Source organism: Idiomarina sp. 28-8 (assembly GCF_000320945.2).
Lineage (GTDB): Bacteria > Pseudomonadota > Gammaproteobacteria > Enterobacterales > Alteromonadaceae > Idiomarina > Idiomarina loihiensis.
Window position 1 is genome coordinate 360,614 of the sequence record NZ_DF266789.1, and the last position, 56,568, is coordinate 417,181.

Genomic DNA, 56,568 nt, shown 5'->3' on the forward strand with positions numbered 1-56,568 from the left:
CCATCTTCGGCAGAAACAGAGTCACCTTTAGAGACCAGGATTTCGATGATTTCGACATCTTCTTCGTCACCAATATCCGGTACTTCTACGTCGATAACTTTACTGCCGCCACCGGAAGATTTTTTCTCAGGTTCAGAGTCTTCGTCTTTCTCTTCTTCCTGTTTATCTTCCGATTCCTCAGCTTTGTCTTTGGTTTCTTCCTCGTCCGCTTTGTCATCGGTTTTGTCTTCAGCTTCTTCTTCGCTGTCAGACTCATCCGATTCGTCGGCTCCTCCGAAAGCTTCGATCATAGCCAGCACATCGCCTTCACTAATGGTGTCACCAACTTTTACTTTCAGCTCGGTAATTTTACCGCCTGAAGACGCCGGAATATCCATGGAAGCTTTGTCACTTTCGACAGTGACGATACCGTCTTCCTGCTCAACGGTATCGCCTTCACTGACCAAAATTTCAATAACTTCTACTTCTTCGCCGCCCACGTCGGGGACTTTGAGTTCGATTTGATCGGCCATCTCAGTACCTCCTTATGCTAAACGTGGGTTCAGCTTGTCAGTGTCGATATCGTAGTCTTTGATAGCTTTAGCTACCACTTTCTTATCGATATCACCTTGGTCTGCCAGCTCTTTAAGTGCTGCAACCACAATGTACTGCGGATTAATCTCAAAATGCTTACGCAAGTTAGCGCGGCTGTCTGAGCGTCCAAAGCCGTCAGTACCTAATACCCGGTAAGAGGTTGGTACCCAGGCACGAACCTGATCAGCGTACAACTTAACGTAGTCAGTTGCTGCTACTGCCGGTCCTTTTGCCTTTTTCATGACTTGCGTAATGTAGGCTTCTTTTTCTTTCTTCTCAGGATTCAGCATGTTCCAGCGGTCAGTATCCAGACCGTCACGTGCCAGCTCATTGAATGAAGTTACGCTGTAAACCGTTGAGTTCACGTCATACTCTTCAGACAAGATTGTCGCGGCTTCACGTACTTGCTGCAAAATGGTGCCACTGCCTAACAACTGAACGTCGCCTTTGGCCTTATTCTTGGCCTTCACTTTATCCAGTTCGTAAATACCTTTGATGATGCCTTCTTCGACACCTTCCGGCATTTCAGGTTGATGGTAGTTTTCATTCATTACAGTGAGGTAATAGAAAACATTCTCCTGGTCGCCAAACATGCGTTTCAGGCCATCGTGCACGATAACTGCAATTTCATAACCGTATGTCGGATCATAGCTAATGCAGTTTGGCACCGTGCCAAAGTGAACCATGCTGTGTCCGTCCTGGTGCTGCAGACCTTCACCGTTAAGCGTTGTGCGACCGGCAGTACCTCCGACCAGGAAGCCGCGGGTCTGACTGTCACCTGCGGCCCAGACTAAGTCACCGACTCGCTGGAAACCGAACATTGAGTAGTAAATGTAGAACGGAATCATCGGCTCGTTATTTAACGAGTAACTGGTACCCGCTGCAATCCAGGACGCCATAGCACCGAGTTCGTTGATGCCTTCCTGAATCACCTGGCCTTTTTTATCTTCACGATAATAGGCAACCTGGTCTTTATCCTGCGGCGTGTATTTCTGGCCATGGTGCGAATAAATACCCACCTGACGGAACAAGCCTTCCATACCAAAGGTACGAGCTTCATCCGGAATAATTGGCACAATACGTTTACCAATTTTCTTGTCTTTCAGCAGCGCTGTCAGTACACGAACAAAGGCCATAGTTGAGGAAATTTCACGATCCCCTGAACCTTTCAGAACCGCATCAAAAGCTTTCAGTGCGGGCAGCTCAAGCTCAACATCGCTTTCCGGACGACGCACTGGCATATAACCACCGAGCTTCTCGCGACGCTCGTTCAAATACTTCATTTCATCGCTGTCGTCGTCAAACTTGTAGTACGGCAGGTCTTCCAGCTCTTTGTCTTCAAACGGGATATTGAAACGGTCACGCATGTGCTTAACCGCGTCTAAATCCATTTTCTTAACCTGGTGGGCAATGTTTTTACCTTCGCCCGCAGCACCCATGCCATAACCTTTTACGGTTTTCGCTAAAATAACCTGTGGCCGACCTTTGGTATTAGCGGCTTTATGGTACGCCGAGTAGACTTTTACCGGGTCATGCCCGCCACGGTTTAAGCGCCAGATGTCTTCGTCAGACAAGTTGGCGACCATTTCTTCGGTTTCAGGGTACTTACCAAAAAAGTTTTCACGGGTGAACTTGCCACCTTTGGCTTTAAAGTTCTGGTAATCACCGTCAACGGTTTCTTCCATTAACTGCTGCAATTTACCTTCGGTGTCGCGGTACAACAGCGGATCCCAGTAGCGCCCCCAGATAACTTTAATCACTTCCCAGCCGGCGCCATGGAAGTTACCCTCCAGTTCCTGAATGATTTTACCGTTACCACGTACCGGCCCGTCTAAGCGCTGCAGGTTACAGTTAATAACGAAAGTCAGATTGTCCAGCTCCTCGCGAGCAGCCAGACCAATAGCACCTAAGCTTTCTGGCTCATCGGTTTCACCGTCACCTAAGAAGCAGTAAACACGTTGTTTTGAACAGTCTTTAATGCCACGGTCAGTCAGGTACTTAAGGAAGCGGGCTAAATAGATAGCCTGAATTGGGCCTAAGCCCATAGAGACCGTCGGGAACTGCCAAAAGTCCGGCATTAAGTTCGGGTGCGGATAAGAAGGTAAGCCTTTACCGTCGACTTCCTGACGAAAGTTATTCAATTGCTCTTCGGTCAAACGTCCTTCAATGAAGGCCCGGCCGTAGATACCAGGTGACACATGCCCCTGGATAAACAGGAAGTCACCACCATCGTCTTCATTTGGCGCACGGAAGAAATGGTTAAAGCCAACATCGTATAACATCGCCGAAGAAGCAAAACTGGCAAGGTGGCCACCTAACTCTTCGCCTTTTTGCGATGCACGCAACACCATCATGGCGGCATTCCAGCGAATGGCTGAACGAATGCGCGATTCCAGCGTCTGGTTACCCGGCATAGTGGGTTCCTGACTGGCAGGAATGGTATTCAGATATGCCGTGGTTGGCTTATACGGTAAATAAGCGCCATTGCGACGAGCTTTGTCGACCAGTTGCTCTAACAGATAGTGCGCTCTTTCCGGGCCTTCAGCCTCAAGCACCCCCTCAAGAGCGTCTAACCACTCTTGAGTTTCCTGCTGGTCGACATCTTTGTTTAATTCTTCACTCATAGCTATTCCTTACCTTTTTATCAATTCAGGAACGTCGTAGCGAACGTTGAATGCGTGACTGTTCTTTGCCTAAGTTTAACAATGTCTGTTCAATATAGGCTAAATGTTGATGACACGCATCCCGCGCTTGCTCCGGTTTACCGGCAACAATGGCACTAACCAGCTGCTGACGGTGTTGATTCAGTTTTCCCAGCAAGTCGTCACGACCCGCCAGTATTTCCAGGTTCTGCCTAATATTTTCGGCCAGTAATTCCTGCATGCCGTGAATGACATGCAACAAAATAACGTTGTGCGAGGCCTCTGCAATACGGTGATAGAATTCCACTATTGCATTGACCTGATCATCGATGCTGTTAGCCCGGCTATTCTCTAAGTCTTTTATACTCTCAGAAATCCGATCCAGATCGGCCTCGGTGCCTCGTAATGCTGCATAAAAGGACGAGATGCCTTCCAGTGCATGACGGAACTCTAACAAATCAAATTGTGACTCTGGATGTTTGGCCAGTAATTCAAATAAAGGTTCGGTCAGTTGCTCATTCATGCTGTTAATAACATAAGTGCCACCGCCCTGCCGACGCTCTAAGACACCTTTTGCTTCCAGTTTTTGAATAGCCTCACGCAACGACGGGCGCGACACATTGAACTGCTGAGCCAACTGTCGTTCTGACGGAAGCTTTTGCCCGGCACCAAGCCGTCCGTCCACGATCATCTGCTCAAGATGAGCGACGATAGTGTCAGATAGCTTCGTTTGTTTTATGGGTAAATCCGGCATAACGGTAAATTGGTCAGACCAAATGATGCGGTTATTCTAAATCATTTACCCGCTGAACCCAAATTTTTCTCAGCTGGTACAACCTCTAACTAACCCAACCGGTCAGAGTCAAGGCGGCAATAACACAAACCCAGAAAATCTGCTGACGACGCATTAAGCGCAACTGACAAGCAATATGCTCGGTTCTGTCGTCGGGGTGCTGAGGGCTGTCTTCTGCTTTGCTGGCGACATTAAAAAACAGTTTATCCGGTTCGGCCTGCGGGTTCAGACTGTGCTTGACCCAAACGGGAAACGCCCGCGAAAAATGCCCCACAATTAATAAGCCAAACCCGGCTAAGCGAGCCGGAACCCAGTCTGCAAACCACATAAATTGCTGCCAGGGTTTAGTCGACGGCGGTTCGCTTAATTGTTTTTCCGCGTAACGCAGACTGGCGTATACCAGAGCGCCGAAACTGCCAAACAGCACAAAATAGAACATTACCGCGATATATTGCCGATAATTGATCCAGATTAACGAGTCACTGAACTGCTTTGGCTGATGATGTCCGGCAAATTCAGTTAATACTAATTGATGTTTATTAGCCTGTTGTTCGTCACCACGGTTTGCGGCTTTTAGATAAGCCTTATAACTTTTGCGGGCGGGCTCGCAATTGATCGCCAGCAGTAAAGACAAAATACTGACAATAAAGGTCACCATCAGGTTGTCCAACAACACCACTAGAAAACCGACAGCCAAAGCAGGAACCAGCAGCCGAACCAGTTGCAGTGGTTCACTTTCCCACTTTTCGTTTGTAACCCGTGCCGCACTCCAGTGTTGCCAGCGTTCCAGAAAAAACGACCAGTGCAAAAAGGCCGGGCTGTGATACAAACGCTCAACGCTTAATGCAATCAGCAACGCAATGAGGACCATTCATGACTCCTTATAAGGCATTTAAATAGGTTTGCCAGTCAAATTCACTGCCCGGGTCCGTTTTACGACCCGGGGCGATATCCTGATGGCCGACAATACGTCGACGGTTTAACTTGGGATATGTGCTGATTAACGCCTTAGTGACTGCAATTAATTGTTCGTATTGTTGTTGAGTATAGGCACTGTGGTCGGTTCCTTCGAGCTCAATGCCTATACTGAAATCGTTACATCGTCTGCGCCCGCAGTAACGGGACATACCCGCGTGCCAGGCTCGTTTATCAAAAGGCACGTATTGCTCCAGCGTACCGTCCCGGCGGATCACACAATGGGCCGACACCCTCAGCCCTTTCAGAATAGCAAAGTCCGGATGTGCACCGGGTTCCAGTTCGCCCAGAAACAACTGACGGATATAAGGTGTACCATATTGTCCCTCCGGCAGGCTAATACAATGAATGACCAGCAGACTGACTTCAGCGGTCTGTGGGCGCTCATCGTAATGCGGGGACGGATGCTGCACCGCAGTCGTTATTTTATGATTTTTTATCGGGTCGCTTTTCACAGGCTCAACAAAACGGTAAAGTTTGCCCCCTAGTATCCGTATTGTCTGTTAAAAGGTAAAGCCATCTATGAGCCAGCCCGAGCTGCAACTTGCTATTCAGGACGGCGTGCGCGCCGCATTGAAAGAAGATTTATTCGGTGAAGACGCCAGTTTAGATATTACTGCGCAACTGATTCCGGAACAAAGTCAGTCCCGCGCCAGCATTATTACCCGCGAGGATGCTGTGATCTGTGGTTGTGCCTGGGTTGATCAGGTGTTTCGCCAAATGGGCCAACAGGTGGAAATAGAATGGCTGGTAAAAGACGGCGATAACGTGAAAGCCAATACGGAGCTCTGCCGTTTAAAAGGCCCCAGCCGCATTTTGCTAACCGGTGAACGCACGGCGCTGAACTTTTTACAAACCTTATCGGCGACTGCGACCACCACTTATCACTACAGTAAATTGCTAGACGGTTATAAAACGCAACTGCTGGATACCCGGAAAACACTGCCTGGTATGCGTTTAGCGCAGAAATACGCGGTGCGCTGCGGTGGTGGTGTGAATCACCGCATTGGTTTATTTGATGCTTACCTGATTAAAGAGAATCACATTTTCGCCTGTGGGGGCATTACTCAGGCTGTCGCTACGGCCAAACGCCTGAACCCCGGTAAAACGGTGGAAGTTGAAGTCGAAAATTTGGATGAGTTTGGACAGGCTCTGAAGGCCGAAGCCGACGTGATTATGCTGGACAACTTCAGTATTGCAGACATTAAGCAGGCCGTACAGCAAAATCATGACAATGCCGGGCACAGCGCGCAACTAGAAGTTTCGGGGAATATTACCGATGAGCGTTTACCGGAACTGGCTGCCACCGGGGTTGATTTTATTTCCTCCGGCGCTTTGACAAAGAACGTCCAGGCAATTGATTTATCAATGAGAATTTCAGAAGATAGCTAGAAAATGGCGGTGGATAGCCAATAACTTACAGGAAAATAGAATTTACTAATTCGCCCGGGTGAACCACAGTTCTGCTGTTCTTAAACAGGGAGCTGAATTATGCAGGAAGCACATTTTCACCGTTTACCCGTTCTTCGTTTTCCCGATAACGGTTTCAGTCTTATCGAGATGATGGTCGTGGTGGCCATCATTGCCATCCTCTCGGCTATTGCCGTTCCGTCGTACACCTATTACACCCAGCAGGCCAAAGTTAGTAAAGCTTTAGCCCATGCCCAGCCGTTACAGTTGGGTATCGCTTTATGCTGGCAAATTGAAGGGCAGTTAAACCAGTGCAATCAGCCGGGAAATAAAGGCCTACCGGGTTTACCTTCTCCGTTGCCCGATGAACTTAGCGACCTCAGTCTGACCGAGTCCGCTGCCGTGCGCCTAACTCTAAACTCAGTCAATATTAACAATCAGCCACTGCAGATTGAACTGACACCCAACGCCGAGAATACGCATTTAGACTGGAACATTGCCTGTTCCGATTACAGCGAAATGCGCTCAGTCGTGCAAAACTGTGAACAGCAGGTAAGCTACTAATGACTGACTTCGCGCGTTGTTCACTCACTCATCTGGCCGGGCAGACGAGTTCTTCTGAGAATGAGCACGACCCTTTTCTACAACAACATGGTTTGCTGCTTTTTGCTCAGGGGAAAACATGGCTCATGTTAGTACAACAACCCGGGTTTGCCCCGGTCGACGAGGTATTACTGAGCTTTTACAGCGATAAAAAAGTATTGCTGATTCGTGGCAAAGGCAGGCTACCTGGTATTCAACTGCCAAAGGACTCGGCTATCGAATACGTTAACCAGCTACTGCTCTATTGCTCTGAGAAAGGATTATCTGACCTGCATCTGCAACCTCTGAACCAAGGTGTTGTTGTCAGAGGCCGTGAAGCCGGCCAGCTGCGCCGTTTAGATTTTATAGCGCGAGAATTTGCTCAACAGGTTTATTCGCGTATTAAAGTACAGGCCAACCTTGATTTAACTGAGCAACGCCAACCGCAGGACGGCCGCTTGTCCGTGCAATCTCGTGATAACACGCAACTGGAATTCAGATTAAACTGCTGTCCGGTTATCGGTGGAGAAAAGTTGGTGCTGCGATGTTTACAACCAACTCACAACATTACCCCCTTACAGCAAACCGGCCTGCTGGAACAACAGTACGCTTGGTTTGCCCGCTGTTTAAGTCAGACGCAGGGGTTAATTCTGGTGACCGGCCCTACCGGTAGCGGCAAAACTTCAACTTTGTACAGTGCAATGAACCAGTTGGATACTGAGCGCAGCAATGTCTGCAGTGTCGAAGACCCGGTTGAGGTTCCGCTGCCGGGTTGCAGTCAGGTGATGGTGAATACACGCCAGGGACTGACCTTCGCATCGATTCTACGCGCCCTCCTCCGACAAGACCCCGATGTTATCCTTATTGGCGAAATCCGCGATTCAGAGACAGCCAAAATTGCCGTGCAGGCAGCGCAAACGGGTCATTTAGTTTTGAGTTCACTGCATACCAACAACTGCCTGGATACGTTAAAGCGTTTGCATTCCTTGGGTGTTAACCCGCTGGATATTCGCAGCTCATTAAAGCTTATTGTCAGCCAACGTTTACTGCCAGTAGCCGAGCGCCACAACCAAACGGAGAAAAACCGCCAGGCGGTGTTTGAGGTTGTGCCCTGGTTGGATGACTCTGAAGAGCTAGTTCAGAAACTAATCAGCTCGCGAGCCTCCATTAAAGATTTGCGCCACTATCTGGGCCATTTGAAGCTTCCGGATTTTTCGCAGGCGCTACAGCATTATATCGATAGCGGTTTGATTAGCAGTGCAGAGAAGGAGCGTTTCAGTTATGCAGACTCTTAATCACTGCTGGCAGTGGCAGACAGGCAATTCATCCGGGCTGGTTCATGCAGACTCACTGTTGCAGGCGAAACAGCTGTTATCGCAACATCATATCCGTTGTACAAAAATGAAACGCTTATCGAAGCGTCAGAGAAAACTTATTAGGCCTAAATTATCGCTCTGGTACATTCTGTTGCAACAAACCGCCAGTTTACTGGAGAGTGGCCTGCCGCTTTCAGAAGCTCTGCGGCACAGTATTTGTGAAACTAAGTCCAGAAGCCTGCGCTGGTTAATTGAAGATTGTATTCGCAGCATTGAGCATGGCTTCTCTTTCAGTCGAGCACTGACTTATTATGAACACTGGTTACCCAAAGCTGACATAAATGCCATAGCCTGGGCGGAACAAAACGGACAGCTTGCGGATGCGTTACAGCAGTTACAAGAACTGGAAAAACGCCAGCATCAACTGAAAAAGCAATTAACCAAAGCGCTGCGTTACCCCGTCATTGTATTACTCGTGGCAGCTGGTGTTTGCTTCATGATGATGGGCTGGGTTTTGCCTGCCTTTGCTCAGCTTTTTGGCGAAGGCGAACTACCCTGGCTCACTGCCGTTTTACTGAATTCATCAGCTTTTTTGAAAGAGCAGGCATTTGTCATTTTCAGTGCGATATTAGCTGCGGCAGTTACTCTTTTGACCGTTAAAAACAAAGCTCCGCTGTTCTCCCAACGCACACTTGCTCAATTACCCGTTATTGGTCAATTGCTACAGGATATTAAGCTGCAGCAGCTGTTTCACCGGTTGGCAGTAGCTCTGCGTGCCGGTATTGAAACCCGGCAAGCTATTCTCAGCACCGAATCGTCCCTGAACTGGTTGCCCCATAAAGCAGCCTTGCGTCAAATTCATCAGCAACTAGAGTCCGGTAACGGTTGGGTAGACAGTTTCCGTTCCAGTGCGCTGAATGAGCCCCGCACTCTCAGTTTTCTTAAAGTTGGCGAGCAAAATGGTAAAATCGATAATGCCTTCGCCGCACTTGCCGATTTCAAGCAACAACGTTTTGAGGAAAATTGTGAGCGCCTGATTGCACTGGCAGAGCCCTTGCTGATGGTCGTTTTAGGCGGCATTATAGGCACTCTTTTGGTCGCTATGTATTTACCGCTGTTTTCTATGGGGCAGCAGTTTCAATAACTAAGGAATAGAAGTATGGAATACTTGCTTGCTGCCGGATCAATACCGACATTGATGGTCGCGCTGGTGCTGGGAGCTGTTATTGGGAGCTTCCTGAATGTAGTGATCACCCGGCTACCAATACAGCTGGAACGCCAATGGCAGCGCGAATGTGCCGAAATGAACGGAACGCCGGTAACCAAACAGGACCGCTTTTCCATCGCGTTTCCGGGTTCCCATTGCCCTGAATGCAAGGCCTCTATTGCCTGGTACGATAATATTCCGCTGTTGAGTTATCTGGTTTTGCGCGCACGCTGCCGCCATTGTCAAACTCGCATTCCGGTTACCTACTGGCTGGTTGAAATTATCAGTTGCCTGGCGTTTGGCATAATAGGCTGGTATTTCGGCTTCACTCTGCCAGCGCTGGTATATGCTACGGTCTTTTCGTTATTAATTTGCCTGTTCGTCATTGACTGGCGTCATCAGTTACTGCCCGATCAGCTCACTTACCCTTTACTCTGGGTGGCTTTGCTCTGGTCTATCTCTGACTTAAGTGACATGACTCCAACCTCCGCAATTATTGGTGCCGCAGCGGGTTATCTTAGCCTTTGGAGCGTGTTCTGGGCCTATAAGCTTATCACCGGCAAAGAAGGTATGGGCTATGGTGACTTTAAACTGCTGGCAGCTATCACCGCTTTTACCGGCGCGACTCTGTTGCCGGTCACAATTCTTGCCAGCTCGGTTTGCGGAGCCGTAATAGGCCTGATTATGTTACGCCGGCAAAGCCGCTCTCAACCCATACCTTTTGGGCCTTTTCTAATCGGCGGAGGCCTGCTGAGTTATTTCTATGGTATGGAGCTGTTGTTCAGCTACTGGCATTGGTTAGGGGGAACTTGAGTATGACCTATGTAGTTGGTGTAACCGGTGGTATCGGTAGCGGAAAGTCGGCAGCCACAGCTGAGTTTGAAAAATTGGGCATAACCGTGATCGATGCCGATATTGTGTCCCGTCAGGTGGTAATGCCGGGCACCCCCTGCCTGCGAGCAATTGCAGAACATTTCGGTCGAGATCTGCTAACCGACAAAGGCGAGCTTGATCGCAAAGCGCTACGCCAAAAAGTATTCTCTGACCCTGCAGAAAAAGACTGGTTGAACAGCTTGTTGCACCCAGCCATACGTGAGGAAATTCTGACTCAACTGGTACAGGCCAGCTCACCCTATGTAATTTTATCAGCGCCGCTGTTACTGGAAAATAATTTAGATAAGTACTGCCAGCGGGTATTAGTCGTGGATGTTCCGGAAGAATTGCAACTGCAAAGAACCATTCAGCGCGACGAGAGTCCAAAAGAAGAAGTTGAGGCAATAATGAAAGCTCAGCTGAGTCGTGAGACACGACTTCGCAAAGCGGATGATATTCTGAATAACGAGGGCAGTATCGACCAATTACGTCGGCAAGTTAACCAACTGCATCAGCGCTATCTTGCGGCAACCGTTGCACAGGAAGAGTAATCCGCTATCATAGCAACAGAGTTCAACAATCGGCAATCGCATGACATCTACTGATAACGACAACATTCTCTATGAATATCCGCTTCAGGAGCGTATGCGAACTTATTTGCGTTTAGAACATGGCTTCGAACAGTTAAAAGCCAGCCGAGTCTGTTTTGATGAACAGGCTGAACCCTTTTTTAACGCCCTGTTTGCTGTCACCGAACTACTTGAGCGCTGTGACATCCGTACCGAACTGACGAAAGACTTAGAGCTCGACAAACAGCGTTTACAAAAATGGGAAGAGCACCCCGATGTTGACCGCGATGCATTGCGAAGAACCATTAATGAAATTGAGCATTGCATCAACACGCTTCAGGATATTCCAAAGTACTTGCGCCAACTCAAAGACGATGCACTGCTAACGAGTATACGCCAGCGATTCAGCCAGCCGGGCATGAGCGGCTTATTTGAATTACCTCAGCTACATTTATGGTTAAGTCAGTCTGCTGAAGAAAAGCGGCAACAATGTGAAAGCTGGAGTCAGACACTGGCTTTTGTTGAACTGGCTATTACCTTAAAACTGACATTATTACGCGAGCAATCCGTTTTTGCGCCAATACAATTGCAAAATGGTTTCCTGCAGGAAAGTTCAGAGCAACTGCTTGCCATGCTGCGAATTAAGGTCCCCCGCTCTGCCAAGATTTATCCGGTCATCAGTGGGCATCGGCAGCGATTTACGGTACGATTCATGCCTTTACCCGGGGAGAGCAAAGAAACATCCCTGCACGATATTGAATTTGAACTAGCAAGGTGTAGTCCATGAGTATTAGTGTTAACTGCCCAACCTGCCAGACTAAGGTAGAGTGGTCAGAAAAATCCCCTGCCAGACCTTTTTGCAGTGAGCGATGCAAGCTGATTGATTTAGGTGAATGGGCAAACGAGGAAAAAAGCATCCCGGGCGAGCCAGTTGTCATAGCTAACGACGACTATAACAACGAAGAATCAGATTATTAGTTCAGGTAGTAGCCATTAGAGTACGAGTTGCTGTACTAATAAGCGTTCAATGACTGCATAATGCATTCGACAATGGGTTGATTAGCTTCCGGAAACTGGAATGCATCCAGCTGGTTTTTATCAACCCAACACCAGTCCTGACCTTCTAACTGACGCGCTTCACCGCTGTATGAAAGCACCCACCAGACATCGAGTAAAACTCGCTTATCTTTGTACTGATGCTCTATGACGGTTAATGGAGCCATGTCGGTCACATCAATACCGCACTCTTCTTTTAGTTCGCGCTGCAATGCTTGTTGAACATTCTCGCCAGCTTCGACTTTACCGCCGGGGAATTCCCACTTACCACCCTGATGTTGTTCAGGATGACGTTGAGCGATAAAAATTTCGCCCTGTTCATTTTCAATCACGCCTACTGCCACATGGACAGCAGGCGATTTTTGGGTCTCCATAAAAACCTATAGTTTACCGTGACAATGTTTATATTTTTTGCCTGACCCACAAGGGCATGGCTCGTTACGCCCCACTTTTGCGCCTTTACGAACCGGTTGTCCCTGAGCATTATCAGTGTTTTTCTGAGGCTCTTCAGCTGCCGGGCCACTTTGCTCATGGCGGAACTCACGTGGCGCGCTATCGGCTGCTTTACGTTGTTCATCTACTGCGTCCACATCTTCCTGAGCTCGTACTTTCACCTTGCTCAGAATAGTCACAACGTCGAGTTTCAGGGCTTCCAGCATCTCGGTAAAGAGTTCAAAAGCCTCTTTTTTGTATTCTTGTTTCGGGTTTTTCTGAGCATAACCACGTAGGTGAATACCCTGACGCAGATGATCCATTGCTGCTAAGTGTTCTTTCCAGTGCTGGTCAAGGCTTTGCAACATGATGGATTTTTCGAAGCGGCGCAGCACTTCAGGCCCCACCATCTCTTCTTTTTCCTGGTAAGCTTTAACCAGCTCTTCCAGTACCCGCTCCCGCAACACTTCCTCATGGAAATGCTCTTCTTCGTCCAGCCATTGCTGTAGTGGCAGCTCGATGTGGAAGTCACCACGCAGACGCTCTTCCAAACCTTTTAAGTCCCAGAGCTCAGCCAGAGACTGAGGCGGAACGTACTCGCTGATCACTGAATTGATCACGTCGTCACGTATCGCAACGATGGTTTCAGAGATATCACCTTCGTCCAGCAATTCATTACGCTGGTCATAGACAACACTACGCTGATCGTTGGCTACATCGTCATACTCAAGCAATTGTTTACGGACATCAAAGTTACGTCCTTCCACCTTACGTTGCGCATTTTCAATAGCTCGCGTTACCCAAGGGTGTTCAATGGCTTCGCCTTCTTTCATACCCAGACGTTTCATCATGGTTCCAATGCGATCCGAAGCGAAAATCCGCATAAGTGGATCTTCCAGCGACAAATAGAAACGCGATGAACCCGGGTCACCCTGACGACCAGCACGACCGCGTAACTGGTTATCGATACGACGCGACTCATGGCGCTCAGTACCAATAATGTGCAAACCGCCAGCTTCAATTACGGCATCATGCAGTTTCTGCCAGTCTTGCTTTATTTTCTCGATTTTATCGTTAGATGGTTCTTCCAGCTTTTCAACTTCAGCCATCCAGCTTCCGCCCAGAACGATATCGGTACCACGTCCGGCCATGTTGGTCGCAATGGTCACCGTTCCCGGACGGCCTGCCTGAGCAATAATGTCGGCTTCGTGTTCGTGGAATTTAGCGTTCAGTACCGCATGAGGAATTTTCTTTTTCTTCAGCAACTGTGACAAAAGCTCAGAGTTTTCAATAGAAACCGTACCCACCAGCACCGGGCGCTTCTGCTTACGACACTCTTCAATGTCTTCGGCTATAGCTTCGTATTTTTCCAGTGTGGTCAGATAAATAAGATCGGCTCTGTCATCACGAACCATTGGTTTGTTGGTTGGCAGTACAATGGTCTCCAGACCATAAATAGACTGGAACTCGAAGGCTTCAGTATCGGCTGTACCGGTCATACCGGCTAGCTTGTTGTATAGACGGAAATAATTCTGGAAGGTAATAGATGCCAATGTCTGGTTTTCGTTCTGAATTGGCACGCCTTCTTTGGCTTCTACTGCCTGATGCAGACCTTCAGACCAACGGCGACCTTCCATTGTACGTCCTGTATGTTCATCGACAATGACAACCTTGTCGTCTTTGATGATGTAATCCACATCTTTTTGAAATAGATGATGAGCGCGTAAAGCAGCATTGATATGGTGCAGTAAACTGATATTAGCGGCTGAGTATAGCGAATCATCAGCGTCCAGCATGCCTTTCTCTTTCAGCAGCTCTTCAATGTGTTCCTGACCGTGTTCGGTAAGATGCAGCTGCTTGGCTTTTTCATCAATGGTAAAGTCGCCGTCGCCTTGTTCTTCTTCAGTGTCTTCTTTTTCCTGACGAACCAAGTGTGGAACCAGCTCATTCATTTTGCGGTACATTTCTGAACTGTCTTCAGCCGGACCGGAAATAATCAGCGGCGTACGGGCTTCATCAATCAGAATTGAGTCGACTTCATCGACCAAAGCGTAGTTTAATTCGCGCTGAACCCTGTCCTGTGGCGCAAAGGCCATATTGTCGCGCAGGTAATCAAAACCAAACTCGTTATTGGTACCGTAAGTAATGTCGGCCTGATAAGCCGCTTTCTTGTCTTCAGGCGCCATGCCCGGAATGTTGAACGCTACGGTCAACCCAAGGAAGTCAAATAATGGTTGGTTGAATTCAGCATCACGCTTGGCCAGGTAATCGTTCACCGTAATAATGTGAACGCCTTTACCCGGTAACGCATTAAGGTAAGCCGGTAAGGTCGCTGTCAGCGTTTTACCTTCACCCGTTTTCATTTCTGCTATGCGGTTATCGTTCAGTACCATACCGCCAATAAGCTGTACATCGAAGTGACGCATCCCGAAAACACGTCTGCTGGCTTCACGAACGGTAGCAAAGGCTTCGGGTAAAATTTTCTCTATGCGCTCACCATCGTTCAGACGCTTGCGAAATTCAGCGGTTTTCTCTTTTAGCTCGGCATCACTTAACGCTTCAAACTCGGGTTCCAGCAAATTAATTCGCTCAACGTCTTTCTTCATAGTTTTGAGAATGCGATCGTTGCGACTACCAAATACTTTTCGAAACAGACTGCCTAGCATGAGATTGATTTATCCTGTGTTACTTTCCTGAACAACAAAAGCGGTACCTAAAGTACCGCCTACGTTCTAAATAATTTACCGAGTTATTTTGGGTCAGCTTTACGATACACAAACTGATTAGGGTCAATTTGACGGCCGTTACGCAACACTTCGTAATGAACGTGTGGGCCGGTCGAACGACCACTGCTACCCATTTCAGCGATTTGTTGACCACGGGTGACAACATCCCCTACAGACACCGATAGCTTATCATTGTGTCCGTAGCGTGTTTTTAAACCACCGCCATGGTCAATTTCGACCAATGCGCCATAACCGTATCTGTCGCCAGCCCAGGTAACGACACCTGCGCCGGTCGCAATAATTTTGACCTCTTCATTATAACTAGCAAAATCTAAGCCCTTATGCATAGCGGGTGTGCCATTAAAAGGGTCTTTACGGACACCGTATTGCGACGACAGCCAGCCATCTGAGATGGGACGACCCGCAATATAAGCGTCATTAGTAAGTTGGTGATTCATCATCACAGATTCAAGTAGCGATAGCTGTTTTTGTTTGTCAGAGATCTGCGACAGCATACCTTCAATTTCAGTAATGACGTCCGTGCCAGAGCTATGCGGGAGCTCAGCAACTTCTACCTCGGGGCCACCAATAGGCAGCTCCTGATTAAAGTTGAACTCGCCGTTATCGAGATTAGCTACCCCGGCTAAACGCTCACCTAACGCGTCCAGACGACGCATTTGAGCTCTTAATTCACCCAGATACACCGTCATAGCACCCAGACGTTTCTGAGTGTCTTCTTTTAACTCTTTTAGTGCTTGCTCTTGTAAAACAAGCTTTTTCTGCTCTTCCGTGATTTTGTTCTGTGCCACCGCAGGGTCAATACCCTGATACTGCCATGGCTGCCAGCTAGCAAGACCAATAAAGGCAGCAATACCGACAAAGGAAAAAAATCGACGTCGACTTAACCGAATACGAAAACGTATTTTGGAGCCTCGATAAAAGACTGATAAACTCATCCGAACTCTCTTAATATTTGCCTACTACGCAATTATGTCACGACATCCGAAAACACCATCAGAATGGCTTCGTTCAGGTCAAAAAACCTTGTCGTCAACATTACGACATTATGCACAGTTTGCCGCCCAACTTTCGCATTGGCAACAATTGTTTCAACAATGCGTTGATAAAAATACCAGTCAACACTGCCAATTGCTGAATATCCGCGATGGTCAAATGATCATTCAGGTGGATAACGGTAGCTGGGCAACCAGGCTAAAACTTCAGCAAGCGGCCATTATAACGCATTTTCGCCACAATGCGACGGTCCCGGTACAGAGCCTTTCAATTAAGGTGTCTCCGTCAATGAACAGTTTTGAGAAAAGTATTAAAAACCAGAAAGGTTCGAGCAGCGCAGAACGCCTAATGACAATGGCTGAGGGGTGTGATGAGCCGTTGAAGTCGGAATTAAAAGCGTTGGCGGCAAAGTTTACCGCCAACGATAAAGATTAAGCTGTGGTGGTTGCTGGTGACCAAAAAGCGATAGGCGCAGTAGCCTGCTCTTCGTCAAAGGTCACAAACTCCCATGCTGACTGCTGCGCTAACAATGCCTGTAATAGCTGGTTATTCAGCGCATGCCCTGACTTGTAAGCACGCAGGTGACCTAAAATACTGTGGCCACCCATGTACAAATCACCAATAGCATCCAACATTTTGTGTTTTACGAATTCATCGTCGTAACGCAAACCGTCACTGTTCAGAATGCGGAATTCATCCAGCACAACAGCGTTATCAAAACTGCCGCCTAATGCCAGGTTATTTTCCCGTAAATACTCAATGTCTTTCATAAAGCCAAAGGTACGAGCACGGCTAATTTCTTTGATAAAAGCATTAGCGCTAAAGTCGATACTGACGGTCTGGCCTGTGTCTGCGATAGCCGGGTGTTCAAAGTCGATAGCAAAGTCGATACGGAAACCATCGTGGGGTAGCAGTTCCGCCCACTTATCACCGTCTTCGACACGTACCGGCTGTTTGATCCGGATGAACTTCTTCGCTGCTGACTGCTCTTCAATGCCCGCGCTTTGTAGCAGGTAAACAAACGGGTGCGAACTGCCGTCCATAATTGGAATTTCATGCGAATCGACTTCGATAATCGCATTATCAATTCCAACGCCGGCCAGCGCAGCGAGCAAATGCTCGACGGTAGAAACGCGAACGTTTTCCTCATTGATAAGACAGGTACACAGCTGCGTATCACGCACCCAGTCGGCCCGTGCTGGAATATCCACCACAGGATCAAGGTCCACACGACGGAATATCAAACCGGTATTAGCCGGCGCAGGACGTAAAGTAAGGTTTACTTTATTGCCTTTGTGCAGCCCAACACCAGTGGTTGATATCGCTTGCTGTAATGTACGTTGCTTAATCATGGTACTTGTTCACCTACCTTTATATTCGGTTCGCCATGGCTAAAGCCAAAGCGGCCGCAGATTATACGACATTTGTCATGGTTCGATCAAATTTTACGCATACTTATCAAGCGTTACGTCAATTTAGTCGACCTGTTTTCGCAAAAAAGCCGGAATATCCAGGTAATCGAGTTCTTTATCCTGTTTAGCTTTGGCAGCGGGCTGACGTTTTGGTTCCGCTTTTGCCTCCGGTTGCAGCTCTTCCTGCTCCTCGTAACGAGGTGCTGCACCGCCGCGGTCTATATCATTACTCCGATAAGCCGGTTGCGGTTCACGCTTAGGCGCTGTCTGATTGGTATTATTCACCAACGAGATATCGGGCTTACGTTCAGCGCCAATACCTGTAGCGACAACAGTTACGCGCAGCTCATCAGACATTTCAGTATCGATAACCGTACCCACGATCACCGTAGCGTTATCTGAAGCAAAGGCTTTAACCGTATTACCTACGGTGTCCAGTTCTTCAATACTCATGTCCATGCCGGCAGTCACGTTAATCAACACGCCACGAGCACCAGACAAGTCGATGTCTTCCAGTAACGGGCTGTTAATGGCCATTTCCGCAGCTTCCTGCGCACGGTCTTCACCGCTGGCCACACCGGTACCCATCATGGCGGTACCCATTTCTTTCATTACCGCGCGAACGTCAGCAAAGTCGACGTTAATAAGACCCGGACGAGTAATCAGCTCGGCAATGCCCTGAACCGCGCCCAACAATACGTTGTTTGCCGCGCTAAAGGCGTCCAGCAAGCTGGTTCCACGACCCATAACCTTAAGCAACTTCTCGTTTGGTATGGTAATTAACGAGTCGACACTTTGTGCCAGTGCGTTAATGCCTTCGTCGGCTACGGCCATACGCTTTTTCCCTTCAAACGGGAAAGGCTTGGTCACAACCGCAACGGTCAGAATACCCAGTTCTTTGGCAACTTCAGCAACCACAGGTGCTGCACCGGTTCCGGTACCACCGCCCATGCCAGCTGCAATAAAGACCATATCAGCACCTTCTAAGTGGACTCTGATATTTTCGCGGTCCTCTTCTGCCGACTGACGACCCACTTCCGGGTTGGCGCCAGCGCCAAGACCTTTAGTGATGTCCTGTCCTAATTGAATGGTGACATCTGCCGTATGATTACGCAGAGCCTGCGCATCGGTATTGGCTGCAATAAACTGCACACCTTCAATTGATTCTTTCACCATGTGCTGGACAGCGTTTCCGCCACCACCACCGACGCCAATCACCTTAATGACGGCTTCGCTTTCATAATTGTCCATCAGTTCGAACATAATAATTCTCCCTACCTGCTTTTAACGTGCTACCCCAAGTTAAAACTCACCTTTGAACCAACTCTGCACTTTTTGCCAGAGTCCGATCACGTCAGTTTTAGAGCTTTCTTTTTGTGACACAGCGGCATCTTCCTGCCCATACCGTAACAGTCCCACCGCTGTGGCATAAACCGGATCTTCGACGTAATCTCTTAGGCCTTTCATACCCAGAGGAACGCCGATACGAACCGGCATTTGAAAAATTTCTTCGGCAAAATCTACGCAGCCTTCCATTTTTGCGCTACCGCCGGTAATAACAACACCAGCTGCAATTTGCTCGTCTAAACCACTTTGCTGAATTTCATCCCTGACCAGCTCAAACAGTTCCTGATAACGCGGCTCAACCACTTCGGCCAGCGTATGACGCGACATTACCCGCGATGGGCGGCCACCCACCGAAGGCACCTCAATGGTATCTTCCATGCTGACCATTTGCCGCAGCGCACAAGCGTGCTTGGTCTTAATTTCTTCCGCGTGGTTGGTCGGCGTACGGAATATCTTGGCAATGTCACTGGTAACCTGATTACCCGCCGCCGGAATTACCGCGGTATGACGCAATACACCGCCCGCGTATATACAAATATCAATGGTACCGCCGCCTAAATCGACCAGCGCCACGCCTAAATCTTTTTCGTCATCGGTTAATACCGATATACTTGATGCTAACGCCGAGAAAATCAGTTTATCCACCGACAGTCCGCAACGCTCAACCGCTTTTATAATATTCTTCGCCATATCGTTGGCACAGGTAATAATGTGCACTTTCGACTCCATACGGACACCGGACATGCCTATTGGGCTGCGGATACTTTCCTGTGAGTCAATGACGTACTCCTGCGGCAAGACGTGTAAAATACGACGTTCCTTTGCAATAGGCACTGACTGCGCGGCGTGAATCACGCTGTCGACATCATCCTGAGTCACTTCAGCTTCGTTAATCGGTACCATGCCACTTTCGTTCTGACAGGAAATATGACGTCCGGAAATGTTCAAATACACCGATGCCACGCGGCAATCAGCCATTAATTCGGCTTCATCCACAGCACGCTGTACCGATTGCACAACCAGATTAAGGTCATTCACACCACCTTTGTCCATGCCACGCGACGTAGCCGTGCCAACGCCAACAACACTGATCTCATTATCAGGTAATAACTCACCTATAAGTGCAGTCACTTTGCTGGTGCCTATATCCAGACCTACAACCATATTGTGTTCCGATGTTTTCGACATAACCGTCTAACTCTCACTTTTTGCTTCACGCCAGGCCACTGCAGCCCCGGTGTCATATCGTAAATCCACAGTATCGATTTCGTTGTTTTTACTTTTTTCGTGCTCAACGATGCTGGGAAACACATCGATAAACCGCTTAATTCTCTCTAATGTGGCTTCGCGCCCTAACTTAATTTCAATTCCCTGTGCCAGAACCACGTTGACAGCAAAGCGTTCGGTTAATCTCAACGCTCTTATCTGAAAGCCATTAACCTCCAGCATTTGCTGTACCCGGTTAAATTCCTTCCAGGTCTCTTTCACCGCGTTCTCCGGACCGAACAACTGTGGCAAACTGCTGTCAGCTCTCGTTATATCAGCCCGGAAAACTTCCTGATGCTGATTGATAAGTCGATCGCCGTTCCACATGGCCACGGGTTTGTGCTCCGTCACATAAACCGACAACTTATCCGGCCAAACCTTGCGAATAGAGACCTTTTGCACCCACGGCAACTGCTCTACCCGACGCCTTAAATCATCCACATCGGCCGTAAAAAAGCTTCCTAACGGCTCTGCTGTCAATGCCTGCCTAACCTCTTCGCTGGCGGTATAATGCAACTCGCCTTGAACACTTAATTCAGCCAGCGGTACTTGCTGTTCGTCTGTCAGCACTTCGTTTAACTGATAGATACCAACCAGTGCCCCCGCAATAGTCAGGCATAACACCACCACACCTGACCAAAAGTTGACTGAGCGCAGGCGCTGTTCAGCAGCCATCGTTAGCGCTCCAGCGTTTGCGCTAAAATGCGCTCCACTAAGTCATTAAACTGTAAACCAGCAACTTTTGCCGCCATAGGTACCAGGCTTTTTTCTGTCATTCCCGGTACCGTATTTGCCTCTAACAAAAACCACTCACCCGCGTTATTGCGCATCACATCGATACGTCCCCAGCCACTACCTCCTATGGCCGCGAAAGCGCGTTCAGCCAACATTCGCAAACTTGCTTCGTCATCTTCACTTAGCCCTGCAGGACAGTGATACTGGGTATCATTTGCCTGATACTTGGCTTCAAAATCATAAAACTCATGTGGCGTTTGCAGTCGAATAACCGGTAATGCCTTACCTTCCAGTATGCCAATGGTATACTCCGCACCTTCAACCCACTGTTCGACCAAAAGGTCGTCGTCAAACTGTGCCGCATGCTGCAAGGCTAAAGCCAGGCTTCGCCCGTTATCGGCAATGCTCATACCTATAGAGGAGCCTTCACGTGCTGGTTTTACAATCACCCGGCCACCGAGCTCCTGCAACATAGCTTCCACGTTCACTTGCTCTATTTCAGCTTGCGTTACCACCCGCCAATTGGCGGTTGGCAGACCCAGTGAATGCCAAATTTGTTTACAACGCACTTTATCCATACCCAGCGCACAGCCCAGAACATCACTGCCGGTGTATGGCATTTCCAGTATTTGCAATGCCCCCTGCATGCTGCCATCTTCACCGCCGCGGCCATGCAAAGCGATAAATACGCGATCAAACTTTTGCTCCACAAGCTCCTGCAAGCTATGCGCCGCCGGGTCAAATGCGTGTGCATCGATGCCTTTCGCAACCAGGCCTTTTAATACCGCCATTCCGGATTTCAGCGAAACATCGCGCTCAGCCGACGTACCGCCCAGCATGACGGCCACTTTACCAAAGGCATTAGCTTTCATGACTCAACACCTCAGTTGCAATTCGCTTGGCCAATGCGCCGATATTTCCAGCGCCCTGCGTTAACAGCAAATCTCCCGGAGCAAGCACCGATTCAAGAACTTCCGGCATATCATCCACGGTTGCCACATAAACCGGGTCTATCTGCCCGCGCTGACGAATGGAACGACATAATGAGCGACTATCGGCACCGCTTACCGGCGTTTCCCCGGCACTGTAAACTTCCAGCATCAGTAATACGTCAACCTGCGACAGCACGTTAACGAAGTCTTCGTATAAATCCCGGGTGCGCGAATAACGGTGCGGTTGAAATGCCATTACCAAACGACGCTCAGGCCAACCTTCCCGCGCCGCCTGAATAGTGGCAGCAACTTCTGAAGGATGGTGACCATAATCATCAACCAGCATCACTTCACCCGGCTCTTTATTCGACTCTTTATCTGAGATGGCAAAGTTACCGTAATGCTGAAAACGACGGCCAATACCTTCAAATTTATTCAATGCTGACTTAATGGCTTCGTCGTTAATTCCTTCATCTGTTGCTACAGCTACTGCGGCCAGAGCATTCAACACATTGTGCTTACCCGGCAGATTAAGACACACGTCAAGTGGTTTCAGCCCTTTGCGTAAAATAGTAAAGCAGCTCTCACTGGCGGTTTGTTTATAATCTATTGCTCGTACATCAGCGGCTTCGCTAAAGCCGTAGGTCATGGTCTGACGGCCGAGTCGTGGTATTAGATCAGATACGACAGGGTCATCGACACACATAACAGCTAAACCGTAAAACGGCAGGTTATGCAAAAATTCAACATAGGTGTCCAGCAGCTTATTGAAATCACCTTCGTAGGTGTCCATATGGTCTGCTTCGATATTCGTCACTATCGCAACCATCGGTTGTAAATGCAGAAACGACGCATCGCTTTCATCGGCTTCTGCAATGAGGTACTTACTGTTACCTAAACGAGCATTCGAACCGGCACTATTGAGCAAACCACCAATAACAAAAGTGGGATCGCGATCGGCTTCGGCAAAAATACTCGCAACCAATGACGTGGTCGTTGTTTTGCCGTGTGTACCGGCTACCGCAATACCATGGCGAAAACGCATAAGCTCGGCCAGCATTTCTGCACGACGTACCACCGGCACCCGCAACTGGTGTGCAGCTACCAGCTCAGCGTTATCCGCTTTTATTGCACTGGATACCACAACCACACTGGCGCCTTCGATATTGTTGGCCATATGCCCCAGAATCACCGTCGCTCCAAGGCAACGTAAACGATCAGTATTGGCGTTTTCGGCAATATCCGAACCCGAAATCTGATAGCCCTGATTTAACAGAACCTCGGCAATACCGGCCATGCCTGCACCACCGATACCAACGAAATGGATTCGCTGTACCCGGCGCATTTCCGGGACGTTCACAATAGTAAATGGCTGTGCGTTGGTTGCGGTCATGCTAGTCATCGCTCTGTCTATATTCCATACATTCATTCACCAGTCGTTGCGTTGCCTCTGGCATCGCACACTGGCGAGCGAAACGCGCCATTGTCCACAGTTGTTGTCTGTCATGCAATAAACGTTTTAACTGTTGTTTCAATGCGCCTTCCACTACTTCAGTTTGCGGCAATAAAACTGCCGCACCACGGCTTTCTAAAACTTTCGCATTGGCGCTTTGGTGGTCATCCACAGCGTGTGGCAATGGCACCAGAATGGACGCTACGCCCATTACCGCCAACTCAGATATGGTTAATGCGCCAGCGCGACAAATAACCAAATCAGCATTTTTAAAAGCGTCGCCCATATCTTCAATAAATTCGGTGACTTTCAGCGTTTTAAGCACTGATGCACCTAAGTAAGCCTTTTCAGTTGTTGCCTCACGCTCAGCACCACATTGGTGCAGGACATTAAGTTCAACACCTTCTAATGCTTTGACGGCTTCCGGCACGGCTTCGTTCAATACCTGCGCACCTAAACTTCCGCCAACCACCAATATATTCAAGGCTCCGTCTGTACTTGATTTTTCTGTCTGTTCAGCCGCTTGTGCCAATAACCCCTTGCGCAGAGGGTTACCAACAACCGGGTACTGTTGCCATTGCGGGAGAGCAACCGGTAGCCCCAACATAACTTTGTTTGCTCTGGGGGCTAACAACCGGGTGGTCATGCCCGGTATGGCATTTTGTTCGTGCACCACTAAGGGGATGCCCAGCAGTTTCGCAGCTAACCCCATTGGGGCGCAGACATAGCCGCCAAAGGTTGCCACTACCTGTGGCTGTAGTGTTTTCAGCAAGCGTCGACATTGCAGCACGGCTTTCGCCAAAGTGAATGGCATGAACAGCTTTCTTTTCAGCCCATGACCGCGAACTCCAGTCATGCTAATGCTGTGTAAAGGGAAGTTAGCTGCCGGAATCACCCGACTTTCTAAACGACCTTCCTGCGTACCCAGCCAGTCAACTTGCCAGCCGTTGTCGCGCATTTGTTCTGCTACGGCTAAGGCCGGAAAAATATGACCACCGGTGCCGGCTGCTGCTATCAAAACTTTGTTCATTCGGCACCTCCGCGCGGTGCCACTTTGCGACCCAGCATCCGACGTTCATGGTCTATGCGTAACAACAGCCCAACGGCCAGAGCCGATATGATCAGGCTGTTACCACCGTAGCTCACCAAAGGCAGTGTCAGTCCCTTAGTTGGTAATGCACCGGACGCAACACCGATATTCACAAAGGCCTGGATACTAAACCAAATACCGATACCATAAGCCAGATAACCGCCGTAACGTTGCTCCTGCATTAAGCAGCGACGGCCAATAATTAAAGCTCGCCATACCAACATTAATACGGTTGCAATAACCGCCAGCACGCCAAGAAAACCTAGTTCCTCGGCAACAACAGCCATAATAAAGTCAGTATGTGCTTCGGGTAGGTATTGTAATTTTTGAATGCTATTACCCAAACCGGCGCCGCTAAAGTGGCCTTGCCCAAAGGCAATAAGCGACTGCATTAACTGATATCCGGCACCGAATGGGTCCTTCTCCGGTTCCAGGAAGGTGAGCAGACGCTGCATCCGGTAAGGCTCAACGATGATCAGTAAAATTAATGCCAGTACGCAGGTAATGAACACAGCAAAAAACTGCCACAATCTAGCGCCAGCTAAAAACAGCATGGCGACGGTTGTTGCCGACAAGACAACCACGGTTCCGAAATCCGGCTGCATTAATAAAAGCACTGCAGCAATAAACAACAGCGCCAGAGGTTTTATAAAGCCTTTAGTCGCTTCTCTGACTTCGTCTTCCCTGCGGGACAAATAACTGGCCATATAAATACAGAAGAAAAGTTTAGCGACCTCTGCCGCCTGAAAAGTAATTGGCCCGACTTTTATCCAGCGTTGTGCACCGTTAACTTCATATCCCACAACTAAAACCATTAACAGCATAATCAAGCCGAGCAACAACAACTTACCGCTCTGTTGATTCCAGCTATTCGCCGGTACCCGTAAAGTCGCCAGCATAACGGCTAAACTAATCAGAATATAAATGCCGTGACGAATGGCAAAATGGAACGGATTCCCCGTTAACCGGTCTGCCGTAGGTAAAGACGCAGACGTGACCATAACAAAGCCAAAAGCCAGCAACGCCATTGCCAGGGTAAACAGCATACGGTCGTACAGTGGCTGACTGGCTTTTGGTTGAAACCAGTTAATCAGCTTTTGCCAACGACTACCGACATCGGAAGCCGGTATCTCAAGATTTAACTGTTCTTCACGCACTGTTGACATAAAGCGCCTCCACTGCATGACGGAAACTGTCGCCCCGATGCTCGAAGTTCTGAAACTGATCGAAGCTCGCACACGCAGGCGATAACAGCACCATGTCGCCGGTTTGCACTAAAGATGCCGCTAGCTCCACGGCCTGCTGTAAACTTTTTACCTGCCGTGAACCGTTAAACAACTGACCAATGCGGGGACCATCTTCACCTATGGTTAAGAGAATATCGACCCGCTCCAGGGTCGACTGCAGCTCACGGAAGTCTGCTCCTTTGCCGACCCCACCCGCTATTAGCAGTAAACGCCCGTTTATCATTGGTCTCAGCCCCTCAACCGCGGCAGCAGTAGCACCGATATTTGTGGCTTTTGAATCGTTAACCCAGAGCACGCCCTCATTGTCACTGACTAATTCACAGCGGTGCGGCAGACCTTTAAACTCTTTTACCGCACGAACCGCAGCTTCAATATCAATATCTATTGCCTGACACAAAGCCAGAGCTGCCTGCACATTCACCAGGTTATGAATGCCCTGGAGTTGCAATTGATCTGCCCGCAGTACAACACTGCCATCGAAAGTCACGGCAACCGGCCCACTGACACGGTCGATATTTCCAGACAGCAAACCAAAGTGTTTGGGATGCGAGTCATTACCGAAGGTCATTAATTTTCCCGTAACCGGGTGTGGCCAGGTATCCTGCTGCTGACGGTTCAGTATCCAGGTTTTTGCATGAGTGAAAATGCGTTGCTTAGCTTTTACATATTCATCCAGAGTGCAGTAACGATCCATATGATCGGCACTAATATTCATAAGTGCCGCCGCTTTAAGTTTCAAGCTGGAAACTGATTCCAACTGAAAACTGGAAAGCTCCAGTATTACAGCATCGGGGTGCTGCTCCTGCAGCAGCAAGTCGAGTACTGGTACGCCTATATTGCCGGCTGCAGCCACATTTTTGCCGCATTGCTTAGCAACAAACTCGACCATGCGAGTTACTGTGGATTTTCCATTAGAGCCAGTTACCGCTACTATCGGCAATTTTGATTCTTGCGCAAACAGCTCAACATCACCAACAATCGGAATATCTGCATCACGCGCCAAAACGATTGGGTCTTCACGTAAATCGATACCCGGACTGGCAATAATTAAGTCGGCCGCCAGCGTGTCTTCTAATTCCCAATGCCGGTTAAGCAGTTCAGCATCTCCCAGTATTTGTTTTGCTTCTTCCAGGCCAGGAGGGTTTTCACGCGAATCAAAAACCTGAATTTTGATCTCGGCAAGCTTCTGATCCTGCTGCCGTTTATGTTGTAAATAGCGCAGCACAGACACCCCGGTCTTTCCAAGACCAAGGACAACAATGTGTTTTGTATTCTGCCAGGCTATTTTAGTCATTATTTTTTAACGCAACTTCAAGGTTGCGAGTCCTATCAGCACAAAAATGAGTGACAATATCCAGAAACGCACGATTACCCGCGGTTCTGGCCATCCTTTTAATTCGTAATGGTGATGAATTGGAGCCATTCGAAAAACTCGTTTGCCTCTCAATTTGTAGGAACCCACCTGCAGCATCACCGATAAGGTTTCCATAACAAACACACCACCCATAATGAACAGCACCAGCTCCTGCCGAACCAATATCGCGATAATGCCAAGTGCAGCACCTAAGGCCAGAGAACCCACGTCGCCCATAAATACAAGCGCAGGATAAGTATTGAACCAGAGAAATCCGAGACCCGCTCCAACAATAGCGGTGCACACGACCAACAATTCAGCGGTCAGTGGCAAATAAGGAATTTGCAGATATTCAGCAAAGTTCACATTGCCGGACACGTAGGCGAAAATACCCAGTGCAGCAGCCACCATAATGGTTGGCATAATGGCCAGACCGTCCAGGCCGTCAGTTAAATTGACGGCATTACTGGTGCCGACAATGACAAAATAGGCCATGAGCATATAGAGCATGCCCAACTGCGGCATAACGTCCTTAAAGAATGGAACGAGAAGAGCGGTTTCAGCGCCCTGAGTACTGCTCCAGTAGAGGTAAACGGCAGCCACACTGGCAATGACCGACTGCCAGAAATACTTCCATTTAGCGATTAGCCCCTTCGGATCTTTGCGTACAACTTTGCGATAATCATCGACAAAGCCGACAATACCAAAGCCGGTAATAACCATTAGAACGACCCAGACATAACGGTTATCTAAGTCAGCCCAGAGTAGTGAGGAACCCAGAACCGCTGCCAGTATCAATACGCCGCCCATAGTCGGCGTACCACTTTTTACTAAATGACTTTCCGGACCGTCGTCCCGTACCGTTTGCCCTATTTGCAAACGCTGCAAACGACGAATTAATGTTGGTCCTAACCACAACGACAAAACCAGTGCGGTCAAAACACTGAGTATTGCCCGCAAGGTTAAGTAGGAAAACACGTTAAACGCGCTTTCAAACTGGGTTAGGTACTCCGCCAACCAAACTAACATGCGTGCTTATCCTCTACGCTGCCACTGACCGCGACAGCCTGCTGTATTGCTGCAACAACGCGCTCCATATGTGCGGAGCGTGAGCCTTTAACCAGCACTGTGACAGGTTGCTTACCTGTCTGTTCTGTAAGTCTTTGTAAAACAGATTCAACCAGCGACTGTAAGCTACCGAAGTGCTTACCTCCGTGGCCGTTAAAGACCTCGCTGGCACTTTGACTGAGTACGCCCAGACTGTATAAGTTATCAATGCCAGTGCCGATAGCATGTTCACCAATATCTTCGTGATAAGCGCGCGCATCGGCACCTAACTCACCCATATCGCCCAATACAAAAATGCGATACCCCTGATAACTTCCCAGCAAATCCAGGGCAGCTTTAGTTGAGGCAACGCTGGCGTTATAGGTGTCATCAATAATACGTAAGTGGTCACTCACTTTTATCGTTGTCAAACGTCCCTGAGCCGGCTCGACCCTTTGCAGCCCAGTAACAATGTCATCCAGCGATATACCCAGCTCACTTGCCGCAGCAGCGGCTGAAAGCGCATTAAGCACGTTGTGACGACCGCTTAACTTCAGTTCAATACGCTTCGTTTCACCGCCCAAATGCAGAGTAAACGCAGGGTGTCCGTCACTGTTCAATACCACGTCACTTGCATAAACATCGGCGGAGTCGGTTAAACCAAAGCTCTTCCATTTCATGTCAGCACAGGCGCGTTCCCAGCAAGGATAAAACTCAGAATCGCGCGGGGTAATGGCCGTTCCCTGGCTACTCACTCCACGGAATATTTCAGTTTTAGCACGGGCAACCCCGTGTAAGCTTCCGAAACCTTCAACATGCGCTGCACTCACGTTATTCAATATGGCAACATCGGGTCTTACTAAGTCTGTGGTATAAGCAATTTCGCCCGGATGATTCGCACCCAGCTCTACTACCGCGTATTTATGCTTTTCCTCTAACCTTAATAAGGTCAGCGGAACACCTATATCGTTATTAAAGTTACCCTGTGTGGCCAATACCGGATGACGAATAGATAAGATGGCCGCCAGCATTTCTTTTACTGTGGTTTTACCGTTGCTGCCGGTGACAGCCACGGTTTTCGGCGCTACCTTCGCCTTAATAGCCGCACCTAAGCGCCCCAGCGCATGACGGCTGTTCTCGACAATAATCTGGCGGCACTCGCTATCCACTTTCTTTTCGCAAATAATTGCCGCGGCGCCTTTAGCTATAGCCTGTTCGACAAAGTCGTGGGCATCAAAATTCTTGCCTTTTAAGGCTATAAATAACGCGTCGGTTAAATCCGCTCTAGTGTCCGTGGACACCGCATCAATTGTACAATCAGAGCCAATCAGGCGGCCTTCCACCTGCTCCGCAATCCATTTCAGTGATACTGAGATCATGCGCAGTCTCCTTGCAGCCATTCACTGACTACCGCTCGTTCGTTATAGTCAATGCGTTGAGTACCAATAACCTGATAGTCTTCGTGTCCTTTACCGGCGAGTAATACAACGTCATCTTTTCCGGCTTCCTGCATTGCACGTATCACCGCCTCGCGGCGACCCGGCCAAACCTTAACCTGAGTTTTATCCGCAATGCCGGTCAAAATATCTTCAATAATTTGTTCCGCGGGTTCTGTCCGCGGGTTGTCATCGGTAACCACAACAACATCAGCGTAATCTGCCGCGACTTTACCCATTTGCGGACGCTTGCCACGGTCACGGTCACCGCCGCAGCCAAACACACACCACAAACGACCCTTGCAATGCAGGCGCAGCGCACTCAATACCTGATGCAGAGCGTCCGGTGTATGCGCGTAGTCAACCACCACCAGCGGCGACTGATTATTATGAAAGGCTTCCATCCGTCCGGGAACGGGCTGCAAACTGCCACAGGCTTTGCCGATATCCGCAAGAGGCTTATTCAGTTTCAGCAATACAGCAACCGCGCAGAGTAAGTTATAAACGTTGAAACGGCCCAACAATGGAGTTTCAACGACGCAGGATTCACCCTGCCAGTTTAAACTGAACACCGAGCCCTGCTCATGGAACTGAACACCAGTCGCCTGCAGGCATGGTTCGTTGGGGCTGGCATTAAGACTTACCCATAAATCGGCTAAATCATCCTGCTGCCACTGGCTTAACGTGTCGTCGTCGGCGTTAACCACTCGGTTTTGCACGCCAAAGTCAGCAAATAAACGTTGTTTTGCGGCCACGTAATTTTCCATGGTGCCGTGATAGTCGAGATGATCCCGACTAATATTGGTTATGGCGGCCGCCGCATAGTGTAAAGCCTCGACACGGCGCTGTATCAGTGCGTGTGAAGACACCTCCATAGCAACCAGTTCTGCGCCTTCAGCTAATAGCGTAGCCAGACGTTGTTGGACGGTAACGGCATCTGGTGTGGTATGACGCTCAGGTAATAAGCGACCAATAAGTCCACTTCCGGTTGTACCAATAACAGCCGCTTCCATACCCAGAGCTTTTGCCAACTGCGCCATAATGTGAGTAACCGACGTTTTACCATTGGTTCCGGTCACACCAACCAGGTTCATTTTCTCTGATGGATGGCCGAAAAAATTACCGGCGATGCGGGAGAGATGCTCACGAACGCCACTAAAACCGATAACGACCACGCCCCGGCGCTGTTCAACAGCCATTCCCGGAGCTTCAGCAATAATTGCTGCTGCACCAGCATCAATAGCTGCATCAATATAAGCGCGGCCATCGGTTTCATAGCCCGGAATAGCGACAAAAACATCGCCATTGGCTACTTGCCGACTATCGAGCTTTATACCGCTAACGATAACATCCGGAATGGAGAACGATGCTGGCAGCATTGTCAGCAACTCGGTAAGTTTCATCATTTATCACCCCCAAAGCCCGCAGCGTGCACCTGAGTGTCATCTACGTTGTCTGGCGGTATATTCAGTAAGCGCATGGTTTGCGATACAATTTTTGAAAACACTGGAGCTGCGGCCGTGCCGCCATAATAGTCGTCGGTACCCGGTTCGTTTATGGTTACAACCACAACCACTTTGGGGTCGCTAACCGGAGCTATTCCGGCAAAGAGTGCTACGTATTCGTCACCGTAGCCGCCTGTTGCTTTGGTTTTTCGGGTTGTCCCCGTTTTACCTGCAATACGGTAGCCAGGAACCTGCGCCGCTTTAGCGGTACCATCACGCACCACCGTTTCCATCATATGCATAACCGCCCGGGTATTGTCCGGATTAAACACTTGCTCTGCCGGTAACGGTGATTCCTGTCGGAAAATAGTCAGCGGCCGTTTTTTCCCACCATTAGCGATAATGCTGTAAGCATTAGCCAGTTGCAGCGTTGTTGCCGACAAACCATAGCCATAAGCAAGAGTTGCTGTTTCAAAATCTGACCAGCGTCTTCTGTCACCCAGTATGCCAATGCTCTCACCTAACAAGGCAATACCCGTGTCGTTTCCAAAGCCAGCGTCGGCATAGGTTTGCAATAAAGGGTCAATGCCTAAATCCAGTGCGATTTTTGTGACGCCCACGTTCGAAGAATGTTCCAGCACCTCAGCCAGTGACAGTTCGCCATAGTTCCGAGGGTCACTCACCCGGCGTCCACCAATTCTGAGCCAGCCCGGACTGGTATCAATGGTATCGCCGGCTTTATGCCGTCCGTTCTCAAGCGCACTCAGAACGACCAGCGGCTTCATTGTAGAGCCAGGTTCATAGCTGTCGGTTACCGCCCGGTTACGCATGCGGAAAGACTGTAGCTCGGAACGGTTGTTAGGGTTGAAAGACGGGCTATTGACCATAGCCAGCACTTCACCGGTTTCGACATTCAGCACTACCGCCGAACCCGAAGTTGCCTGATTGTAGCGCACGGCTTTTTTCAATTCGGTGTAAGCAGTTGCCTGAACACGTTGGTCGATACTCAGTGTCAGCTGTTTTGGTTGTTGTGCATCTGTCTGGCTAATTTCTTCAACAACCCGTCCTTCTGCGTCCTTGCGATAAACTCGTTTACCCGGCGTACCGGTTAAATGCTCGTCGTACAGAAGCTCCAGGCCTTCCTGCCCAGCGCCGTCAATGTCGGTTAAACCGATTAAGTGAGAACTGATCTCACCGGTAGGATAATAACGGCGTGACTCTGTTTTTAAATACACACCGGGAATTTTCAACTGCTTCACATAATCCGCTTCTGATGGCGTCACTTTGCGTTGCAGATAAACGAAACGTTTTGACGGGTCGTCCACTTTACTGACCAGCTCGTTACGGTTCATGCGAAAAGTTTCAGCCAGGGCCTGCCAGCGACGTTCGTCAGCTAAAGCCTCGCGCTCGGCGATACGTTTGGGATCGGCCCATACGGTTTCTACCGGGACGCTAACCGCAAGTTCTCTTCCGTTACGATCAACAATAGTGCCTCGCTGAACCGCGACGCTGGATGCCCTTAAACTGCGCATATCGCCTTGCAGCGAAAAAGCATCGGGACTTATGACCTGGATATAGGCTGCGCGTGCAATTAACACAGAAAACACACCGAACAGTAAGAATACTGCGGTGTAAAAGCGCCAACGAGTACCGACTGGCTCTGTGCGTTTATTGCGACGATTCACTGCCATGAAACCAACACCTCCTGCTCTGGCTCAACGTCCCGCATGCCCAGTTGTTCCTGCGCAATACGTTCAACCCGGCTGTGTTCAGTCAGCGCGTTTTGCTCCACCACAAGGTGTCGCCACTCTCTATCCAGAGTATCCCGGTGCGATAATAAATCATCACGTTCGCCAGTTAACTGGCGGTTCAAATGGGCGGTATAGACAATGCTTAACGCGTTGCCGATAACCACCACACTCAGAAGTAAAACCCATTTATGCTGCAACAAATCCTGCAGCAACATTTTCATCAGACTGGGGTAGCGCCGCTTAGTCATTGCGAACCCTCCTTGCTATACGCAACACAGAGCTGCGCGAACGAGGATTAACCTGCACTTCCGCTTTACCCGGCTTAATTGCTTTACCAACTTTCTCCAGCGCTTTATCTTTATTGCGCTCGGCTTCAGTTACCGGCAAGCCAGGAGGTAATTGCTTTCCTTCGCTATGTTTGCGAATAAAACGTTTTACTAAACGGTCTTCCAGACTATGGAAACTAATAACCACCAGTCGCCCATCTTCTTTCAGACCAGACAGCGAAGCGTCCAGCGCCTGTTCAATTTGTTCCAGTTCGCGGTTAATGTGAATGCGGATGGCCTGAAAGGTTCGTGTTGCCGGGTGTTTATGCTTTTCTTTTACCGGACTCACGCGGGCAATCATTTCAGCCAGTTCTTTAGTGCGGGTAAACGGCTTTTTCTCGCGATCCATAACAATGGCACTGGCGATACGGCGGGCAAAACGCTCTTCTCCGTATTCTCTCAGAACCCAGCTAATATCGTCCTTTTCTGCGCGATTAAGCCACTCGGCTGCGGTTTCTCCACTGGTGGTGTTCATCCGCATATCCAAAGGACCGTCCCGCATAAAGCTAAAGCCACGCTCAGCGTCATCTAATTGTGGGGAAGATACGCCAAGGTCAAATAGAATTCCGGTCACTTGCTGGTTCAACTGCAAGTCATCAAGTACCTGTTGCAGGTTTGAGAAAGGGGTGTGGATAATTTGAAAACGGGGGTCATCAGCAAATGCTGCAGCCGCAGCAATAGCCTCAGGATCCTGATCCAGGGCAATAACGCGGGCGTCGTCACCTAACTGGTTGAGCAGAGCACGCGTGTGTCCGCCGCGACCAAATGTGGCGTCGATGTATGTGCCTTGCGGATCAGTCGCTAATGCTTCTATCGACTCTTCCAGTAGCACCGAAACGTGTTGCGGTGACGTTGTAATCATTATAATGAAAAGTCTTCTAGTCGTTCGTTAAGAGTAAAGTCACCTTCGCGTTCAACATCCATGTCCTGCGCCACTTGTTCGTGCCAGGCGTCTTCATTCCAAACTTCAAATTTATTCAGCTGCCCGACAAGCATCAGTTTTTTCTCTAAACCGGCGTGTTGTCTCAACGGAGCTGACAGGAGCAAACGACCATTTTTATCCATTTCACAGTCGTCGGCGTGGCCTAAAAGAAGTCGCTGTAAGCGACGTTCTGCAGGGTTCATACTGGATAATCGAGTAAGCTTTTGTTCGATGATTTGCCACTCGGGAAGCGGGTACAGCAACAGGCACGGTTGCTTAATATCAATCGTGCAGACCATTTTGCCTTCACAGTCTAATGACAACGCATGACGGTATTTAGCCGGTATGGCTAACCGTCCTTTGCTATCCAGACTTAATGTTGTTGCACCTCGGAACATGATCCCACCTGATCATTGCGATCCACTATTATCCACAAATCCCCACAATGTTACAGTCTAGGTGTCTCTCTTTCCCACTGTCAAGAAAAAACCTCTCTATTTGTCAGGCCTTGACGGTAAATTTACATTAAGCGGTTGATGCAACGCGTAAAATTATTTTTCCGTTAGAGCTCGTATAATTTTTGTGCGATACTCATTTCAGTTTTGGTGGGCAACGGTAATTAATGAAACGCTACTTATTCGTTATTTTCATCAGCTTCTGCATTCTGGTAACGGGCGTTATCTGGTTTGCTGAAAACCAGCATTCACAGGTAGTAGAGTCACGCAAGCGGGTAGCTACCGAGCGCTTAGGTAAACTTCGCGCCGCGCTGGAAGGTCAGATCAATTCGTCGTTAGTTACGGCTCGTGCACTACAGGCCGAAATTAAGCTCTCACCAGACATTTCTCCTGAACGTTACCGGCTGTTAATGCAGGAGCTTATTGATAGCGATGTTCCGGTACGGCACGTAGCGTTAGCACCTAATTTGATCATTGAGTTTGTTTACCCTCTGGCTCCAAATAAAGCTGCTCTGGGTTTTGACTACCGCACATCTCCACAGCAATTCGAAAGCGTTCAGGAAGCTATTCAGAAAAAGCAAATTGTTATCGATGGCCCGGTCAACTTAATACAAGGAGGCTGGGCGTTAATTGCCAGAGCTCCGGTTTTTATCAATGACAATAAGCTGTGGGGCATGATTGCCGTGGTCATTGATATAGGAGACTTAATTGCCAGCAGCGGCCTGGACTCCGTCAACGACTACCTTTTCGCGTTAAAGAAAGAAAACGGCAATGGCGACCACCTGTTTGACTTCGGCGATGCTTCACTCTGGCAGCAAGATTACGTCGCCATTGAAGTGGCGGTTTCAACCGGCAAGTGGATACTGGCTCTGGCTCCAAAAAATGCAGTTTGGGCCCATCGCGGCAGCATTTATTGGATCATTATTGTGGCCGGACTGCTGTTGTCCTTTTTAATGACCGCCTTTATGTACAATTTGGTGACGGCGCAAAGCCGACTGCGCTCGGCGCTTGTTACTATTGACCACCAGGCGCATTTTGATTCGATTACTGATTTACCGAATCGTCGGGCTTTTGTCGACTACCTTGATCAACTTACCCAGAAAGGCAGGGAACAACACTTTGCCATTCTATTCATCGACCTTGACCACTTTAAAGAAGTTAACGATAACCTTGGTCACGATGCTGGCGACGAACTGTTAGTTTCAGTTTCTGACCGTTTACGAAACCAACTAAGGGGTTCCGACTTCATTGCCCGTATTGGTGGTGATGAATTTGTTGTCGTTATTAACCGTTTTACGTCGCATCAAATAATTAATGACCTTGCCAGCCAAATTAACCGGCAGTTAAGTGAACCTTTCAACTTACGCCAGAACCAAATTCAAACCACCTGCAGCATAGGTATTGCGCTTTACCCTGACGACGGCATCAAAGCCTCTGAACTATTAAAAAATGCCGATCTTGCCATGTACGCAGCAAAAACGGCTGGGCGACGCACTCATTACTTTTTTAACGACGAATTAAGAGAGCAAACTGAACGCCAAAACGCCATTCATAAACGTATGCGTGAAGGCCTTAAGCGGCATGAGTTTTATTTGGTTTATCAACCCATCATTGATTTCAGCACAGGTAAAATTAGTAAATGCGAAGCTTTTTTGCGCTGGCAGGATGAAGACGGAAACATGATTTCCCCGGCTGAATTCATTCCGGTTGCTGAACGTACCGGGCTTATTCATGAACTAGGGCAGTTTGTTCTGGAGCAAGCTTGCGTTGACTGGGCTGTCGTACACAAGTCTGGTTACCCCATTGAGGTCTCAATTAATCGCTCCGAACGTGAACTTAATGATATGGAGTCGGCCAAACGATGGCTGTCCTGCATCAGTCAGCATGGAATACCTAATACCAGCATAACCTTTGAAATTACCGAGTCACTGTTAATGAGCAATAAACAGCGGCAATTACAAATTTTACATTATTTGCGGTCTCAGGGAGTGCAGTTAGCAATCGACGATTTTGGTACCGGCTATTCCAGTATTAATTACCTGCAACGGTATCCTGTCGATTATATAAAAATAGATCGTAGTTTTTTAAGTCAGGCACCTCAAAATAAGGTGCAGGTAGCACTGCTGGATGCGTTGTTACAGGTAGCCAGAGCTTTGGATATTAACGTTATTGCCGAGGGCGTTGAAACCCGGCAACAGTGGGAATTACTGCAGCGACAGAGATGCGATTTTGCACAGGGCTATTTTATTAGTGAGCCATTGCCGCTTAATGAATTATTGAAGTTTCTAAAAGACTGGCAGTTTTAAAACCCTAAAAAGGTGGAGAGCCGGCCGATAAGCCGGGTTCTGTCGTGGACAATCATTCATCTAGTGATCAGGTTGCCCTGACCCTCAAGCAGTCTACCCGGGTTCAACGCGGGCCGCGCCAAAGAACCCCTATTTGACCTTGCTCCGGGTGGAGTTTACCGTGCCACAAACTGTTACCAGTTGCGCGGTGCGCTCTTACCGCACCCTTTCACCCTTACCTGTGCTGCAAGCAGCCATCGGCGGTTTACTCTCTGCTGCACTAGTCGTCGGCTTACACCGCCCAGGCGTTACCTGGCACCCTGCCCTATGGAGCCCGGACTTTCCTCCCCCTGTAAACAGGCGGCGATTGTCTGGCCAGCTCTCCGCGGGGGATTCTACGCTGCAGCAGGCATTAACTCAATCTTTGTTTCACTCATTATTTTTATTCTCAAGCGCCCACTGGTAGAGTTCATTTTTCCGTTCATCGTGAATTTTTGCGGTCATAGCTGCCGCCTTTTTTAACGGCAACTCTTCTAGTAGCAGCAGTAACGTGCGCTTAGCCGCTTCTCCCGGACCGTCACGAACATCCGTTTCCGTCTGTGCAGGTGCTATTAGCAAAACCATTTCACCGCGCTGTTGGTTTGTATCGTCGGTTAAAGCCTGCAACAATTCAGCCGCAGTGCCATTTAAGTATGTCTCAAACTGCTTAGTCAACTCGCGCGCAAGCACTATCTGCCGGCCACTGCCTAAAACCACGTTCATATCAGTCAGCGTATGTAAAATTCGGTGAGGGCTTTCATACACAACAACAGTCCGGGTTTCGGTCTTCAGAGCCTCCAGCTTTGCACGACGTTGCTGGGGCTTTGATGGCAAAAAGCCTTCAAAAGCAAACCGGTCTGTTGGTAACCCGGCTGCAGACAGAGCAACCGTAACAGCGCAGGCACCGGGTAACGCAATAACCTTCAGCCCGCGTTCCCTGCAACGATGCACCAAAACATAACCAGGATCATTGATGAGTGGCGTACCTGCATCACTGACTAACGCCAGCGACTCACCTTGCAGCAAACGCTCGATAACCGCGTCCACACGCTGTGTCTCATTATGTTCGTGCAGGGCGAATACGTCATTCTGTATGCCATAATGCTGCATGAGTTTGCGCGTGTGTCTTGTATCTTCCGCAGCAATGGCTGCAACTTCCGCCAATGTCTTAACTGCTCTTTCCGTTATATCGCCTAAATTGCCGATAGGTGTCGGCACAATATAAAGAATGCCCTGCTCTGCCATAATCAGTCTCTGTTTGTTTCCAACGTCAATGCCGTTTATAGTATCACCGAACAGGCACCAAAGCGGAACCTTACAGTGTTTAGAACTCATTCATTTGTACTTTTAGCTCTAATGGCATTACTGGTATTAACCCAGTGTACCTCGGCACCTGACCGATCAGCAGATAAACCGGCAAAGACGGTCGATGTTGCTGACCAGGAATTAAGCTTAAAAGAAGAAAAATCAGCCCGGGACTGGTTACAGGAAGCCGCTGCTGCAAAAAATGAAGTTGAGCAACACTCCGCTTTAATACGAGCCGCTAATGCTTTTCAAAGTGAGCAACAATGGCAACAAGCGGCCGCTATTCTTTCGCAGTTAAGAGCTCAAAAAATTACTCGTCACAGTCAAAAATATTACCGCCTTGCAAAAGCACGTTGGGCCGCAGAGCAGCAAATTTGGTCAAAGGTGATAGAAGAACTGGAAGATGTCGCCACTCAGTTTAATCAAAGAGAATTTCGCGCTCTTAGTCTGCAACTACTTTCTCAGGCGGCTTATCAGCAACACGACTACTGGCAGTCGCTGGTGTGGCAGGTTGATGCTCAGCGCTTTGCAGAACAACCCAATACAGATACAGTCTGGTCTATAGCCCGTCGGATTAAACGAGAAGAGCTTCCGCAACAGCGCCCTAACGACTTAGCCCTCGCAGGTTGGTGGCGACTGGTGGATTATCATCATCAGGCAATGACCTCACCGGATAGCCTGGAATCTTACTTAAATCAATGGCAGCAAAGCTTTCCAGACCACGATGCTGCGGCACTGGTCGACATCTGGCTTGAACCATCATTAAAGCCGTCAGAAGATGCACCGGAAACCGGGCAGGCATCTCCGGAACCGACCCTCGCGGTGTTATTACCATTATCCGGCCGCTACAAGCAACAAGGCCAGGCAGTGCGTGACGGAGTTATCGCCCGCACCGGTGAAATAAAAAATTTAAGAGTTGTTTTCATCGACAGCGAAACGGGCGATATTGAGTCTCAACAAAAACAAATACAGGAGCTAAGCCCGGTTGGAATTATTGGCCCACTGTTAAAGGACAAAGTAGCGGCCTGGGCGGAGCAACCTCTTGCCGGGATTCCTCAGGTTTACCTTAATCAGATAGACGATGAGAAATTAGCCCCAAACTCATTGACCAATGTGTTTTTCGCATTAAGCCCAGACAGCGAAGCGCATCAAGCCGCGCAACAAATTAACACACAGTTCCCCGAATCGAAGAGTGCACTGATAATTACCGCTGATGGCTCCAGTGGCCGCAGAATGGTTGATGCCTTTAAGTCAAGCTGGAACAATAACGAGGCAGGAGAACCCAGGGTTTCTTACTTCTCTGAACGCGAAGATATGAAAGCCACAGTGGAGCGTTCACTGGGTTTAACTGACAGTCAGCAACGTATCCGCGCGGTTAAGATTGCAGCAGGGAAAATTATTGTCGATGAGCAGGAACGCAGCCGACGCGACATTAGTGCTATTTATCTGCCGGGTAATCTACAACAGACACGTCTGTTAAAACCTTTTATTGATGTCAGCGTTTCCCCGTTTGCAGAACCTATTCAGGTCTATGCCAGCTCTGCTACCCATGAACTCAGAAATCGTTTAGGCGACTCCGATCTTAACGGTATCGTTTTTTCAGATATTCCCTGGCTAATTGAGAATTCGGGGAAAAATATACTGTTAAGTCAGTGGCTTGAGCTACGAAATGGTTGGGGGCTGTCGCTGGCACGTTTAACCGCTATGGGTTACGACAGCGTATCCTTGATCCAACGACTGCAAATGATGAATCGCATGCCAGGGTTGGTCTGGTCCGGCCTAAGTGGCGAACTCCATATTGATAACTCAGTTGTTCAGCGGAAGCTTATTTGGGCTACCTTTAGTAAAGGAGAAATCACCTTAGCTAAGGAAGCAGACAATGCAGGAAGTCGTTACCGGTAAGCGCGCTGAATTACTCTCAGCCGAGTTTCTGAAGAAAAATAACCTTACAATTATTTGCAAAAATTACCGTATTGACGGCGGTGAAATTGATATCATTGCCCGGGATAGGCATTACTGGGTATTTTGCGAGGTGAAATTCCGCGACGATGAAAGCTTTGCATCGGTTATAGAGCAGGTTCAGCCGCAGCAATGCCGCCGGGTTAGACACACGGCTCGTCACTATTTACTCAGTAATAATATCGATGAACATACTGCAGCTATACGTTTCGACGTAATTGCAATAGTGGGTCAGCCAACAAAAATTGAATGGTTTAAGGACGCATTCTGACTATGAATGACGAGTTAATTAAGGCGCTTTTTACAGAAAGCATACAGACACAAATTTCAGCGGTAGAGAGTCTTACCGACGAAATGGCCACAACAGTTGAACTGTTAGTTGCTAACCTGTTGAATGGCCAACGTGTCTTCTGCTGTGGCGACCGCACGACGAGCATCGTTGCAGAACACTTTGCTAACCTCATGACCGAAGGTATGAAATTAGAACGTCCTCCTTTTCCGGTACTGGCATTGACTCTTGGCAAGCAGAAGCAGCTTGCAGCCCTCGGCCAGGCAGGTGATATTTTACTGGTCATAGCGGATAACCAGGGAAATGAGGAGCTGGCATCCGTTATGGAAACCGCTATTAGCCGGGATATGCTTATTATTGCTTTAACCGGCGAGGGTAACGACTCTGTTTCGGGACTGTTGGGCGCTAACGATATCGAATTAAGAGCCCCAAGTTTAAATCCGGCTCGTATACTAGAAACTCAGCTGTTTATTGTCCATGGCTTATGTGAACAAATTGAAAACACGATCTTTCCGCAGGAGCACTGAAGCATATGACGTTATCTAAAACCGCTTTACCCATCGTTTTTATCAGTTTATTAAGTTTACAGGGCTGCGCTGCAGTAGCCGTAGGAGCAGCCGCGGTGGGAGTATCTTCAGCCACCGACCCCCGTACCATTGGAACACAGATAGATGATCAAACTATCGAACTGAAAGCCAACGCTAAGCTGGGAAATGATGAGCAACTTGATGATTCTCGAGTCGTTGCCGTCAGCTACGATACCAATGTTCTTTTAGTTGGCCAGGTTCCGAGCGAGGCTCTGAAAAGAAGAGCTGAAGACGTTATCAAAGACACTAACGGCATCAATAAAATTTTTAACCAGTTGCGTATTGGATCTAAAGCATCCGCTGCTGTACGCGCTGGAGACAGCTGGATAACCAGCAAAGTTAAGCTTAAGTTTGCTAACAATAAGTCTATAGATGCGACTAATATCAAAGTAGTGACGGAAAATGCTGAGGTTTTTTTGCTGGGCCATGTAAGCCAGGCTGAGGCAGATGCTGCAGTAGAGGTAGCACGAAATGTAGATGGCGTTGAGCGAGTAATTAAAGCACTAACCATTAAGCGTTAGTGCTTTTGATTTTTACTTAACAACTTTCAGGTTAGGCTTTTTCTTAGCTGGTTTATGTTCAGCTTCATCGCTGACCGGCTCTTCGTCCTCAAGCTCGGGCATTTTATCCAGTTCGGGCTCGGCCTCAAACATCGCTCCGGCACCGTTCTCACGGGCATAGATAGCTAAAGCCGCCGTCATGGGCACAATCACCTGCATTGGCTGTCCACCAAAGCGCGCGTTAAAGCGAACTTCATGGTCAGCCAGTTGCAGCCCCTGAACCGCTGTTGGCGAAATGTTTAGTACAATTTGTCCTTCACTAACAAAGTTCTGAGGCACAACAGTGCCAACAATAGTAGCATCAACCACTAAGTGCGGTGTCAGGTCGTTATCAACTATCCACTCGTATAGTGCACGCAGCAGATAAGGTCTTTTCGGCGTCATAGTAAAACTCCTCGACGTCGATGAAATTAATTACGCGCGAGTTCTTTCTCTTCATCTGTTAAAGAGTCCTGGAACGTTTTGCGTTCAAACAAACGTACCATATATTGCTTTATTTCTTTTGCGCCCTGACCTTCTAAATCAATGCCGTAGGCAGGCAGACGCCAAAGCAAAGGAGCCAGATAACAGTCAACCAGACTGAACTCTTCACTCATAAAATACGGTGTATCAGCAAAAATAGGAGCCAGAGAAAGAATACCCTCTTTCAGTTCCTGTCTTGCCTGAGCGTCGCCTTTTTGAATCTTCTCAGCCAGGCTGTACCAATCGCGCTCAATTCGGTACATCATTAAACGACTGGTACCACGGGCAACCGGATAAACAGGCATTAACGGAGGATGCGGAAAACGCTCATCCAGATATTCCATAATAATTTGAGCGTTATAGAGCACAAGCTCACGATCAACCAGAGTCGGTTTAGCCTCTGGGTACGGATTAAGCTGTAACAAATCCTCCGGCGTACTCTCGTCGGTCACATACGTAATTTCGACACCAACACCTTTCTCAGCTAACACAAGACGTACCTGATGACTCTTTAAGTCATCCTTTCCTGAATACAACGTCATTACTGAGCGTTTATTTGCTGCAACAGCCATTCCTTTCTCCAGATAATATCAACGGCAAAAGGGTGGCAAGCCACCCTTTCTTAAGTCGTTGTCTAACAGACTGATAAGTCCCGATTATTTCAGGTCTTTCCAAAACTCTTTTTTCAGTAACCATGCCAAAATGGTGAATACCAGCAGGAAACCAAAAACAAACCAACCCGTGCGGCGTTGTTCTAGCAACATAGGTTCTCCGGTATAAACCAGAAAAGCAGTTAAGTCCAACATGGCTTGATCATATTCACTTTCGGATAAACGGCCACTGCCATCGGTTTCAATACCGACGTACATGTCTTTCATTTCACCGTCTACCATGCGTTCTTCGTAAGTCTTTTCAGGAAGCCCTTGAAGTTCTTGCAATACATGAGGCATTCCCACATTTGGGAACACCGCATTATTGACGCCGAAAGGACGGCTGTCATCTTTATAGAATGAACGTAAATAAGTATAAATCCAGTCCGCTCCGCGTACACGGGCTACGTTCGTTAGATCGGGTACCGCGGTACCAAACCAGTTCGCTGCTGATTCAGGATTCATATTATTGGTAATTCTGTCACCGGCTTTGTCGCCGGTAAACTGCAAGTTCTTTTCGCCTAACTCTTGCGGAATACCAAGATCCTCAAAAGTACGGTTATAACGATGGTACTGCAGTTGGTGGCAACCCAGACAGTAGTTCATGTATAACTGCGCGCCGCGCTGCAGTGAGGCTTTATCGTGTAAGTCGACTTCGGCCTTGTCCAAGAGAACTTCAGGGCCCGCCGCAAATACAAGCGACGGAACCAAAGTTATAAGAGCGATTAACAATTTTTTCATTTCGACGTCACCCTTTCTGGTACCGGTTTAGTCTTCTCGCGCTTACTGTAGAACCAAAGCAGCCCGAAGAATGCAAAGTACAGGAACGTAAATATCTGTGCGAATATTGTTGCAACAGGAGTTGCCGGTTGCGTTCCCAGATAACCCAGCACAACGAAACTGATGGCAAATACGCCGAGGTTTAGCTTATGCAACAGGCTACGATAGCGAATAGAACGTACTCGCCCACGGTCTAGCCAAGGCAACAGGGCCAGGAAGACAATAGCAGCGAACATCAAAATAACACCAAACAGCTTGTCAGGCACCGCACGTAAAATTGCATAGAACGGCGTGAAATACCATACAGGAGCAATGTGTTCCGGTGTTTTCAAGGGGTTCGCCGGCTCAAAGTTAGGCGGCTCAAGGAAAAAGCCTCCCATTTCCGGGTTGAAGAAAATAACGTAACAGAACAAGAACAAGAACACGCCGAACCCGAACAAATCCTTAATAATGTAGTAAGGGAAAAACGGAATAGAATCGACAATGTCTTTCTTGTTAGTAAAACGCTCGTGGAACTTAAACTTCGGCTTTTCTTCGTCTGGCACAGAGCCTTTCGGCTTCTTAGTATCGATACCGTCAGGGTTGTTCGAACCAACCTCATGCAAAGCGACAATGTGCAGGAACACCAAAATAACCAGTACTAGCGGCAAAGCAATAACGTGCAATGCGAAGAAGCGGTTTAGCGTCGCTCCGGAAATAACGTAATCACCACGTATCCATAAGGTTAAATCATCACCAATAACCGGTATGGCACCGAATAGTGAAATAATAACCTGTGCGCCCCAGTAAGACATTTGTCCCCAAGGCAGCAAGTAGCCCATAAAGGCTTCGGCCATCAGTACCAGGAAGATGAACATACCAAACAGCCAAATAAGCTCACGAGGCTTCTGGTAAGAACCGTACATCATACCGCGGAACATATGCAGATAAACGACAACGAAGAACGCAGAGGCACCGGTGGAGTGCATATAACGCAACAACCAGCCGTATTCGACATCACGCATGATGTATTCAACCGAGGCAAAGGCACCGTCGGCGCTTGGCACATAGTTCATGGTTAACCAGACACCAGTCAGTATTTGGTTAATTAATACGATGGTTGCCAAAAAGCCAAAAACATACCACATGTTAAAGTTTTTTGGAGCTGGATACTGCGCCAGGTGGATGTTCCAGGTTTTGGTCATGGGGATGCGGGCATCCATCCACTCTACAAATCGCTTAAACATTATGCTTGCCCCTTATCTTCACCCACCAAAATGGTGTTATCGTCGATAAAATAATGTGGCGGCACGACCAGGTTCAGTGGTGCAGGAACACCTTGGAATACGCGCCCTGCGACATCAAATTTAGAACCGTGGCATGGGCAGAAAAAGCCAGACTCAACGCCCTCAACGTGCTCCCCCATTCCGCTCGCAAGATAAGATGGAGAGCAACCAAGGTGGGTACAAATACCAACCGCAACGAAGAATTCTTCTTTAATTGAGCGATATTGATTTGCCGCATAAGGTGGCTGCTGCGGCTCTTGAGAATTCGGATCGCGAAGCCTACCTTCTATTTCACCCAACTCTTCAAGCATGTCCGGTGTACGGCGAACCACCCACACAGGCTTGCCACGCCATTTAACACGGACTAGCTGGCCAGGCTCAGCTTTGCGTATATTTACTTCTACGGGCGCTCCCGCGTTTTTTGCTTTCGCACTTGGGTTCCACGATGCTATGAAAGGAACGGCTACTGCTACCGCTCCTGCACCACCTACCACTGAGGTTGCGACAGTCAAAAAACGACGGCGGCCTTTATCTACAGGCGCATTGCTCATCCATCTATTCTCCAGTTTTGGACGCTCCACGATGCGTTGTCGCGAAGTCGGGAATTAGCTGCTGCTTTGTCCGCTGATGCGGATTACAGAAAATGCTTTGAGATGATAATGAAAAGACACACTTTTTACAAGCTTAATAGCCGCCCTTATTGGTCTATTTCCATTTATTTTTGACATAAAAAAACCCAGCCGAAGCTGGGTTTTGCCACAAAAAACAAAGACGAATTAACGCTTTGAGAACTGTGGACGTTTACGTGCTTTATGCAAGCCGATTTTCTTACGTTCAACTTGACGAGCGTCACGGGTAACGTAACCTTCTTTACGTAATGGACCACGTAAAGCTTCGTCGTATTGCATTAATGCACGAGTAATACCGTGACGAATTGCACCCGCCTGACCGGTAGTACCACCACCACTTACAGTGATGTACATGTCAAACTTTTCAGTCATTTCAACTAATTCTAATGGTTGACGAACAACCATTTGAGCCGTTTCACGACCGAAGTATTCGTTCAGTTCACGGTTGTTAATTTTGATGTTGCCGCTACCAGGACGCAAAAATACGCGAGCCGTGGAGTTTTTGCGACGACCAGTACCGTAGTATTGATTATCTGCCATAGTGTTCTTGCTCCGTATTATATATCCAGTTGTTTAGGTTGTTGAGCAATATGGTTATGCTCAGTACCTGCGTACACTTTCAGTTTACGGAACATGGCACGACCCAATGGACCACGGGGTAACATACCTTTCACCGCTTTCTGAATGACCATCTCTGGTTTCTTAGCAATCAGTTTTTCAAAACTGATTGATTTGATACCACCCGGAAATCCAGTGTGCGAGTAGTACATCTTGCCCTGAGCTTTATTACCGGTAACAGTAATTTTCTCAGCGTTAATGACGACGATATAGTCGCCGGTATCAACGTGAGGAGTGTACTCAGGCTTATGCTTGCCGCGTAAACGACGAGCGATTTCAGTAGCTAAACGACCTAAAGTTTTGCCTTCAGCGTCTACTACGTACCAGTCGCGTTTTACCGTTTCTGGCTTGGCTACAAATGTTTTCATTGTATAAAACCTACATTTTAAAAGTTCACGGACAGTAATTCCGGGCTTCCCCGCGAATCACAACAATAAAAAAATGATAGAAATCATTTAGTTATCTGCTGCGACCGCTGCATTACGTTATGTAACACAACGGACTGTAACGTGGGCTGCGCGGATTATAGGAAAAATGCGGTTAAAGATCACGCATTTTCTGAAATTTATGCTTTATGAGCCATTGCCAGATATTCCTGACTTTGCATTTCCTGCAGTCGGCTGACACAACGGCGAAACTCGAAAGTTAACTGGCCTTCCGTATAGAGAGCTTCAATACTCACATCTGCTGACAAAATCAGTTTCACCCGACGCTCATAAAATTCATCAACTAACGCTATAAAGCGGCGAGCCGTATCATCTTTCCCCGCGCCCATTTGCTCAACATTACTAATCAATACCGCATGGTAAAGTCTGGCTATTTCCATGTAGTCATTTTGGCTACGGGCTGTCTTACAAATGGAGGTAAAATCAAAAAATACCACATCGTCACACTCTGCCCGAACGTCAATATCCCGTCCTTCAATTTCAATACAGTCTGATTCGTAACGCTCTTTACATTCAGGCGCTAGCTCTTTGAAGTATTTCCATAAATTCTTATCGGCTTTTTCATCCAGTGGCGAATGAAAAATTTCCGCCCGGGTAAGCGTTCGAAGACGATAATCAATGCCGCTATCCACATTAACCACTTCGCAGTGCTGATTGATGAGTTTAATAGCAGGAATGAAACGTGCGCGTTGCAGTCCGTTTTTATAGAGTTCGTCAGGAACGATGTTTGAAGTCGCTACTAGCACCACCCCTTTCTCAAATAAGTACTCAAACAGCCTACCCAGTAACATGGCATCGGTAATATCCTGCACAAAAAACTCGTCAAAGCAGACAATTCGTGCTTCGGCGGCAATGTTATCAGCCACAATGCGTAACGGATCGCTCTGCTTATCCAGTTGTTTAAGTTCATTATGAACCCGGTGCATGAATCGGTGAAAGTGGATTCGCCATTTACGCTCAATTGGCAGACTTTCAAAGAAGGTATCAACCAGATAGGTTTTCCCACGGCCGACACCACCCCAAAAGTAGATGCCCTGAGGCTGATCCGGCTCTTTGTTAAACCACTTTTGCCAGCCTGGCAGAGTCTGATATTGATGCCACTCAATAAGCTCACCATGCAGTCTTTGCAAATGTTTAACAGCGTTTAGCTGCGCAGCATCTTTCGAGAAATCATTGTGTTCTATATCATACTGATAACGTTCTAGTGGAGACATTTGCTGTTTGGACACTACCACTTCACCTCAGTTGGGATTATCCTATAAGTTAATATGTTACCATGAAGGTGAAGCGCAGCAATCATTCGCCGCTGCGACAGCTTGTTCAGGAGTTAATTATGAGTTGGATTATTGGGGTTCTGTTGGTCGTTGCTGGTGCTATCATTGGCTTTTTTGCGGCTCGTTACAGCCAGTCGAAAGGCCTGTCAGGCGATCTCGAAGAGCAAGTACAGCAAAGTCAGCAGCGTTTAACCGACTACCAAAGAGAAGTTGCCGAACACTTCGCCACCGCAAACGCTATGGTCGAACAATTGGCAGATACCCAGCAACGTTTACAAAGCTACTTAAACCAAAGTGCTGAGCTGCTTGAGAAAAGCGATGTACAAAGTGACCTGCCTTTTTTCGCAGAAGACACAATTAAGCAACTGCGAGTGGCCAATTCATTAAATAAAGATCACCGTTCAGGCCGTGACAGCTATAGCGCCAATGATATTCCCCGCGATTACACAGAGGGCTCCAGCGGGCTCTTTTCAAGTAGTTACGAGCAAGATCAAGAAAAAGAGTCCTCAAAAACATCTTGAAACATTTTTAGAGTGAACTCATATAGCTGACAAGCGGTCTTAACTGGCGACCGTTTGTTAGTGCTTTATTAAGGAGTCACTCGAATCATGAAAAGAGTCTTAGCATTATTCAGTTTAATCTGTGTTGTTAGCTTCACCTCTATACCTTCTGCCCATGCTGGCATTCCTTTTTTTGGCAATGACGACGAACAGCCGACCTTAGCGCCGATGCTTGAGGAGGTAACACCCGCCGTCGTCAATATCTCAGTAAAAGGTAAGCGAGAAGTACGACAACGCCTGCCGGAAGCGCTTCGTTTCTTTTTTGGCCCGGATTCTCCACGTGAACAAGTCCGTGAGCGCCCGTTTAGAGGCTTAGGTTCCGGCGTGATTATTGATGCGGAAAAAGGCTATGTAGTAACCAATAACCATGTTGTAGACGACGCTACAGAAATTCTCGTCACCCTAAAAAATGGCCGTGAGTTTGATGCTAAAGTTATAGGCACTGATGAACGCAGCGACGTGGCTTTGCTAAAGATAGAGAACGGCGAAAACCTCACCGCCATAGAGCTTGGCAAGTCATCCGAGCTGCGAGTCGGTGATTTCGTGGTCGCTATTGGTAACCCTTTCGGGCTTGGCCAGACAGTAACCTCCGGTATCGTTAGCGCTCTAGGTCGAGCAGGTCTTGGCATTGAAGAACTGGAAAACTTCATCCAGACCGATGCCGCTATTAACAGCGGTAATTCGGGCGGTGCTCTGGTCACTTTAGACGGCAAACTCATTGGAATTAACACCGCGATACTCGGCCCTAACGGTGGCAATATCGGTATCGGTTTCGCTATTCCATCGGACATGATGAATAACTTAGTACAACAATTGATTGAATTTGGCGAAGTTCGCCGCGGTGTACTGGGAGTCCGGGGTAACGATTTAACTCACGACGTTGCTCAGGCATTGAATATTCCGGTCAACCGGGGGGCTTTTGTTTCACAGGTCGTACCGGGTAGTTCAGCAGCTGAAGCTGGTATTGAATCCGGCGATGTCATTATCTCAGTCGATGGGCAGACAATCCGCTCATTTTCGGAGCTTGGTGCAATGGTCGGCTCTATAGGCTCAGGGAACTCATTAAAGCTTGGGGTGATTCGCGACGGTGAAGAGCAATCGATTAACGTCACCCTTGGTGCACAGGACATGTCTGTTACAGCTGAGTCAATTCACCCAGCTTTACAGGGCGCTACTCTTGCTGCAACGGATGGAAATGGAATTGAAGTAGAAGAGCTTGAAGAGCGTTCTCCTGCTGCGCGAATTGGCCTAGAGGAAGGCGATATTATTCAGGGCGTTAACAGAAAGGCAGTGAGCTCAATATCGGAGTTGCGGGCAGCAATTGAAGATAAGAGCGGTGTTATAGCCCTTAATATAAAACGAGGCGACAGTTCACTCTTTATTGTGTTGCGTAACGCAAACTGACATTGTGACAGGCAGGTGGTATCAGTGCTATGCTGATACCACCTGATTTAACCGGAAGCTGGTATGCAACAACTTTCTTCAACTTTACGATTTTTACTTCAGTCAGTTGGCTTAGGCCTAGTTGTTGCGGCTATTGTTATTATCGCTAAACCTTTCTGGGCACAGTCCGAATCATTAAGACAAAACGGCAACGAAATTACCTCCTTTAATCAGGCCGTCCGAAAAGCCGCCCCCGCCGTTGTGAATATTTATAGTATGGGGGAAATTCAGGGGTCTTATTATCAACCTCAGTCATCACGTGTCTGGCGTTTAGGTTCAGGCGTTATTATGGACTCTCAGGGATATATTCTGACCGCCCATCACGTTGTCGATAATGTTGATAAAATTGAAGTCGCGCTGCAGGACGGCAGACGCTATGCCGCTCAGTTAATTGGTAGTGACCGTTACACCGATTTAGCTGTGCTGAAAATTGATGCAGAGAACCTACCGGTAATTCCTGTACAGTCAACACGCCGCGTACGGGTTGGTGACATTGTCCTCGCCATAGGTAATCCATACAATATTGGCCAGACAATTACGCAAGGTATTGTCAGTGCCAGCGGCGGTCGGGTTGGTGTCAGCAATTCCTATTCCGATTTGATTCAAATGGACGCAGTGATCAACCAGGGTGCCTCAGGCGGAGCTTTGGTTAATACCGCCGGAGAACTTATCGGCATCAATAACGCCCGCTATAATTCGGCTTTTGGAGATGGCGGCGAAGGCATTTATTTTGCCGTACCCTATGAAAATGCACGCAAAGTAATGAAAACCCTTATTCAGGAAGGGAAAGTGGTACGCGGATACATTGGTATTAGCGTTAATCCAAACTTTAGTGAAGAACAATCACTGTCAGGCATATTAATAACCGGAGTTGAACGGAATAGTCCGGCAGCAAAAGCAGGATTACAACCGAACGATTTTCTGGTGGCTATTGGTGGTGACCCTGTTCGCTCTGCGCCGGAAGGGCTTGACCGGGTTGCAGGTAGTGAGCCCGGCACTAAATTAGAAGTGGAATTTTACCGTAATGAAAAGCGAATGACGACCACCGTAACAGTGGCCGAATTACCCAGATAACGGCTGCTAAACCGTTACTCGTTCAATATCAGCACCTAAGCCCTGAAGTTTTTTCTCAATCCCTTCATAGCCCCGGTCAATATGATAGATGCGCTCGACAACAGTTTCTCCGGTCGCAACCAGACCCGCTATAACAAGAGAGGCTGAAGCTCGTAAGTCGGTACACATAACCTCTGCGCCGGTCAGTTCATCAACTCCGTGACATAGTGCAGTATTGCCTTCCGACTCGACATTTGCGCCCATGCGTCGTAACTCAGGAATGTGCATAAAGCGGTTTTCAAATATCGTTTCACGAATACCGGCGGTACCTTCTGCAATGGCATTTAGCGCACAAAATTGAGCCTGCATATCGGTTGGAAAAGCCGGATGAGGAGCCGTAATAATATTGACTGCTTTAGGCCGGCCATGGCTCTGTATCGCTATCCAGTTATCACCTTTATCAATTGTCGCGCCAGCTTCTTCCAGCTTTTTCAACACCGCATCAAGGCTTGCCGGGTCAATTTTTTCGCAACGCACCGAACCTCCAGTTGCCAAAGCTGCGACTAAAAACGTCCCCGTTTCGATACGGTCGGGCATGACACTATATTCACCACCATGCAGCTTATTAACACCTGTAATATGAATGGTGTCACTTCCTGCGTCGCGGACATTCGCGCCCAGGCTGTTAAGAAAGTTTGCTAAATCAATGACTTCAGGCTCTCGAGCGGCATTTTCTATGACCGTTTCACCCTCAGCCAGTACCGCTGCCATCATTAAGTTCTCAGTGCCGGTCACGCTGACCGTGTCGAGCAAAATCTCTGCGCCCTGCAGACGCCCCTCTACTGACGCTTTAATGTAACCATTTTCAACGTCAATATGAGCGCCCATTTTACGCAGGCCCTCAATATGAAGGTTTACCGGCCGTGCGCCTATAGCACAACCACCCGGCAGAGATACTTCCGCTTTACCGGTTTTAGCTAATAACGGGCCTAAAACCAAAATAGAAGCACGCATAGTTTTAACCAGATCATAAGGCGCTTTGAAGTGATTAAGCGTGGTCGGGTCAATGCAAACGCTATTATTATTCAGGTTGCTATGACTAATGCCCAGGCAATCGAGTAACTCCAGAGTTGTGTCGACATCGTGAAGGTCGGGAACATTAGACAGGGTTATTTTTTCAGACGGCAACAGCGAAGCCATTAAAATAGGCAGCGCGGCATTTTTTGCCCCTGAAATAGTGACCGAACCTGACAAAGGTTGGCCTCCACGTATTTTAAATTTATCCATCAACTAACCAACAACCTTATGGCATCATTAATTTTTTATCACGCGCCCAGTCTTCCGGCGTGTAAGCTTTTATCGATACGGCATGGATTGAACCGTCGGCAATCAACGGGTTTAGAGGACCATACACGGCTTGCTGACGCTTTACCCGACTCATATCTTTAAAGTCTTCGCTGACAGCAATAATTTCTACATTCGCGCCTTCAGCTTTAACCAGAAGCTCTTCCAGAGAAAGCGCATCGTTCAGCAAAGTTTTCAGTTCTTCAGTATTCATTGTTATCTGCCGTTGGCTTAAAAGTTAATAAGACCGCCTAGCTTAACGAAAGCAGCGACTCAACGCCACTAACGCGGGCAATTTGTTTCAGCTGTTCAGATGCTCCGATACAGGTTAACGGACCTTTCCCATCGCCAACCAATTTCAATATTTCAAGCAAAAAAGCCACCCCGGCAGTATCGATAACCTCTACATCGGTTAAATCAACCCGGGTTTCGCTTCCCACCGACCAGCTTTTGCGCTGTGACCACAGTTTAGCAACACTGTGACGAGTCAATGAACCGCTAAAAACCAGTGTCTTATCATCGCTAACCTTCACCGATGCTAACATTAGAGTCCCTCTGCCGGGCTTTCTACTTCGTCATCTGCCTTAATCGGCTCGGAAGCTTTCTTTTCAATCAGCTCGATGGTTTTATCAATGCCATTAGCCCGGATAACCGAAGAAATTTCACTTTGCTTACTGTTCAGCAGACTGACACCTTCAACAACTAAATCGTAGGCTTTCCAAATTTCTTCATCAGAGTCGTATCGTATACGAAAATCCAGACGAATTTCCGGGCGCCCTTCTTCTTTTATTCGCGCCTTCACGACGGCCGAACGTGCATCATCAGAAATTTCCTGACTAGGTTCAAAAGTGACCTTATGCTTGTCCTCGTCATACTGAGTAAAAGCACGGGCATACGTCGCCACTAAGTAATCGTAGAAAGCCTGGTAAAAACGTTCACGCTGTTCTTTTGTCGTGTCGCGCAAGTAACGGCCTAATACTTTCTTCGACGCATACATATTGTCAACATAAGGCATCATCTCATCTTCAACGACTTCCTTTAGATAATTAGGATCTGCGTCAATTTTGTTTCTGTCCGATGCAATGCGATCAAAGGTTTTTTCAGCAACTGCTTTCAATAACTCTTGCGGATCATCGTTACGAATTAAATCGGCTGACGCGGATGCAACCAGTACTAAGGTTACAAAAACGGCCGTTATCCATTGTTTTACTGCCATGGTGCTCTCCTTACCACTTATTCATTGCCCTGACTGAACAGAAACTGGCCTATCAGGTTTTCTAAAACCAATGCTGACTTGGTATCAGTAATGGTATCACCGTCTTCTAACGTACCTACGCTGTCATCAATAAAGCCGGGTTCAAGTCCAAGATATTGCTCACCCAGGAGTCCTGACGTCAACACCGACAATGTACTGGCTTCAGAAAACTTGTCGTAATCTTTGCTAATGCTCATTGTCACACGCGGCTCATAGTAGTCACCCGACAATGAAATATCAGTAACACGACCCACAACCACACCACCGACTTTCACCGGCGAGCGGACTTTCAGACTACCAACATTATCGAACTTAGCGTACAGGGTGTAGCTATCTCCCGATGTTGTCATAGTGCCGCTGGCTGCCCTTAATGCGATAAAGAACAAAGCCAAAATACCGACGACAACAAAAACGCCTACCCATAACTGTGTTTTTCTTGATTCCATGGTTATCCACCAAACATGATAGCTGTAAGAATAAAATCGAGTCCTAGAATTGCCAACGACGCAGTCACAACTGTTGACGTTGTCGCAGCACTGATTCCCGCAGAGGTTGGAACCGAACGATAACCTTTATACAAAGCTATCCAGGTAACAACAAAGGCAAATACAATAGACTTAATAATGCCGTTCAGAAGATCATCCTGCCAATCGACTGCCGATTGCATGACTGACCAAAAAGCCCCTTCATCAACACCCAGCCAGCCGGAGCCAACCAGGTAACCGCCGTAAATTCCAACGGCTGAGAACATCAACGCCAGCAGTGGCATACTAACCACACCAGCCCAGAACCTGGGAGCAATCACACGGCGTAAAGGATCAACCGCCATCATCTCCAGACTGGAGAGTTGCTCGGTGGCTTTCATAAGACCGATTTCAGCAGTTAATGCAGAACCGGCTCGCCCCGCAAATAACAGACCGGTAACGACAGGCCCCAACTCACGTAATAACGACAGCGCAACCATAGGTCCCAGACTTTGCTCAGCACCATAGTCAACTAAAATAGTGTAGCCCTGTAAGCCAAGCACCATACCAATGAATAAGCCACTGACGATAACGATGAGCATCGACAATACGCCCACTACGTACATTTGCTTGATAAAGAGCGGCCATGACTTAGCGGGTTGCGGCTTACCGATAATAGCTCCCATCAGCATAGCTAAGGCGTATCCGATACCCGCCAGGCTATCCAGCACTCGGCGACCGACAGACTGTATAAACTGGATCATCCTTCGCCCCTTAATAAGTCCGTTGTAAAATCGTCATCTGAGTAGTGAAATGCTACCGGACCATCTGGCGCACCATTCAAAAACTGTTGAATAATTGCGGTATCGTTATTGCGGAGTTCATCCGGGGTGCCCTGACCAACAACTTTTTTGTCGGCGATGACATAAGCATAATCCGCAATCGATAACACTTCTTTTACGTCGTGCGATACAACAATAGAGGTCAAACCTAGTGACTCATTCAAAGATTTAATAAGCTTTACAATGACCGCCATAGAAATAGGATCCTGACCCGCAAACGGCTCATCGTATAAAATCAATTCAGGATCCAGAGCTATAGCCCTTGCCAGAGCAGCTCTACGAGCCATGCCACCCGACAGTTCTGACGGCATAAGGTGACGCGCACCACGCAGACCCACGGCCTCAAGCTTCATTAAAACCACGCTGCGAATAATTTCTTCGGGTAAATCGGTATGCTCGCGCAGTGGAAAGGCGACGTTCTCGTATACCGACATGTCGGTGAACAACGCACCACTTTGAAACAGCATGCTCATGCGCTTGCGTAATTGATACAAAGCGTCGCGTTTTAACTGAGGGACTTCCTCTCCGGCTACTTTGATACTGCCGCTGTCAGGCTTAAGCTGTCCACCGATAAGGCGCAACAGCGTCGTTTTACCAATGCCACTAGGCCCCATGACAGCAACCATTTTGCCTTTCGGAACATCTAACGACAGGCCGTCATAGACCCGATGGCTTCCATGCGCAAAAGTCAGATCTTTAAGTTCTACCAAGTTTGTCACGACAGTTTCCTGTTACGAGTTTATCAGCCTTTATTTTAATGGCTGCCGGTAATATCTAATACCGAAAAAGTGTTGCAAATTTTATCAGCGAATTGATTCTATTTCTGTCAATTCATCGACAAGCTTCAGTAAATATTGTGCAAAATCTTCTCGTTCGTGCACGCAGGCGTCACACAAATTGAGTTGCTCAAACAAACGCGCACCATGAACGGCATAAAACAGAGTTTTACCGACTTTACTTCCGGCAATACGTTCCAGCCGCTGCAAAGTCAGTGCTATATGCTCTTTTAACGGACCTAACAACTCCGGATTAGTCGCAGCGGCAGCCAGCATGCCACTGCCTAGTCGCGAACATTCAGCATCCGTATCAAGCGCTGCTAGTAAGATACTTTTTAATTCGCCTTTTGGGTCATCGGCAAACTGATGGTGATATTGCTCACGAAGTGCTTCATAACGTTCAACGCGGCGTTTTAGCATAGCCTGGAGTAAACAGTCTTTGCTTTTGAAATGATAAAGCAAACCACCTTTGCTGATGCCTGTCGTCTGGCTCAAGGCGTCAAACGTCAGATGCCCTGCACCCTCTGCAGCGACCAACTGATCAGCGGCATCCAGAATAGCGTCTCTGTTGCTGGGTCGCCCTGCACCTTTTTTCTCTACCATGGTGTATTCACTTTACCTGCATTTACTTTATCAACCGTCTGGTTGGTATAGTAATTATTTTTGTAATAAAATACAAGATTTACCTGCGTACGGTAGGCAGAGTTGTACCGAATGACGTATTATACAGGGCAAAAGCACAACGCCAGAGGCATGACAATGAAACAAGTCACCCAGAACTTTCGGCTACTGGGCGAACAAGTACTGGATATCGAAAAGAAGGCTATTGAAGGCCTGTATCAATATTTGGATGATAATTTCGATGCCGCCTGCCAAACCCTGTTTAACTGCAAAGGCCGCGTTATTGTCACCGGCATGGGGAAATCCGGCCATATTGGTGGGAAAATAGCAGCAACACTTGCCTCCACCGGCACACCAGCGTTTTTTGTGCATCCGGGCGAAGCCAGCCACGGAGACTTAGGCATGGTTGCAGCTCAGGATGTGGTCATTGCGATATCTAACAGTGGTGAAACGGCCGAAGTGCTGAATATTATTCCGGTCATTAAGCGTCTGGGCGTGCCCTTAATTTCAATGACCGGTAAACCTGGCTCCACTCTTGCCCGACTGGCTGATACTCATGTTTGCATCGCGGTTGAACAAGAGGCCTGCCCACTCGGGTTAGCACCTACAGCTTCTACAACGGCAACGCTGGTTATGGGTGATGCAATGGCGGTTGCGCTGCTCAATGCCCGCGGCT

Annotated in this window: 59 protein-coding genes and 1 other RNA gene (1 of these 60 running past the window's edge); 18 read left to right on the top strand and 42 right to left on the bottom strand. The window is 48.2% G+C overall.

All coding sequences use genetic code 11. The features are described from left to right. The 5 genes from RJ32_RS15175 to ampD all read right to left on the bottom strand — a co-directional run. On the bottom strand, nt 1-512 hold a 512-nt coding region (locus RJ32_RS15175), incomplete at its 3' end, for a biotin/lipoyl-containing protein (protein WP_034818564.1). 12 nt (nt 513-524) lie between these two features. Continuing rightward, nucleotides 525-3,197 (bottom strand): pyruvate dehydrogenase (acetyl-transferring), homodimeric type, encoded by a 2,673-nt coding sequence (gene aceE / locus RJ32_RS01805; protein WP_034818566.1) that lies wholly within the window; start codon nt 3,195-3,197, stop codon nt 525-527. A 25-nt stretch (nt 3,198-3,222) separates the two neighbouring features. Next, entirely contained in the window at nt 3,223-3,969 is a 747-nt protein-coding gene (pdhR, locus tag RJ32_RS01810; protein WP_034818568.1) for a pyruvate dehydrogenase complex transcriptional repressor PdhR, read from the bottom strand. Between the two features lie 85 nt (nt 3,970-4,054). Continuing rightward, nucleotides 4,055-4,879: a beta-lactamase regulator AmpE gene (gene ampE / locus RJ32_RS01815; protein ID WP_034818570.1), complete on the bottom strand. Its 825-nt coding sequence runs from the start codon at nt 4,877-4,879 to the stop codon at nt 4,055-4,057. A gap of 10 nt (nt 4,880-4,889) precedes the next feature. Further along, a complete protein-coding gene (ampD, locus tag RJ32_RS01820) occupies nt 4,890-5,438 on the bottom strand; it encodes a 1,6-anhydro-N-acetylmuramyl-L-alanine amidase AmpD (RefSeq protein ID WP_034818572.1) in 549 nt (182 codons plus the stop codon). 67 nt (nt 5,439-5,505) lie between these two features. Here ampD and nadC point away from each other — a divergent pair, with 67 nt between their 5' ends. The 8 genes from nadC (at nt 5,506) to yacG (ending at nt 11,918) form a co-directional block, all read left to right on the top strand. Further along, the gene (gene nadC / locus RJ32_RS01825; RefSeq protein WP_034818574.1) at nt 5,506-6,375 is read left to right on the top strand and encodes a carboxylating nicotinate-nucleotide diphosphorylase; all 870 of its coding nucleotides are present in this window, start codon (nt 5,506-5,508) and stop codon (nt 6,373-6,375) included. Nucleotides 6,376-6,474: 99 nt separating this feature from the next. After that, nucleotides 6,475-6,957: a prepilin-type N-terminal cleavage/methylation domain-containing protein gene (locus tag RJ32_RS01830; RefSeq protein ID WP_034818576.1), complete on the top strand. Its 483-nt coding sequence runs from the start codon at nt 6,475-6,477 to the stop codon at nt 6,955-6,957. After that, nucleotides 6,957-8,270: a GspE/PulE family protein gene (locus RJ32_RS01835; RefSeq protein ID WP_034818578.1), complete on the top strand. Its 1,314-nt coding sequence runs from the start codon at nt 6,957-6,959 to the stop codon at nt 8,268-8,270. Before RJ32_RS01830 ends, RJ32_RS01835 begins: the two co-directional genes overlap by 1 nt. Then, complete coding sequence (locus RJ32_RS01840) at nt 8,257-9,435, top strand: type II secretion system F family protein (protein WP_034818580.1); 1,179 nt, start codon at nt 8,257-8,259, stop codon at nt 9,433-9,435. The genes RJ32_RS01835 and RJ32_RS01840 overlap by 14 nt, the downstream gene beginning before the upstream one ends. A gap of 15 nt (nt 9,436-9,450) precedes the next feature. Continuing rightward, the gene (locus RJ32_RS01845) at nt 9,451-10,311 is read left to right on the top strand and encodes an A24 family peptidase (RefSeq protein WP_011233711.1); all 861 of its coding nucleotides are present in this window, start codon (nt 9,451-9,453) and stop codon (nt 10,309-10,311) included. Between the two features lie 2 nt (nt 10,312-10,313). Further along, on the top strand, nt 10,314-10,922 hold the full coding sequence (gene coaE, locus RJ32_RS01850) for a dephospho-CoA kinase (protein ID WP_034818588.1): 609 nt from the start codon (nt 10,314-10,316) through the stop codon (nt 10,920-10,922). 40 nt (nt 10,923-10,962) lie between these two features. Beyond that, nucleotides 10,963-11,727, top strand: coding sequence for a cell division protein ZapD (zapD, locus tag RJ32_RS01855; protein WP_034818590.1), 765 nt, complete (start codon nt 10,963-10,965; stop codon nt 11,725-11,727). Then, on the top strand, nt 11,724-11,918 hold the full coding sequence (yacG, locus tag RJ32_RS01860) for a DNA gyrase inhibitor YacG (protein WP_011233708.1): 195 nt from the start codon (nt 11,724-11,726) through the stop codon (nt 11,916-11,918). The genes zapD and yacG overlap by 4 nt, the downstream gene beginning before the upstream one ends. A 35-nt stretch (nt 11,919-11,953) precedes the next feature. On the opposite strand, the gene mutT is transcribed toward yacG, so the two are convergent. From mutT to RJ32_RS01875, 3 genes are all read right to left on the bottom strand, one after another. Continuing rightward, the gene (mutT, locus tag RJ32_RS01865) at nt 11,954-12,370 is read right to left on the bottom strand and encodes an 8-oxo-dGTP diphosphatase MutT (RefSeq protein ID WP_011233707.1); all 417 of its coding nucleotides are present in this window, start codon (nt 12,368-12,370) and stop codon (nt 11,954-11,956) included. Between the two features lie 6 nt (nt 12,371-12,376). Further along, nucleotides 12,377-15,094, bottom strand: a complete 2,718-nt coding sequence (gene secA / locus RJ32_RS01870; RefSeq protein ID WP_034818594.1) for a preprotein translocase subunit SecA — start codon at nt 15,092-15,094, stop codon at nt 12,377-12,379. An 83-nt stretch (nt 15,095-15,177) separates the two neighbouring features. Then, nucleotides 15,178-16,110 (bottom strand): M23 family metallopeptidase, encoded by a 933-nt coding sequence (locus RJ32_RS01875; protein ID WP_034818596.1) that lies wholly within the window; start codon nt 16,108-16,110, stop codon nt 15,178-15,180. Between the two features lie 88 nt (nt 16,111-16,198). Between RJ32_RS01875 and RJ32_RS01880 the strand changes: the two genes are divergently transcribed. Further along, nucleotides 16,199-16,603: a DUF721 domain-containing protein gene (locus RJ32_RS01880; RefSeq protein ID WP_235598896.1), complete on the top strand. Its 405-nt coding sequence runs from the start codon at nt 16,199-16,201 to the stop codon at nt 16,601-16,603. Here RJ32_RS01880 and lpxC read toward each other — a convergent pair. From lpxC to mraZ, 16 genes are all read right to left on the bottom strand, one after another. After that, nucleotides 16,600-17,520 (bottom strand): UDP-3-O-acyl-N-acetylglucosamine deacetylase, encoded by a 921-nt coding sequence (gene lpxC, locus RJ32_RS01885; RefSeq protein WP_011233703.1) that lies wholly within the window; start codon nt 17,518-17,520, stop codon nt 16,600-16,602. The genes RJ32_RS01880 and lpxC overlap by 4 nt on opposite strands. Before the next feature lie 123 nt (nt 17,521-17,643). Then, nucleotides 17,644-18,843, bottom strand: coding sequence for a cell division protein FtsZ (ftsZ, locus tag RJ32_RS01890; RefSeq protein ID WP_034818600.1), 1,200 nt, complete (start codon nt 18,841-18,843; stop codon nt 17,644-17,646). 39 nt (nt 18,844-18,882) lie between these two features. Further along, on the bottom strand, nt 18,883-20,115 hold the full coding sequence (gene ftsA, locus RJ32_RS01895; RefSeq protein WP_016341267.1) for a cell division protein FtsA: 1,233 nt from the start codon (nt 20,113-20,115) through the stop codon (nt 18,883-18,885). 6 nt (nt 20,116-20,121) lie between these two features. Next, the gene (locus RJ32_RS01900) at nt 20,122-20,868 is read right to left on the bottom strand and encodes a cell division protein FtsQ/DivIB (protein ID WP_011233700.1); all 747 of its coding nucleotides are present in this window, start codon (nt 20,866-20,868) and stop codon (nt 20,122-20,124) included. Nucleotides 20,869-20,870: 2 nt separating this feature from the next. Further along, nucleotides 20,871-21,800, bottom strand: a complete 930-nt coding sequence (locus tag RJ32_RS01905; RefSeq protein ID WP_034818602.1) for a D-alanine--D-alanine ligase — start codon at nt 21,798-21,800, stop codon at nt 20,871-20,873. Next, nucleotides 21,790-23,262: a UDP-N-acetylmuramate--L-alanine ligase gene (gene murC, locus RJ32_RS01910; protein WP_034818604.1), complete on the bottom strand. Its 1,473-nt coding sequence runs from the start codon at nt 23,260-23,262 to the stop codon at nt 21,790-21,792. Before murC ends, RJ32_RS01905 begins: the two co-directional genes overlap by 11 nt. Further along, nucleotides 23,255-24,343 carry an undecaprenyldiphospho-muramoylpentapeptide beta-N-acetylglucosaminyltransferase gene (gene murG, locus RJ32_RS01915; RefSeq protein ID WP_034818606.1) on the bottom strand — a complete coding sequence of 363 codons (1,089 nt, stop codon included), beginning with the start codon at nt 24,341-24,343 and terminating at the stop codon, nt 23,255-23,257. The genes murC and murG overlap by 8 nt, the downstream gene beginning before the upstream one ends. Beyond that, complete coding sequence (ftsW, locus tag RJ32_RS01920) at nt 24,340-25,569, bottom strand: putative lipid II flippase FtsW (RefSeq protein WP_011233696.1); 1,230 nt, start codon at nt 25,567-25,569, stop codon at nt 24,340-24,342. The genes murG and ftsW overlap by 4 nt, the downstream gene beginning before the upstream one ends. Continuing rightward, complete coding sequence (gene murD, locus RJ32_RS01925) at nt 25,553-26,944, bottom strand: UDP-N-acetylmuramoyl-L-alanine--D-glutamate ligase (RefSeq protein ID WP_034818610.1); 1,392 nt, start codon at nt 26,942-26,944, stop codon at nt 25,553-25,555. Before murD ends, ftsW begins: the two co-directional genes overlap by 17 nt. 6 nt (nt 26,945-26,950) lie before the next feature. After that, nucleotides 26,951-28,033, bottom strand: coding sequence for a phospho-N-acetylmuramoyl-pentapeptide-transferase (gene mraY, locus RJ32_RS01930; RefSeq protein WP_034818612.1), 1,083 nt, complete (start codon nt 28,031-28,033; stop codon nt 26,951-26,953). Then, a complete protein-coding gene (gene murF, locus RJ32_RS01935; RefSeq protein ID WP_034818614.1) occupies nt 28,027-29,430 on the bottom strand; it encodes a UDP-N-acetylmuramoyl-tripeptide--D-alanyl-D-alanine ligase in 1,404 nt (467 codons plus the stop codon). Before murF ends, mraY begins: the two co-directional genes overlap by 7 nt. Then, nucleotides 29,427-30,893 carry a UDP-N-acetylmuramoyl-L-alanyl-D-glutamate--2,6-diaminopimelate ligase gene (gene murE / locus RJ32_RS01940; protein ID WP_235598897.1) on the bottom strand — a complete coding sequence of 489 codons (1,467 nt, stop codon included), beginning with the start codon at nt 30,891-30,893 and terminating at the stop codon, nt 29,427-29,429. Before murE ends, murF begins: the two co-directional genes overlap by 4 nt. After that, nucleotides 30,890-32,623: a penicillin-binding protein 2 gene (locus tag RJ32_RS01945; RefSeq protein ID WP_034818616.1), complete on the bottom strand. Its 1,734-nt coding sequence runs from the start codon at nt 32,621-32,623 to the stop codon at nt 30,890-30,892. The genes murE and RJ32_RS01945 overlap by 4 nt, the downstream gene beginning before the upstream one ends. Further along, nucleotides 32,614-32,931, bottom strand: coding sequence for a cell division protein FtsL (ftsL, locus tag RJ32_RS01950; RefSeq protein ID WP_034818618.1), 318 nt, complete (start codon nt 32,929-32,931; stop codon nt 32,614-32,616). Before ftsL ends, RJ32_RS01945 begins: the two co-directional genes overlap by 10 nt. Next, a complete protein-coding gene (gene rsmH, locus RJ32_RS01955) occupies nt 32,924-33,871 on the bottom strand; it encodes a 16S rRNA (cytosine(1402)-N(4))-methyltransferase RsmH (RefSeq protein WP_034818620.1) in 948 nt (315 codons plus the stop codon). Before rsmH ends, ftsL begins: the two co-directional genes overlap by 8 nt. After that, nucleotides 33,871-34,329 carry a division/cell wall cluster transcriptional repressor MraZ gene (gene mraZ / locus RJ32_RS01960; RefSeq protein WP_011233688.1) on the bottom strand — a complete coding sequence of 153 codons (459 nt, stop codon included), beginning with the start codon at nt 34,327-34,329 and terminating at the stop codon, nt 33,871-33,873. The genes rsmH and mraZ overlap by 1 nt, the downstream gene beginning before the upstream one ends. 224 nt (nt 34,330-34,553) lie before the next feature. On the opposite strand from mraZ, the gene RJ32_RS01965 reads away from it, so the two are divergent. Next, entirely contained in the window at nt 34,554-36,692 is a 2,139-nt protein-coding gene (locus RJ32_RS01965; RefSeq protein ID WP_034818623.1) for a bifunctional diguanylate cyclase/phosphodiesterase, read from the top strand. A 12-nt stretch (nt 36,693-36,704) separates the two neighbouring features. On the opposite strand, the gene rnpB is transcribed toward RJ32_RS01965, so the two are convergent. Both rnpB and rsmI read right to left on the bottom strand, forming a co-directional pair. Then, nucleotides 36,705-37,054: RNase P RNA component class A (gene rnpB / locus RJ32_RS01970), an RNA gene on the bottom strand. A gap of 46 nt (nt 37,055-37,100) precedes the next feature. Continuing rightward, a complete protein-coding gene (gene rsmI / locus RJ32_RS01975) occupies nt 37,101-37,955 on the bottom strand; it encodes a 16S rRNA (cytidine(1402)-2'-O)-methyltransferase (RefSeq protein WP_034818626.1) in 855 nt (284 codons plus the stop codon). Between the two features lie 75 nt (nt 37,956-38,030). Here rsmI and RJ32_RS01980 point away from each other — a divergent pair, with 75 nt between their 5' ends. Genes RJ32_RS01980 through dolP form a run of 4 tightly spaced genes read left to right on the top strand, consistent with a single transcriptional unit; the run spans nt 38,031 to nt 41,371 of the window. Continuing rightward, nucleotides 38,031-39,917, top strand: coding sequence for a penicillin-binding protein activator (locus RJ32_RS01980; RefSeq protein ID WP_034818628.1), 1,887 nt, complete (start codon nt 38,031-38,033; stop codon nt 39,915-39,917). Then, nucleotides 39,895-40,245 carry a YraN family protein gene (locus RJ32_RS01985; RefSeq protein ID WP_034818631.1) on the top strand — a complete coding sequence of 117 codons (351 nt, stop codon included), beginning with the start codon at nt 39,895-39,897 and terminating at the stop codon, nt 40,243-40,245. The genes RJ32_RS01980 and RJ32_RS01985 overlap by 23 nt, the downstream gene beginning before the upstream one ends. A gap of 2 nt (nt 40,246-40,247) precedes the next feature. After that, nucleotides 40,248-40,790, top strand: a complete 543-nt coding sequence (locus RJ32_RS01990) for an SIS domain-containing protein (protein ID WP_034818633.1) — start codon at nt 40,248-40,250, stop codon at nt 40,788-40,790. 5 nt (nt 40,791-40,795) lie between these two features. Beyond that, the gene (gene dolP, locus RJ32_RS01995) at nt 40,796-41,371 is read left to right on the top strand and encodes a division/outer membrane stress-associated lipid-binding lipoprotein (RefSeq protein WP_034818636.1); all 576 of its coding nucleotides are present in this window, start codon (nt 40,796-40,798) and stop codon (nt 41,369-41,371) included. 12 nt (nt 41,372-41,383) lie between these two features. Here dolP and RJ32_RS02000 read toward each other — a convergent pair whose 3' ends face one another. From RJ32_RS02000 to zapE, 8 genes are all read right to left on the bottom strand, one after another. Beyond that, the gene (locus RJ32_RS02000; protein ID WP_034818639.1) at nt 41,384-41,794 is read right to left on the bottom strand and encodes a ClpXP protease specificity-enhancing factor; all 411 of its coding nucleotides are present in this window, start codon (nt 41,792-41,794) and stop codon (nt 41,384-41,386) included. Between the two features lie 26 nt (nt 41,795-41,820). Then, entirely contained in the window at nt 41,821-42,444 is a 624-nt protein-coding gene (gene sspA / locus RJ32_RS02005; RefSeq protein ID WP_034818641.1) for a stringent starvation protein SspA, read from the bottom strand. Between the two features lie 84 nt (nt 42,445-42,528). Further along, nucleotides 42,529-43,263 carry a cytochrome c1 gene (locus RJ32_RS02010; protein WP_034818644.1) on the bottom strand — a complete coding sequence of 245 codons (735 nt, stop codon included), beginning with the start codon at nt 43,261-43,263 and terminating at the stop codon, nt 42,529-42,531. Continuing rightward, the gene (locus tag RJ32_RS02015; protein WP_034818647.1) at nt 43,260-44,528 is read right to left on the bottom strand and encodes a cytochrome bc complex cytochrome b subunit; all 1,269 of its coding nucleotides are present in this window, start codon (nt 44,526-44,528) and stop codon (nt 43,260-43,262) included. The genes RJ32_RS02010 and RJ32_RS02015 overlap by 4 nt, the downstream gene beginning before the upstream one ends. Beyond that, on the bottom strand, nt 44,528-45,118 hold the full coding sequence (gene petA, locus RJ32_RS02020) for a ubiquinol-cytochrome c reductase iron-sulfur subunit (protein ID WP_011233677.1): 591 nt from the start codon (nt 45,116-45,118) through the stop codon (nt 44,528-44,530). Before petA ends, RJ32_RS02015 begins: the two co-directional genes overlap by 1 nt. 225 nt (nt 45,119-45,343) lie before the next feature. Beyond that, complete coding sequence (gene rpsI / locus RJ32_RS02025) at nt 45,344-45,736, bottom strand: 30S ribosomal protein S9 (protein WP_011233676.1); 393 nt, start codon at nt 45,734-45,736, stop codon at nt 45,344-45,346. A 17-nt stretch (nt 45,737-45,753) separates the two neighbouring features. After that, entirely contained in the window at nt 45,754-46,182 is a 429-nt protein-coding gene (gene rplM / locus RJ32_RS02030; protein WP_034818651.1) for a 50S ribosomal protein L13, read from the bottom strand. Nucleotides 46,183-46,379: 197 nt separating this feature from the next. After that, entirely contained in the window at nt 46,380-47,474 is a 1,095-nt protein-coding gene (gene zapE, locus RJ32_RS02035; protein ID WP_034818748.1) for a cell division protein ZapE, read from the bottom strand. A gap of 119 nt (nt 47,475-47,593) precedes the next feature. On the opposite strand from zapE, the gene RJ32_RS02040 reads away from it, so the two are divergent. The 3 genes from RJ32_RS02040 (at nt 47,594) to RJ32_RS02050 (ending at nt 50,611) form a co-directional block, all read left to right on the top strand. Beyond that, a complete protein-coding gene (locus RJ32_RS02040) occupies nt 47,594-48,055 on the top strand; it encodes a YhcB family protein (protein WP_034818653.1) in 462 nt (153 codons plus the stop codon). A gap of 87 nt (nt 48,056-48,142) precedes the next feature. Continuing rightward, nucleotides 48,143-49,498: a DegQ family serine endoprotease gene (locus RJ32_RS02045; protein WP_034818655.1), complete on the top strand. Its 1,356-nt coding sequence runs from the start codon at nt 48,143-48,145 to the stop codon at nt 49,496-49,498. Nucleotides 49,499-49,561: 63 nt separating this feature from the next. After that, on the top strand, nt 49,562-50,611 hold the full coding sequence (locus RJ32_RS02050) for a trypsin-like peptidase domain-containing protein (RefSeq protein ID WP_011233671.1): 1,050 nt from the start codon (nt 49,562-49,564) through the stop codon (nt 50,609-50,611). Between the two features lie 6 nt (nt 50,612-50,617). On the opposite strand, the gene murA is transcribed toward RJ32_RS02050, so the two are convergent. The 8 genes from murA to RJ32_RS02090 all read right to left on the bottom strand — a co-directional run bounded on the left by murA (nt 50,618) and on the right by RJ32_RS02090 (nt 55,874). Continuing rightward, complete coding sequence (murA, locus tag RJ32_RS02055) at nt 50,618-51,877, bottom strand: UDP-N-acetylglucosamine 1-carboxyvinyltransferase (RefSeq protein ID WP_034818657.1); 1,260 nt, start codon at nt 51,875-51,877, stop codon at nt 50,618-50,620. Nucleotides 51,878-51,893: 16 nt separating this feature from the next. After that, nucleotides 51,894-52,148, bottom strand: a complete 255-nt coding sequence (locus RJ32_RS02060; RefSeq protein WP_011233669.1) for a BolA family protein — start codon at nt 52,146-52,148, stop codon at nt 51,894-51,896. Nucleotides 52,149-52,185: 37 nt separating this feature from the next. Next, nucleotides 52,186-52,479, bottom strand: a complete 294-nt coding sequence (locus tag RJ32_RS02065; protein ID WP_011233668.1) for a lipid asymmetry maintenance protein MlaB — start codon at nt 52,477-52,479, stop codon at nt 52,186-52,188. Continuing rightward, nucleotides 52,479-53,150 carry a phospholipid-binding protein MlaC gene (locus tag RJ32_RS02070; RefSeq protein WP_011233667.1) on the bottom strand — a complete coding sequence of 224 codons (672 nt, stop codon included), beginning with the start codon at nt 53,148-53,150 and terminating at the stop codon, nt 52,479-52,481. The genes RJ32_RS02065 and RJ32_RS02070 overlap by 1 nt, the downstream gene beginning before the upstream one ends. Nucleotides 53,151-53,167: 17 nt before the next feature. Then, nucleotides 53,168-53,635: an outer membrane lipid asymmetry maintenance protein MlaD gene (mlaD, locus tag RJ32_RS02075; RefSeq protein ID WP_034818660.1), complete on the bottom strand. Its 468-nt coding sequence runs from the start codon at nt 53,633-53,635 to the stop codon at nt 53,168-53,170. Between the two features lie 2 nt (nt 53,636-53,637). Then, nucleotides 53,638-54,417 carry a lipid asymmetry maintenance ABC transporter permease subunit MlaE gene (gene mlaE / locus RJ32_RS02080; RefSeq protein WP_082815427.1) on the bottom strand — a complete coding sequence of 260 codons (780 nt, stop codon included), beginning with the start codon at nt 54,415-54,417 and terminating at the stop codon, nt 53,638-53,640. Further along, on the bottom strand, nt 54,414-55,214 hold the full coding sequence (locus RJ32_RS02085; RefSeq protein WP_034818661.1) for an ATP-binding cassette domain-containing protein: 801 nt from the start codon (nt 55,212-55,214) through the stop codon (nt 54,414-54,416). Before RJ32_RS02085 ends, mlaE begins: the two co-directional genes overlap by 4 nt. Nucleotides 55,215-55,298: 84 nt before the next feature. After that, a complete protein-coding gene (locus tag RJ32_RS02090; RefSeq protein WP_034818662.1) occupies nt 55,299-55,874 on the bottom strand; it encodes a TetR/AcrR family transcriptional regulator in 576 nt (191 codons plus the stop codon). A gap of 156 nt (nt 55,875-56,030) precedes the next feature. On the opposite strand from RJ32_RS02090, the gene RJ32_RS02095 reads away from it, so the two are divergent. Beyond that, nucleotides 56,031-56,568, top strand: partial view of a KpsF/GutQ family sugar-phosphate isomerase gene (locus RJ32_RS02095; protein ID WP_011233662.1) — the 5' portion only. Its footprint extends 440 nt past the window's final position; only the first 538 of its 978 coding nucleotides appear in the window; its start codon is at nt 56,031-56,033; its stop codon lies off the right edge, out of view.

Excerpts from the sequence above, each read along its gene's own strand:
- aceE (WP_034818566.1), bottom strand. The coding sequence starts at position 3,197 with ATGAGTGAAGAATTAAACAAAGATGTCGACCAGCAGGAAACTCAAGAG.
- pdhR (WP_034818568.1), bottom strand. The coding sequence starts at position 3,969 with ATGCCGGATTTACCCATAAAACAAACGAAGCTATCTGACACTATCGTC.
- ampE (WP_034818570.1), bottom strand. The coding sequence starts at position 4,879 with ATGGTCCTCATTGCGTTGCTGATTGCATTAAGCGTTGAGCGTTTGTAT.
- nadC (WP_034818574.1), top strand. The coding sequence starts at position 5,506 with ATGAGCCAGCCCGAGCTGCAACTTGCTATTCAGGACGGCGTGCGCGCC.
- RJ32_RS01830 (WP_034818576.1), top strand. The coding sequence starts at position 6,475 with ATGCAGGAAGCACATTTTCACCGTTTACCCGTTCTTCGTTTTCCCGAT.
- RJ32_RS01835 (WP_034818578.1), top strand. The coding sequence starts at position 6,957 with ATGACTGACTTCGCGCGTTGTTCACTCACTCATCTGGCCGGGCAGACG.
- RJ32_RS01840 (WP_034818580.1), top strand. The coding sequence starts at position 8,257 with ATGCAGACTCTTAATCACTGCTGGCAGTGGCAGACAGGCAATTCATCC.
- RJ32_RS01845 (WP_011233711.1), top strand. The coding sequence starts at position 9,451 with ATGGAATACTTGCTTGCTGCCGGATCAATACCGACATTGATGGTCGCG.
- coaE (WP_034818588.1), top strand. The coding sequence starts at position 10,314 with ATGACCTATGTAGTTGGTGTAACCGGTGGTATCGGTAGCGGAAAGTCG.
- zapD (WP_034818590.1), top strand. The coding sequence starts at position 10,963 with ATGACATCTACTGATAACGACAACATTCTCTATGAATATCCGCTTCAG.
- yacG (WP_011233708.1), top strand. The coding sequence starts at position 11,724 with ATGAGTATTAGTGTTAACTGCCCAACCTGCCAGACTAAGGTAGAGTGG.
- mutT (WP_011233707.1), bottom strand. The coding sequence starts at position 12,370 with ATGGAGACCCAAAAATCGCCTGCTGTCCATGTGGCAGTAGGCGTGATT.
- secA (WP_034818594.1), bottom strand. The coding sequence starts at position 15,094 with ATGCTAGGCAGTCTGTTTCGAAAAGTATTTGGTAGTCGCAACGATCGC.
- RJ32_RS01875 (WP_034818596.1), bottom strand. The coding sequence starts at position 16,110 with ATGAGTTTATCAGTCTTTTATCGAGGCTCCAAAATACGTTTTCGTATT.
- lpxC (WP_011233703.1), bottom strand. The coding sequence starts at position 17,520 with ATGATTAAGCAACGTACATTACAGCAAGCGATATCAACCACTGGTGTT.
- ftsZ (WP_034818600.1), bottom strand. The coding sequence starts at position 18,843 with ATGTTCGAACTGATGGACAATTATGAAAGCGAAGCCGTCATTAAGGTG.
- ftsA (WP_016341267.1), bottom strand. The coding sequence starts at position 20,115 with ATGTCGAAAACATCGGAACACAATATGGTTGTAGGTCTGGATATAGGC.
- RJ32_RS01900 (WP_011233700.1), bottom strand. The coding sequence starts at position 20,868 with ATGGCTGCTGAACAGCGCCTGCGCTCAGTCAACTTTTGGTCAGGTGTG.
- RJ32_RS01905 (WP_034818602.1), bottom strand. The coding sequence starts at position 21,800 with ATGAAAGCTAATGCCTTTGGTAAAGTGGCCGTCATGCTGGGCGGTACG.
- murC (WP_034818604.1), bottom strand. The coding sequence starts at position 23,262 with ATGACTAGCATGACCGCAACCAACGCACAGCCATTTACTATTGTGAAC.
- murG (WP_034818606.1), bottom strand. The coding sequence starts at position 24,343 with ATGAACAAAGTTTTGATAGCAGCAGCCGGCACCGGTGGTCATATTTTT.
- ftsW (WP_011233696.1), bottom strand. The coding sequence starts at position 25,569 with ATGTCAACAGTGCGTGAAGAACAGTTAAATCTTGAGATACCGGCTTCC.
- murD (WP_034818610.1), bottom strand. The coding sequence starts at position 26,944 with ATGACTAAAATAGCCTGGCAGAATACAAAACACATTGTTGTCCTTGGT.
- mraY (WP_034818612.1), bottom strand. The coding sequence starts at position 28,033 with ATGTTAGTTTGGTTGGCGGAGTACCTAACCCAGTTTGAAAGCGCGTTT.
- murF (WP_034818614.1), bottom strand. The coding sequence starts at position 29,430 with ATGATCTCAGTATCACTGAAATGGATTGCGGAGCAGGTGGAAGGCCGC.
- murE (WP_235598897.1), bottom strand. The coding sequence starts at position 30,893 with ATGATGAAACTTACCGAGTTGCTGACAATGCTGCCAGCATCGTTCTCC.
- RJ32_RS01945 (WP_034818616.1), bottom strand. The coding sequence starts at position 32,623 with ATGGCAGTGAATCGTCGCAATAAACGCACAGAGCCAGTCGGTACTCGT.
- ftsL (WP_034818618.1), bottom strand. The coding sequence starts at position 32,931 with ATGACTAAGCGGCGCTACCCCAGTCTGATGAAAATGTTGCTGCAGGAT.
- rsmH (WP_034818620.1), bottom strand. The coding sequence starts at position 33,871 with ATGATTACAACGTCACCGCAACACGTTTCGGTGCTACTGGAAGAGTCG.
- mraZ (WP_011233688.1), bottom strand. The coding sequence starts at position 34,329 with ATGTTCCGAGGTGCAACAACATTAAGTCTGGATAGCAAAGGACGGTTA.
- RJ32_RS01965 (WP_034818623.1), top strand. The coding sequence starts at position 34,554 with ATGAAACGCTACTTATTCGTTATTTTCATCAGCTTCTGCATTCTGGTA.
- rsmI (WP_034818626.1), bottom strand. The coding sequence starts at position 37,955 with ATGGCAGAGCAGGGCATTCTTTATATTGTGCCGACACCTATCGGCAAT.
- RJ32_RS01985 (WP_034818631.1), top strand. The coding sequence starts at position 39,895 with ATGCAGGAAGTCGTTACCGGTAAGCGCGCTGAATTACTCTCAGCCGAG.
- RJ32_RS01990 (WP_034818633.1), top strand. The coding sequence starts at position 40,248 with ATGAATGACGAGTTAATTAAGGCGCTTTTTACAGAAAGCATACAGACA.
- dolP (WP_034818636.1), top strand. The coding sequence starts at position 40,796 with ATGACGTTATCTAAAACCGCTTTACCCATCGTTTTTATCAGTTTATTA.
- RJ32_RS02000 (WP_034818639.1), bottom strand. The coding sequence starts at position 41,794 with ATGACGCCGAAAAGACCTTATCTGCTGCGTGCACTATACGAGTGGATA.
- sspA (WP_034818641.1), bottom strand. The coding sequence starts at position 42,444 with ATGGCTGTTGCAGCAAATAAACGCTCAGTAATGACGTTGTATTCAGGA.
- RJ32_RS02010 (WP_034818644.1), bottom strand. The coding sequence starts at position 43,263 with ATGAAAAAATTGTTAATCGCTCTTATAACTTTGGTTCCGTCGCTTGTA.
- RJ32_RS02015 (WP_034818647.1), bottom strand. The coding sequence starts at position 44,528 with ATGTTTAAGCGATTTGTAGAGTGGATGGATGCCCGCATCCCCATGACC.
- petA (WP_011233677.1), bottom strand. The coding sequence starts at position 45,118 with ATGAGCAATGCGCCTGTAGATAAAGGCCGCCGTCGTTTTTTGACTGTC.
- rpsI (WP_011233676.1), bottom strand. The coding sequence starts at position 45,736 with ATGGCAGATAATCAATACTACGGTACTGGTCGTCGCAAAAACTCCACG.
- rplM (WP_034818651.1), bottom strand. The coding sequence starts at position 46,182 with ATGAAAACATTTGTAGCCAAGCCAGAAACGGTAAAACGCGACTGGTAC.
- zapE (WP_034818748.1), bottom strand. The coding sequence starts at position 47,474 with ATGTCTCCACTAGAACGTTATCAGTATGATATAGAACACAATGATTTC.
- RJ32_RS02040 (WP_034818653.1), top strand. The coding sequence starts at position 47,594 with ATGAGTTGGATTATTGGGGTTCTGTTGGTCGTTGCTGGTGCTATCATT.
- RJ32_RS02045 (WP_034818655.1), top strand. The coding sequence starts at position 48,143 with ATGAAAAGAGTCTTAGCATTATTCAGTTTAATCTGTGTTGTTAGCTTC.
- RJ32_RS02050 (WP_011233671.1), top strand. The coding sequence starts at position 49,562 with ATGCAACAACTTTCTTCAACTTTACGATTTTTACTTCAGTCAGTTGGC.
- murA (WP_034818657.1), bottom strand. The coding sequence starts at position 51,877 with ATGGATAAATTTAAAATACGTGGAGGCCAACCTTTGTCAGGTTCGGTC.
- RJ32_RS02060 (WP_011233669.1), bottom strand. The coding sequence starts at position 52,148 with ATGAATACTGAAGAACTGAAAACTTTGCTGAACGATGCGCTTTCTCTG.
- RJ32_RS02065 (WP_011233668.1), bottom strand. The coding sequence starts at position 52,479 with ATGTTAGCATCGGTGAAGGTTAGCGATGATAAGACACTGGTTTTTAGC.
- RJ32_RS02070 (WP_011233667.1), bottom strand. The coding sequence starts at position 53,150 with ATGGCAGTAAAACAATGGATAACGGCCGTTTTTGTAACCTTAGTACTG.
- mlaD (WP_034818660.1), bottom strand. The coding sequence starts at position 53,635 with ATGGAATCAAGAAAAACACAGTTATGGGTAGGCGTTTTTGTTGTCGTC.
- mlaE (WP_082815427.1), bottom strand. The coding sequence starts at position 54,417 with ATGATCCAGTTTATACAGTCTGTCGGTCGCCGAGTGCTGGATAGCCTG.
- RJ32_RS02090 (WP_034818662.1), bottom strand. The coding sequence starts at position 55,874 with ATGGTAGAGAAAAAAGGTGCAGGGCGACCCAGCAACAGAGACGCTATT.